General features: G+C 63.1%; 58 protein-coding genes and 2 pseudogenes (2 of these 60 only partly in view). 33 read left to right on the top strand and 27 right to left on the bottom strand.

Features of this window, described 5'->3' with window-relative positions:
* The 3 genes from LMTR21_RS23595 to LMTR21_RS23585 form a co-directional block, all read left to right on the top strand.
* On the top strand, window positions 1–170 hold the 3' portion of the coding sequence (locus tag LMTR21_RS23595; protein ID WP_084030602.1) for a hypothetical protein. 28 nt of this gene lie to the left of the window's left edge; the window shows 170 of its 198 coding nt (coding positions 29–198); its start codon lies off the left edge, out of view; its stop codon occupies window positions 168–170.
* A gap of 36 nt (window positions 171–206) precedes the next feature.
* Window positions 207–419: a hypothetical protein gene (locus tag LMTR21_RS23590; protein ID WP_065752881.1), complete on the top strand. Its 213-nt coding sequence runs from the start codon at window positions 207–209 to the stop codon at window positions 417–419.
* A 195-nt stretch (window positions 420–614) separates the two neighbouring features.
* Window positions 615–986, top strand: a complete 372-nt coding sequence (locus tag LMTR21_RS23585; RefSeq protein ID WP_065752882.1) for a GYD domain-containing protein — start codon at window positions 615–617, stop codon at window positions 984–986.
* Between the two features lie 238 nt (window positions 987–1,224).
* Here the strand turns inward: LMTR21_RS23585 and LMTR21_RS23580 are convergent, their stop codons facing one another.
* Window positions 1,225–2,586 (bottom strand): TadE/TadG family type IV pilus assembly protein, encoded by a 1,362-nt coding sequence (locus tag LMTR21_RS23580; protein ID WP_065752883.1) that lies wholly within the window; start codon window positions 2,584–2,586, stop codon window positions 1,225–1,227.
* Between the two features lie 487 nt (window positions 2,587–3,073).
* On the opposite strand from LMTR21_RS23580, the gene clpS reads away from it, so the two are divergent.
* The gene (gene clpS, locus LMTR21_RS23575) at window positions 3,074–3,406 is read left to right on the top strand and encodes an ATP-dependent Clp protease adapter ClpS (protein ID WP_057856747.1); all 333 of its coding nucleotides are present in this window, start codon (window positions 3,074–3,076) and stop codon (window positions 3,404–3,406) included.
* A 279-nt stretch (window positions 3,407–3,685) separates the two neighbouring features.
* Window positions 3,686–6,091, top strand: coding sequence for an ATP-dependent Clp protease ATP-binding subunit ClpA (gene clpA / locus LMTR21_RS23570; RefSeq protein WP_065752884.1), 2,406 nt, complete (start codon window positions 3,686–3,688; stop codon window positions 6,089–6,091).
* A gap of 157 nt (window positions 6,092–6,248) precedes the next feature.
* On the opposite strand, the gene LMTR21_RS23565 is transcribed toward clpA, so the two are convergent.
* Both LMTR21_RS23565 and LMTR21_RS23560 read right to left on the bottom strand, forming a co-directional pair.
* Complete coding sequence (locus tag LMTR21_RS23565; protein WP_065752885.1) at window positions 6,249–6,434, bottom strand: DUF1737 domain-containing protein; 186 nt, start codon at window positions 6,432–6,434, stop codon at window positions 6,249–6,251.
* 77 nt (window positions 6,435–6,511) lie between these two features.
* Window positions 6,512–6,868 carry a PilZ domain-containing protein gene (locus LMTR21_RS23560; RefSeq protein WP_065752886.1) on the bottom strand — a complete coding sequence of 119 codons (357 nt, stop codon included), beginning with the start codon at window positions 6,866–6,868 and terminating at the stop codon, window positions 6,512–6,514.
* A 397-nt stretch (window positions 6,869–7,265) separates the two neighbouring features.
* On the opposite strand from LMTR21_RS23560, the gene LMTR21_RS23555 reads away from it, so the two are divergent.
* The 7 genes from LMTR21_RS23555 to tsaA all read left to right on the top strand — a co-directional run bounded on the left by LMTR21_RS23555 (window position 7,266) and on the right by tsaA (window position 11,982).
* Window positions 7,266–8,057: a lytic transglycosylase domain-containing protein gene (locus tag LMTR21_RS23555; RefSeq protein ID WP_246175719.1), complete on the top strand. Its 792-nt coding sequence runs from the start codon at window positions 7,266–7,268 to the stop codon at window positions 8,055–8,057.
* 204 nt (window positions 8,058–8,261) lie between these two features.
* A complete protein-coding gene (locus tag LMTR21_RS23550; protein WP_065752888.1) occupies window positions 8,262–8,738 on the top strand; it encodes a hypothetical protein in 477 nt (158 codons plus the stop codon).
* 51 nt (window positions 8,739–8,789) lie between these two features.
* Window positions 8,790–9,293: a protein-tyrosine phosphatase family protein gene (locus LMTR21_RS23545; RefSeq protein WP_065752889.1), complete on the top strand. Its 504-nt coding sequence runs from the start codon at window positions 8,790–8,792 to the stop codon at window positions 9,291–9,293.
* A 79-nt stretch (window positions 9,294–9,372) separates the two neighbouring features.
* Window positions 9,373–10,116, top strand: coding sequence for an AzlC family ABC transporter permease (locus LMTR21_RS23540; protein WP_065752890.1), 744 nt, complete (start codon window positions 9,373–9,375; stop codon window positions 10,114–10,116).
* Window positions 10,113–10,457: an AzlD domain-containing protein gene (locus LMTR21_RS23535; RefSeq protein ID WP_065752933.1), complete on the top strand. Its 345-nt coding sequence runs from the start codon at window positions 10,113–10,115 to the stop codon at window positions 10,455–10,457. The genes LMTR21_RS23540 and LMTR21_RS23535 overlap by 4 nt, the downstream gene beginning before the upstream one ends.
* 59 nt (window positions 10,458–10,516) lie before the next feature.
* Entirely contained in the window at window positions 10,517–11,458 is a 942-nt protein-coding gene (locus tag LMTR21_RS23530) for a Bug family tripartite tricarboxylate transporter substrate binding protein (RefSeq protein WP_065752891.1), read from the top strand.
* Window positions 11,459–11,490: 32 nt separating this feature from the next.
* Window positions 11,491–11,982: a tRNA (N6-threonylcarbamoyladenosine(37)-N6)-methyltransferase TrmO gene (gene tsaA / locus LMTR21_RS23525; protein ID WP_065752892.1), complete on the top strand. Its 492-nt coding sequence runs from the start codon at window positions 11,491–11,493 to the stop codon at window positions 11,980–11,982.
* A gap of 170 nt (window positions 11,983–12,152) precedes the next feature.
* Here the strand turns inward: tsaA and LMTR21_RS23520 are convergent, their stop codons facing one another.
* From LMTR21_RS23520 to LMTR21_RS23500, 5 genes are all read right to left on the bottom strand, one after another.
* Entirely contained in the window at window positions 12,153–12,575 is a 423-nt protein-coding gene (locus LMTR21_RS23520) for an HIT domain-containing protein (protein WP_065752893.1), read from the bottom strand.
* A 50-nt stretch (window positions 12,576–12,625) separates the two neighbouring features.
* Entirely contained in the window at window positions 12,626–13,864 is a 1,239-nt protein-coding gene (locus LMTR21_RS23515) for a GNAT family N-acetyltransferase (protein WP_065752894.1), read from the bottom strand.
* 103 nt (window positions 13,865–13,967) lie between these two features.
* Window positions 13,968–14,720, bottom strand: coding sequence for a glycerophosphodiester phosphodiesterase (locus LMTR21_RS23510; protein ID WP_065752895.1), 753 nt, complete (start codon window positions 14,718–14,720; stop codon window positions 13,968–13,970).
* Window positions 14,721–14,735: 15 nt separating this feature from the next.
* The gene (locus tag LMTR21_RS23505; protein ID WP_065752896.1) at window positions 14,736–15,203 is read right to left on the bottom strand and encodes a RidA family protein; all 468 of its coding nucleotides are present in this window, start codon (window positions 15,201–15,203) and stop codon (window positions 14,736–14,738) included.
* Window positions 15,204–15,245: 42 nt separating this feature from the next.
* Window positions 15,246–15,461 carry a hypothetical protein gene (locus LMTR21_RS23500; protein WP_065752897.1) on the bottom strand — a complete coding sequence of 72 codons (216 nt, stop codon included), beginning with the start codon at window positions 15,459–15,461 and terminating at the stop codon, window positions 15,246–15,248.
* On the opposite strand from LMTR21_RS23500, the gene LMTR21_RS23495 reads away from it, so the two are divergent.
* From LMTR21_RS23495 to LMTR21_RS23460, 7 genes are all read left to right on the top strand, one after another.
* Window positions 15,460–16,326: a cell envelope integrity EipB family protein gene (locus LMTR21_RS23495; protein WP_065752898.1), complete on the top strand. Its 867-nt coding sequence runs from the start codon at window positions 15,460–15,462 to the stop codon at window positions 16,324–16,326. The genes LMTR21_RS23500 and LMTR21_RS23495 overlap by 2 nt on opposite strands.
* A 453-nt stretch (window positions 16,327–16,779) precedes the next feature.
* Entirely contained in the window at window positions 16,780–17,865 is a 1,086-nt protein-coding gene (gene pdhA / locus LMTR21_RS23485) for a pyruvate dehydrogenase (acetyl-transferring) E1 component subunit alpha (protein WP_065752900.1), read from the top strand.
* A complete protein-coding gene (locus tag LMTR21_RS23480; protein WP_065752934.1) occupies window positions 17,858–18,838 on the top strand; it encodes an alpha-ketoacid dehydrogenase subunit beta in 981 nt (326 codons plus the stop codon). The genes pdhA and LMTR21_RS23480 overlap by 8 nt, the downstream gene beginning before the upstream one ends.
* Window positions 18,839–18,856: 18 nt before the next feature.
* A complete protein-coding gene (locus tag LMTR21_RS23475) occupies window positions 18,857–19,957 on the top strand; it encodes a dihydrolipoamide acetyltransferase family protein (protein WP_065752901.1) in 1,101 nt (366 codons plus the stop codon).
* A gap of 85 nt (window positions 19,958–20,042) precedes the next feature.
* A complete protein-coding gene (locus LMTR21_RS23470; protein ID WP_065752902.1) occupies window positions 20,043–21,446 on the top strand; it encodes an NfeD family protein in 1,404 nt (467 codons plus the stop codon).
* A complete protein-coding gene (locus LMTR21_RS23465; RefSeq protein WP_065752903.1) occupies window positions 21,446–22,210 on the top strand; it encodes a slipin family protein in 765 nt (254 codons plus the stop codon). Before LMTR21_RS23470 ends, LMTR21_RS23465 begins: the two co-directional genes overlap by 1 nt.
* Window positions 22,211–22,338: 128 nt before the next feature.
* Window positions 22,339–22,632 (top strand): GYD domain-containing protein, encoded by a 294-nt coding sequence (locus tag LMTR21_RS23460; protein ID WP_065752904.1) that lies wholly within the window; start codon window positions 22,339–22,341, stop codon window positions 22,630–22,632.
* Between the two features lie 10 nt (window positions 22,633–22,642).
* Here the strand turns inward: LMTR21_RS23460 and LMTR21_RS23455 are convergent, their stop codons facing one another.
* Window positions 22,643–22,993 (bottom strand): hypothetical protein, encoded by a 351-nt coding sequence (locus tag LMTR21_RS23455; protein ID WP_065752905.1) that lies wholly within the window; start codon window positions 22,991–22,993, stop codon window positions 22,643–22,645.
* A 197-nt stretch (window positions 22,994–23,190) separates the two neighbouring features.
* Between LMTR21_RS23455 and LMTR21_RS23450 the strand changes: the two genes are divergently transcribed.
* Window positions 23,191–23,592: a RidA family protein gene (locus LMTR21_RS23450; RefSeq protein ID WP_065752906.1), complete on the top strand. Its 402-nt coding sequence runs from the start codon at window positions 23,191–23,193 to the stop codon at window positions 23,590–23,592.
* Between the two features lie 140 nt (window positions 23,593–23,732).
* Here the strand turns inward: LMTR21_RS23450 and LMTR21_RS23445 are convergent, their stop codons facing one another.
* Together LMTR21_RS23445 and LMTR21_RS23440 are read right to left on the bottom strand one after the other, a co-directional pair.
* Window positions 23,733–25,037 carry a DNA polymerase IV gene (locus LMTR21_RS23445; protein ID WP_065752907.1) on the bottom strand — a complete coding sequence of 435 codons (1,305 nt, stop codon included), beginning with the start codon at window positions 25,035–25,037 and terminating at the stop codon, window positions 23,733–23,735.
* Window positions 25,034–25,336, bottom strand: a complete 303-nt coding sequence (locus LMTR21_RS23440) for a DUF3572 domain-containing protein (protein ID WP_065752908.1) — start codon at window positions 25,334–25,336, stop codon at window positions 25,034–25,036. The genes LMTR21_RS23445 and LMTR21_RS23440 overlap by 4 nt, the downstream gene beginning before the upstream one ends.
* Before the next feature lie 227 nt (window positions 25,337–25,563).
* Here LMTR21_RS23440 and LMTR21_RS23435 point away from each other — a divergent pair, with 227 nt between their 5' ends.
* Together LMTR21_RS23435 and LMTR21_RS23430 are read left to right on the top strand one after the other, a co-directional pair.
* Entirely contained in the window at window positions 25,564–25,929 is a 366-nt protein-coding gene (locus LMTR21_RS23435; protein WP_027538546.1) for a response regulator, read from the top strand.
* 13 nt (window positions 25,930–25,942) lie between these two features.
* Window positions 25,943–27,316 carry a PleD family two-component system response regulator gene (locus LMTR21_RS23430; protein WP_065752909.1) on the top strand — a complete coding sequence of 458 codons (1,374 nt, stop codon included), beginning with the start codon at window positions 25,943–25,945 and terminating at the stop codon, window positions 27,314–27,316.
* Window positions 27,317–27,499: 183 nt separating this feature from the next.
* Here LMTR21_RS23430 and LMTR21_RS23425 read toward each other — a convergent pair whose 3' ends face one another.
* The 3 genes from LMTR21_RS23425 to LMTR21_RS23415 form a co-directional block, all read right to left on the bottom strand.
* Window positions 27,500–27,781, bottom strand: a complete 282-nt coding sequence (locus LMTR21_RS23425) for a GIY-YIG nuclease family protein (RefSeq protein ID WP_057840923.1) — start codon at window positions 27,779–27,781, stop codon at window positions 27,500–27,502.
* A 156-nt stretch (window positions 27,782–27,937) separates the two neighbouring features.
* Window positions 27,938–29,152, bottom strand: a complete 1,215-nt coding sequence (locus tag LMTR21_RS23420; RefSeq protein WP_141688290.1) for a serine hydrolase domain-containing protein — start codon at window positions 29,150–29,152, stop codon at window positions 27,938–27,940.
* 167 nt (window positions 29,153–29,319) lie between these two features.
* Window positions 29,320–29,910 carry a TetR/AcrR family transcriptional regulator gene (locus LMTR21_RS23415; RefSeq protein ID WP_141688291.1) on the bottom strand — a complete coding sequence of 197 codons (591 nt, stop codon included), beginning with the start codon at window positions 29,908–29,910 and terminating at the stop codon, window positions 29,320–29,322.
* Window positions 29,911–30,071: 161 nt separating this feature from the next.
* On the opposite strand from LMTR21_RS23415, the gene LMTR21_RS23410 reads away from it, so the two are divergent.
* Entirely contained in the window at window positions 30,072–31,307 is a 1,236-nt protein-coding gene (locus LMTR21_RS23410; protein WP_065752911.1) for an MFS transporter, read from the top strand.
* A gap of 70 nt (window positions 31,308–31,377) precedes the next feature.
* Here the strand turns inward: LMTR21_RS23410 and rpmG are convergent, their stop codons facing one another.
* The 6 genes from rpmG to topA all read right to left on the bottom strand — a co-directional run bounded on the left by rpmG (window position 31,378) and on the right by topA (window position 39,533).
* On the bottom strand, window positions 31,378–31,545 hold the full coding sequence (rpmG, locus tag LMTR21_RS23405; protein ID WP_027537094.1) for a 50S ribosomal protein L33: 168 nt from the start codon (window positions 31,543–31,545) through the stop codon (window positions 31,378–31,380).
* A gap of 124 nt (window positions 31,546–31,669) precedes the next feature.
* Window positions 31,670–32,995 carry an LLM class flavin-dependent oxidoreductase gene (locus tag LMTR21_RS23400; protein WP_065752912.1) on the bottom strand — a complete coding sequence of 442 codons (1,326 nt, stop codon included), beginning with the start codon at window positions 32,993–32,995 and terminating at the stop codon, window positions 31,670–31,672.
* Between the two features lie 232 nt (window positions 32,996–33,227).
* Window positions 33,228–33,965 (bottom strand): NUDIX hydrolase, encoded by a 738-nt coding sequence (locus LMTR21_RS23395; RefSeq protein ID WP_065752913.1) that lies wholly within the window; start codon window positions 33,963–33,965, stop codon window positions 33,228–33,230.
* Window positions 33,966–34,008: 43 nt separating this feature from the next.
* Window positions 34,009–34,443, bottom strand: coding sequence for a DUF983 domain-containing protein (locus LMTR21_RS23390; RefSeq protein ID WP_065752914.1), 435 nt, complete (start codon window positions 34,441–34,443; stop codon window positions 34,009–34,011).
* Entirely contained in the window at window positions 34,431–36,764 is a 2,334-nt protein-coding gene (gene rnr / locus LMTR21_RS23385) for a ribonuclease R (RefSeq protein ID WP_065752915.1), read from the bottom strand. The genes LMTR21_RS23390 and rnr overlap by 13 nt, the downstream gene beginning before the upstream one ends.
* The gene (topA, locus tag LMTR21_RS23380) at window positions 36,765–39,533 is read right to left on the bottom strand and encodes a type I DNA topoisomerase (RefSeq protein WP_065752916.1); all 2,769 of its coding nucleotides are present in this window, start codon (window positions 39,531–39,533) and stop codon (window positions 36,765–36,767) included.
* A gap of 230 nt (window positions 39,534–39,763) precedes the next feature.
* Here topA and LMTR21_RS23375 point away from each other — a divergent pair, with 230 nt between their 5' ends.
* On the top strand, window positions 39,764–40,012 hold the full coding sequence (locus tag LMTR21_RS23375; protein ID WP_065752917.1) for a hypothetical protein: 249 nt from the start codon (window positions 39,764–39,766) through the stop codon (window positions 40,010–40,012).
* Between the two features lie 167 nt (window positions 40,013–40,179).
* On the opposite strand, the gene LMTR21_RS23370 is transcribed toward LMTR21_RS23375, so the two are convergent.
* A complete protein-coding gene (locus LMTR21_RS23370; protein WP_065752918.1) occupies window positions 40,180–40,659 on the bottom strand; it encodes a winged helix-turn-helix transcriptional regulator in 480 nt (159 codons plus the stop codon).
* Window positions 40,660–40,770: 111 nt separating this feature from the next.
* On the opposite strand from LMTR21_RS23370, the gene LMTR21_RS23365 reads away from it, so the two are divergent.
* Window positions 40,771–41,544, top strand: a complete 774-nt coding sequence (locus tag LMTR21_RS23365; protein WP_065752919.1) for an SDR family oxidoreductase — start codon at window positions 40,771–40,773, stop codon at window positions 41,542–41,544.
* A 10-nt stretch (window positions 41,545–41,554) separates the two neighbouring features.
* Entirely contained in the window at window positions 41,555–41,824 is a 270-nt protein-coding gene (locus LMTR21_RS23360; protein ID WP_141688292.1) for a hypothetical protein, read from the top strand.
* Between the two features lie 64 nt (window positions 41,825–41,888).
* Here LMTR21_RS23360 and LMTR21_RS23355 read toward each other — a convergent pair whose 3' ends face one another.
* A complete protein-coding gene (locus LMTR21_RS23355; protein WP_065752920.1) occupies window positions 41,889–42,497 on the bottom strand; it encodes an FMN-dependent NADH-azoreductase in 609 nt (202 codons plus the stop codon).
* A gap of 98 nt (window positions 42,498–42,595) precedes the next feature.
* Between LMTR21_RS23355 and LMTR21_RS23350 the strand changes: the two genes are divergently transcribed.
* Window positions 42,596–42,997, top strand: coding sequence for a winged helix-turn-helix transcriptional regulator (locus LMTR21_RS23350; RefSeq protein WP_065752921.1), 402 nt, complete (start codon window positions 42,596–42,598; stop codon window positions 42,995–42,997).
* A 166-nt stretch (window positions 42,998–43,163) separates the two neighbouring features.
* Here LMTR21_RS23350 and LMTR21_RS23345 read toward each other — a convergent pair whose 3' ends face one another.
* Window positions 43,164–44,717 carry a winged helix-turn-helix domain-containing tetratricopeptide repeat protein gene (locus LMTR21_RS23345; RefSeq protein ID WP_065752922.1) on the bottom strand — a complete coding sequence of 518 codons (1,554 nt, stop codon included), beginning with the start codon at window positions 44,715–44,717 and terminating at the stop codon, window positions 43,164–43,166.
* A gap of 145 nt (window positions 44,718–44,862) precedes the next feature.
* On the opposite strand from LMTR21_RS23345, the gene LMTR21_RS41870 reads away from it, so the two are divergent.
* The 3 genes from LMTR21_RS41870 to LMTR21_RS23330 all read left to right on the top strand — a co-directional run bounded on the left by LMTR21_RS41870 (window position 44,863) and on the right by LMTR21_RS23330 (window position 47,402).
* Entirely contained in the window at window positions 44,863–45,102 is a 240-nt protein-coding gene (locus LMTR21_RS41870; protein ID WP_084030596.1) for a DUF1127 domain-containing protein, read from the top strand.
* A gap of 210 nt (window positions 45,103–45,312) precedes the next feature.
* Window positions 45,313–46,188 (top strand): tyrosine-type recombinase/integrase, encoded by an 876-nt coding sequence (locus tag LMTR21_RS23335; protein WP_187399165.1) that lies wholly within the window; start codon window positions 45,313–45,315, stop codon window positions 46,186–46,188.
* 14 nt (window positions 46,189–46,202) lie between these two features.
* Window positions 46,203–47,402, top strand: a complete 1,200-nt coding sequence (locus tag LMTR21_RS23330; RefSeq protein ID WP_065756975.1) for an IS91 family transposase — start codon at window positions 46,203–46,205, stop codon at window positions 47,400–47,402.
* Window positions 47,403–47,821: 419 nt separating this feature from the next.
* Here LMTR21_RS23330 and dprA read toward each other — a convergent pair.
* Window positions 47,822–48,939: pseudogene (dprA, locus tag LMTR21_RS23325) on the bottom strand (DNA-processing protein DprA).
* A 307-nt stretch (window positions 48,940–49,246) separates the two neighbouring features.
* Between dprA and LMTR21_RS23320 the strand changes: the two are divergent.
* Both LMTR21_RS23320 and LMTR21_RS23315 read left to right on the top strand, forming a co-directional pair.
* Window positions 49,247–50,391, top strand: a pseudogene (locus LMTR21_RS23320) (IS4 family transposase).
* Between the two features lie 107 nt (window positions 50,392–50,498).
* Complete coding sequence (locus LMTR21_RS23315; protein ID WP_065755534.1) at window positions 50,499–51,740, top strand: amidase; 1,242 nt, start codon at window positions 50,499–50,501, stop codon at window positions 51,738–51,740.
* Between the two features lie 4 nt (window positions 51,741–51,744).
* Here LMTR21_RS23315 and plsY read toward each other — a convergent pair whose 3' ends face one another.
* The 3 genes from plsY to LMTR21_RS23300 are packed head-to-tail and all read right to left on the bottom strand — an operon-like array spanning window position 51,745 to window position 54,629.
* Window positions 51,745–52,335 (bottom strand): glycerol-3-phosphate 1-O-acyltransferase PlsY, encoded by a 591-nt coding sequence (plsY, locus tag LMTR21_RS23310; RefSeq protein WP_057861806.1) that lies wholly within the window; start codon window positions 52,333–52,335, stop codon window positions 51,745–51,747.
* 35 nt (window positions 52,336–52,370) lie between these two features.
* Window positions 52,371–53,672 carry a dihydroorotase gene (locus LMTR21_RS23305; protein ID WP_065755535.1) on the bottom strand — a complete coding sequence of 434 codons (1,302 nt, stop codon included), beginning with the start codon at window positions 53,670–53,672 and terminating at the stop codon, window positions 52,371–52,373.
* A gap of 3 nt (window positions 53,673–53,675) precedes the next feature.
* Window positions 53,676–54,629, bottom strand: coding sequence for an aspartate carbamoyltransferase catalytic subunit (locus LMTR21_RS23300; protein WP_065755536.1), 954 nt, complete (start codon window positions 54,627–54,629; stop codon window positions 53,676–53,678).
* Between the two features lie 172 nt (window positions 54,630–54,801).
* On the opposite strand from LMTR21_RS23300, the gene LMTR21_RS40970 reads away from it, so the two are divergent.
* Window positions 54,802–55,193 carry the 5' portion of an NADase-type glycan-binding domain-containing protein gene (locus tag LMTR21_RS40970; protein ID WP_065755537.1) on the top strand. 1,015 nt of this gene lie beyond the right edge of the window, so the window shows 392 of its 1,407 coding nt (coding positions 1–392); its start codon is at window positions 54,802–54,804; the stop codon falls past the right edge of the window.

Here is a 55,193-nt window from a genome sequence, read left to right as displayed (position 1 = left end):
TGTCGCTTGAAGAACGGTTATCCGAAGATACGGAGCAGTTGCGCGAGCAAGCCAGGATGCTGCCGCCGGGCGCTGTCCGGGATCACGTCTTGCGACGGATCAGCCAGAATGAAGCCGCCGCCCATATGAGCGGGTGGCTTTCGTCGCCCGGTTTGAAGTCTGCAACTTGAAAGTGATCCTTGGCGCGCTCGTGGAGAGGAAGGGTGATGACCAAGCTGGATGCCCGGTCGATTGCAAATATGGAATTCGTTTTGGAAGAAACGTGCCGCGTCTTTCCCAATGGCGGCGATCATGAACAGCGTCGCTACATCGCGCAGAAATTGAAGCTGAGCGCGAGAAGGGGAAACATTACCCTGGAGGGGTTGAGAGCTGTCGCACTCAGCGCGCTCAACGAGATGACGAAGCAACGATCAGCGTGACCTCGAATGAAGGACGTCAGCAATATGCCATGTCATGCGAAAGGCCGAGTCCGCTTTTCCGCAGTCATTCATCCCGGACAGATACCGACAGAATTGCTGACAGACTTGGCTGGTCTTCGAGGTCAATTGCTCACAAGTTGGCCTCCGCCGCCATATGACGGAGAATGACCATCGGCGAATGCAGAGGAGGCCAGCATGACGATCTACATTTCCCAGGGGCGTTACACCGCCGCAGCCATCAAGGGGATGTCAGCGAATCCGGAGGATCGTTCCGAGGCGGTGGCGGAATTGTTCGCGGCCGCCGGCGGTAGACTGATCAGCTGGTATCTGACATTGGGGCCCTACGATTGGCTGATCATCGCGGAAGCGCCGGATGAGCCCACGATGATTTCAGCGGTGCTTGCCGCTGCGGCCGGCGGAAGCCTTTCGGACATCACCACCACCGTGGCGCTCACGGCGAGTGATACGGCGAAAGCGTTCCGGCGGGCAGGCGAGCTTACTCAGAAATTCCGATCGGCAGGCCGAGCCGACTACTACGGGGTAGGGATCGATTCCAGCGAGGCTTGAATACAAATTCGCGGTGCTGCTTCGACGCGGGCCGGACATAACGAGGGAGCAACGATCCCTGGGAGGAATTGTGCGACGCACCATGGGATGTCGAACCAATGGTTACAATGATCAAGGGGCGGCGGCGCCCCTGGTCAATGCAGCGCTGCGGCTGCCGTGAAAACCGGGAACAAAAAAGCCCGGCCGTTTCGGCCGGGCTTTTTCTTGGCTGAGTTTTCTTGGCGGGGCTTGTCGAGGTCTATCGATAGACGCGCAGCTTCGAGAGCGACGTCCCGATCGCGGTGAAAGCCTGTGCGATCTGGCTCGAGGACGTCACGGTGGAGAACTTGTCGTCACCGCTGGCGCAATACTTCAGAACTGCCGAGGTCGGATCATTGTTGGTGTTGACGTGCATCGTGTAGATGACGATGCCTTGGGCCTTGATGTTGTCGCACTGGATCTTCTGACGCGCGTCGATCGCACCATTGTATTGGGTCTGGCCGTTGCCGTGTGAGGGCCAGCGATCTTGCGTGTTCAGGCCGTCGGACATCACGATCAGCACCTTCTTGTAGGTGTAGTTGGAATCTTCCGCCGGCGCATTGAGCGGCACGCCTTGAGTGAGGGATTGCCATCCCCAGGCGATGCCGATCGTCTGGTTGGTACCGCCGTTCGGAGTAAGCGTGTCGACTTTGGCCTTCAGGGCGGTGAAATCATAGGTAAGGCCCATCAGTTGCGCCGGGCATGCGTTGTACTGCTCGGCGTAAAACTGGGTGGACGGAAGCGACGTGTTGTTGTTCGGCGTGGTGTTCGTTTTGTCGTAGTCCTCGTCGCGGTCCGTCACGCAACCGTTCCAGGTATTGTGGTTCCTGGGCGTCCAGGTCCGCCAGTTGCTGGCCAGACAGGAGCTTTTCGTCGAGTAGTTGTTGTTGCTGCAGGTGCCGTTTACCGCCTCCCAGTCGGTCCAATTGATCCAGCTTTCGTTGTAGTTGCTGGCGCCGACATTGACATCCTTGGCAAACGGGATCAGCGAAATGTAGACATCGCCGGGGTTCTTGGCGAGGGCCGCGATCTGGTCGATCAGGGCCTTGGCGGCCGGCTTCATGGCGGTCATCTTGCCGTCGTCGTTCATCGACCCCGTCACGTCGAGCGCCAGCGCGACCCGCATGCGCACGTTGCCCCAGACCGAGGTGGAACTGGTATTGAAGTCCATGGTCGGGAAGCCGACAACCCGCATGAAACCGGTATCTATGGAGCCCGAGCCCTTGACCAGGATGGTCGAACCGTTGCCGGTGGCTTGGGTGTAGGTCGCGGTGATCGAGATCGATTTGGCTTCATTGTTGGTGTAGAGGGCCTTGAAATACGAGTCTGCCTTCGCCGAGATCTGGGAGGCGGTAATCGTGCCCTCGGTCAGGTCCTTCGACAGCATCAGGGCGGTCGAATCGAGCGCGGCCTGCATCGAGGAGCGGGCACTGTTGGCGCGGGTGTAGTCGACCGCCGCGCCGACGAAGCTGATGATCGGGATGACCGCGATCCCGAACAGGATCGCGATGTTGCCGTCCTTGGCGCCGGCGAACCGGCGTGCAGCCGTGCGAATGCGACGGAATACGACTGTATCGAGCATGGCCTCACCGCAAATGTGGTTTCTACCGGGCATTTCCGCCCGAGCCGCTGAACAGGCGGTAAACCGGTTCCGCAAAAAACGGGTCAAAGCCCGTGCACAGCCCGGTATCGTCAACGGCGGCTAAACGGCCCACTACGGTCCTTTGTCAAATCCGGCAGAAACGATTAACCTTGGTTCGGATAGCCGAGCCGGGAATCGGGCCGGTCGCGGGTCGCGCCAGGGCAGCATCAATGCGCTTGCGGTGATCCGGCGGCGGACCCATATTCCAGATGCCGATCCGGTCAACGGGTCGGACCGGGAGCGGCGATCTGGAAAATGCGTTGCTGGGTACGAGGCGGTGGCTCATGCCAGAGCCGATCGCGAGCGAGCCAGGATGCGCTTTCCGGTCATCACCCCTGTGGAATTTCGAACGCCCTGAGCCATGTTGCAGTCATCCTCCAAAGCTTGTTCGCCCGTGCCGGCAACGTCATCTGCTTCAGCTCCCCGAATGGGCAATGACGAGAACCGCAACGCCGGAACCAACGGGCCGTCGACGTCGGTCATCACCAAGGTCAAGCCCAAGACCAAGCGTCCGAACCTCTATCGCGTCCTCATTCTGAACGACGACTACACCCCGATGGAGTTCGTCGTTCACGTGCTGGAGAAGTTCTTCCAGAAGGACGCCGAGGCGGCCACCAAGATCATGCTCCATGTCCATCACCACGGGATCGGTGAGTGCGGCGTGTTCACTTACGAGATTGCCGAGACCAAAGTGACGCAGGTCATGGATTTTGCGCGCAAGCACCAGCATCCCCTGCAATGCGTGATGGAAAAAAAATAGCCGCGCGTGGCGCTCGACCCGGCTGAACAAAGGAACGGGTCTTGCATTGTTCGGTGCTGACGGAAGCCAGAGTTCGGTGCTGATCGTTTCCCGGTAGTTTTTCGGGGGAGGGGTGCAGCCGTGGCGCGCAAATTTAGAGGAAAACCACGCTTGCGGAACCGGTCTTTCGCCACGATCGTGCGTAACTATATGACACTATGTGACAGGGGATGACGAAGGTTGTTGTTGCCTGACCGGGTAATGGCGATCATGATGACCGAGGGGCCATAGAGGACGAGAATGCCAACTTTTTCCCAAAGCCTTGAACAATCCCTGCATCGTGCGCTGGCGATTGCAAACGAGCGTCACCATCAGTATGCGACGCTCGAACATCTTCTGCTGTCGCTGATCGATGACTCGGATGCGGCCGCGGTGATGCGTGCCTGCAGCGTCGATCTCGACAAGCTGCGCACCAGCCTCGTCAACTATCTCGAGACCGAATTCGAAAATCTGGTGACTGATGGCGCCGACGACGCCAAGCCGACCGCAGGATTCCAGCGCGTCATCCAGCGCGCGGTGATTCACGTCCAGTCCTCCGGTCGCGAGGAAGTGACCGGCGCCAACGTGCTGATCGCGATCTTCGCGGAGCGCGAAAGCCACGCCGCGTACTTCCTGCAGGAGCAGGACATGACGCGGTATGACGCGGTCAACTACATCAGCCACGGCATCGCCAAGCGGCCGGGCGTCTCCGAAGCGCGCCCCGTTCGCGGCGTCGACGAGGAGACCGAGACCAAGGGTAACGAGGACGCCAAGAAGAAGGGCGAGGCGCTCGAGACCTATTGCGTCAATCTCAACAAGAAGGCGCGCGACGGCAAGATCGATCCGGTGATCGGACGCAATTCCGAGATCAACCGCGCGATCCAGGTGCTGTGCCGCCGCCAGAAGAACAACCCGCTGTTCGTCGGCGAAGCCGGCGTCGGCAAGACCGCGATTGCGGAAGGGCTCGCCAAGCGCATCGTCGATTCCGAAGTGCCGGAAGTGCTGGCGGCCGCCACCGTGTTCTCGCTCGACATGGGCACGCTGCTCGCCGGCACGCGCTACCGCGGCGATTTCGAGGAGCGCTTGAAGCAGGTGCTGAAGGAACTGGAGGCGCATCCGAATGCCATCCTGTTCATCGATGAAATTCACACCGTGATCGGGGCAGGCGCCACCTCCGGCGGCGCGATGGATGCGTCCAACCTGCTCAAGCCGGCACTCGCCTCCGGCACGATCCGCTGCATGGGTTCGACGACCTACAAGGAATACCGCCAGCATTTCGAGAAGGACCGCGCGCTGGTGCGGCGCTTCCAGAAGATCGACGTCAACGAGCCGACGGTGGAAGACGCGATTGCGATCCTCAAGGGCTTGAAGCCCTATTTCGAGGATTATCATCGGCTGAAATACACCAACGAGGCGATCGAGGCGGCGGTGCAATTGTCGTCGCGCTACATCCACGACCGCAAGCTGCCGGACAAGGCGATCGACGTGATCGACGAGTCGGGCGCGGCGCAGATGCTGGTCGCCGAGAATCGGCGCAAGAAGACCATCGGCATCAAGGAAATCGAGACCACGATCGCAACCATGGCGCGGATTCCGCCCAAGAGCGTGTCGAAGGACGATGCCGAGGTGCTGAAGCATCTCGAGCAGACCTTGAAGCGCGTGGTGTTCGGCCAGGACAAGGCGATCGAGTCGCTGTCGGCCTCGATCAAGCTGGCGCGCGCCGGCTTGCGCGAGCCGGAGAAGCCGATCGGCTCCTACCTGTTCTCCGGCCCCACCGGCGTCGGCAAGACCGAAGTTGCAAAACAGCTGGCGGCCTCGCTCGGCGTCGAGCTGCTGCGCTTCGACATGTCCGAATATATGGAGCGGCACACGGTGTCGCGCCTGATCGGCGCGCCTCCCGGCTATGTCGGCTTCGACCAGGGCGGCCTGTTGACCGACGGCGTGGATCAGCATCCGCATTGCGTGGTGCTGCTCGACGAAATCGAGAAGGCGCATCCGGATCTCTACAACGTGCTGCTGCAGATCATGGACCACGGCCGCTTGACCGACCACAACGGCAAGCAGGTGAACTTCCGCAACGTGATCCTGATCATGACCACGAACGCGGGCGCCGCGGATCTCGCGCGCCAGGCCTTCGGTTTCACGCGCAACAAGCGGGAGGGCGACGACCACGAGGCGATCAACCGCCAGTTCGCGCCGGAATTCCGCAACCGGCTGGACGCGATCGTCTCGTTCGCCCATCTCAATGCCGACGTCATCGGCATGGTGGTCGAGAAGTTCGTACTGCAGCTCGAGGCGCAGCTCGCCGACCGCGACGTCACCATCGAGCTGTCGGAGCCCGCCAAGGCCTGGCTGATCGAGCATGGCTATGACGAGCAGATGGGCGCGCGGCCGATGGCCCGTGTGATCCAGGAGCACATCAAGAAGCCGCTGGCGGACGAGGTGCTGTTCGGTCAGCTCAAGGGCGGCGGCCATGTCCGCGTCGTGCTGGTCAAGGACGCCGAGGACAAGGACAAGATCGGCTTCGAGTTCGTCGAGGGACCGGTCACGCCGAAGCCGGAAAAGCTGCCGGTGTCGCGCAAGCGCAAGCCGAAGCCGGGCGGCCCCAATGGGGGCGGCGGCGGCTCCAAGGGGCCGGCCTCGAAGGGCCCGCTGGTCAAGGTGTAGCGGCCTCACATCTGAAACAAAGAGCCGGCGTGTCGCAGGACCCGCCGGCTTTTTGATGCCTAGAGCCCCGTTCCGATTGAATCGGAACGGGACTCTAGATTCTTGAGTTGACGCGTTTTCTTGACGCGAACCGGCTTCCACTTTGCTGGAAAACGCTTTAGCTGCCCGGCCAAACCACCGCCTGGGCGGCCACGACATATTCGCCGTTGAATGTCAGGGAAGGCGAGCCATACAGCACGTATCCGAGCTCAATGGCTTCGGAAACGCGCCGGCAGAACGCCGCGTCGTCCCTGCCGGTCAGGAGGCGATAGACGGGCAGGTCGTCTGGCGGTTTTGGAGACATGTTACCTCCAACAAGACCGTGGTGGGCTGTGCTGCACTATAGGTTGTCTATCGTGGTGCGTAAGGCCCTGCGAGCCTTCAGCGTTCGCCGAGCAGTTCGTCGATCTGGCGCTGGAGTTGCCGCTTCTTGATCTCGCTTTTGCGCAGCCGCTCCTCGATATCGGAGACCGGCTCGGCCGGGCTTTCCGCGCGGAATGCGACCCCGACGAAATTATCGCGCCACCAGATCACTTTGGCGAGGAAGGAGCGGCCCTTGCGCGCGATCCGCAGCGAGAGCTGTTCCTTTGGCAACTGGACGTCATTGCTGAACTCGATGGTCGCACCGCGATCGGAGATGTTGCGGACGATGCATTCGCGCGTCGCGCCACGCTCGCCGATCTCGGCGACGCCGCCATACATCACTTTATCGCGCACGCTCTCGCGTCGATCCTGCATTGAAAGTCTCCCAGCAAACAGGGAGACTTTTACCCCGCTTTGCTCCCCGCAGAAGTCCGCCCGGCGCAAAATGCGGCATTAACGTAAACTAACGGCGGTTCCGAAAGCAGGGATTTCCGCGCAATTGCAGTGCAAAAAGGCCGTGGACGGCACTGGAACGGTGGATCCACCTGCAAGCCATGATCGTTTGACTTAACGTTTTCCTGCAATGCGCTTCCCCGGATTGCGAGCTGCCATGCCAAGAGGTCGGTTTCTTCGCGCCCTATGGTGCACGGTATTGCTGTTGGCCTCGTTTGCGAGCGCCGGCGCCGAGGATGCGGGTGAGGCCACCCGGTCGAGCGCGACCGCGATCCGGAAGGCGGACGCCCCGGCGCGCGAAAGCGAGGCGCGTGAGGCGATGTGCCTGATGATTGAATCGGCGGCGCGGGAGTCGAACCTGCCGTTGGAATTTTTCGCGCGCGTGATCTGGCAGGAGAGCCGCTTTCAGCCGGGCGCGGTAGGGCCGGTGACGCGTAGCGGCGAGCGCGCGCAGGGCATTGCGCAATTCATGCCGGGCACCGCGAACGATCGCGGCCTGCTCGACCCCTTCAATCCGGTGCAGGCGCTGCCGAAGTCGGCGGAGTTCCTCGCCGAACTGCGCGAGCAGTTCGGCAATCTGGGGCTCGCGGCTGCCGCCTACAATGCCGGTCCGCGCCGGGTGCAGGAGTGGCTTGCCGGCACCGGTCCGATGCCGCAGGAGACGCGCAACTACGTGCTCGCCATTACCGGCTCCACGGTGGAAGATTGGGCAAGAGCGGGAAAGGGCGGCAAACAGCCCGAACGAATCCCGGCTTCGAGCTGCCGCGCATTGATGGCGCTCCTGAAACAGGCGCCCAATCCCTTCGTCGCCGGTCTGGAGGAGCGCGTGAAGCTCGCCGCCGCGAAGCAATGGGGCGTGCAGCTCGCCGCCGGCTTTTCCCGCGACAAGGCGCTCGCGATGTATGGACGCGCGGTCTCGCGCCTTTCGAGCGTGATTGGCAATCGCGACCCCTCTATCCTCACCTCGCGCCTGCGCAGCCGCGGCCCGGCCACGTTCTACCAGGTGCGCTTCGGCGCCGACACGCGCGGCGAAGCCGACGGCCTCTGCAACAGCATCCGCAAGGCGGGCGGTGCGTGTTTTGTGCTGAGGAATAGAGGCGTGCCGGGGTGAAGTAGCGCGGATGAGCCATCGGGCGCGCGAATGCGCGCCCGATGCGAGCTCCGCGATGTCCGGGAATCAATCTCCGATTGTTCTTTGTTTATTTGAGCCGCTTGCGTAGCTTGTCGGAAACTTCCCGCAAGCGAACTGACAATTGTGAATCGGCCTGGATTTGTAGAGCGTCTCGCTCATTGGATTTTATGTGCAGGGAGCCTGGTGCTGTGGCTTTCGCTGGATGCGGATTGGCAAAATGCATTGTTGTGGGCCGTTAAAGCCCCGAGCCCTGGCTACTGGATAAGTAGCACCGTCAGATGGGAGAAGGTTGCTCTGTGCCTCGCCTGGAGCTTCTCGGTGTTCCTGTTCTATGTCTACCGCTACGGCATGGCCGCACGCGCGATTATTGCGCTGTTGGTGAGTGTTTTGCTCATACAAGTCGTTGATGCCGTCTTGAAGCTCAACATCGACAGCATTCCCTACCTGTGGGGTGTTGTGAAACATTTTCTTTTCGCAATAGTGTGGGTTGTCGTCGCCCCGGTACTCATATCCGCGGTTTTGGCCTACGTGATATGGACGAAGAGGGCGTTCGTGCAGACGCAGGTGAGAATTGCCTCCGCGATGACGCTTGGCGCCTGCGCGATGATGGTATGGGTTGGGCTGTTCGATGCAGTCTATCCCGGGATTGGCTGGCGTTAACGCGCCAACTCCGGACAGCGTAAGCTCCTTGCTGGATAGGTCGAGGCTCGAATGTCCCGATTGCACTGGATAGAGATGCCAGGTCGGCTCGCCATTATGGCCCGTCCTCGCGCCGATGATTGGTTGGAGGTGGACATCACTGGATGGAAGACTTCGGGCGTCGATCTGGTCGTAAGTCTTCTCGAACGGGAGGAGGTCTCTGAACTTGGATTGCAGCGGGAATCCGAGCTTTGCCGGGCGAGCGGAATCGAGTTCATCTCTTTTCCGATTCCGGATCGTGGCGTGCCGGAAGCCGAGCGAACGTTGGAGGTGGCCCGTTCGATAGCTGACGGTATTGCCAGCGGTCGTTCGATTGCGGTTCACTGTCGGGCAGGGATTGGCCGATCGTCCATTATCGCTGCTTGCGCAATGATCTGTTCGGGTATTGAGGCCGAGGAAGCGCTTGCGTTGATCAGAGCGGCCCGCGGCGTGATCGTGCCGGACACCGAGGAGCAGCGTGACTGGGTTGTCGCCTTTGACAAAGCCAGCCGCGCGTCACCGCTGCGGATTGCATAGCCGCCCTGAGCCTCGCTTGCTTGACGCGGGCTGCTTTCGCCAGCCCTATGCCCAGCGAACTCAACCTCACCGGTCACCCGTGGCACTACCTCCGCTCGACTCTCTCCAATGGAAAAGCCCGCTCCGCGCCTTCGCATGGGGTATGAGCTCGGTTGCATCCACGGTACTGACGCTGGTGCTGTTTGCGACCTATCTCGGCATCGGCGCGCTGGCCCATGACAGCGGGTTCAGCCTGGGCTGGGTGCTCGGCAGTACGATCCTGGTCTGGGCGGGGCCGGCGCAGATCATCCTGATTTCGACGCTCGGCTCCGGCGCGACCGCGGTGCAGGCGGCGATTGCGGTCACCGTCAGCGCCATCAGGCTGTTTCCGATGGTGGTGTCGGTGTTGCCGCTGATGAAAACGCCCAAGACCAGGCGCCGTCACCTCGTACTGGTCACGCATTTCATCGCCGTCACCCTGTGGGTCGAATGCTACCGGCTGTTGCCAAAAGTGCCGCGCGAGCGGCGCATTGCGTTCACACATGGGCTCGGCTGCGGGCTCGTTACCGTGTGCATGATCGCGACCACGCTCGGCTATGGTCTGGCTGCCAAGCTGCCGCCGCTGTTCGGCGCGGCGATCCTGCTGCTGACGCCGCTGGCGTTCCTGCTGTCGACCGCGCGCAATTGCCGGCATATCTCCGACGTGCTGGCGCTGGTGCTCGGGCTCGCGCTGTTTCCGTTGATCTCGATGCTGCATACCGGCGTCGATATTCTCATCAGCGGCATCATGGCCGGCTCCATCGCCTACGGTTTTCACTGGTGGCGGGAGAGGGCGCGCGCATGAGTGAGTTCTTCGGCAGCCCGCAGGCGCTGTTGATCCTGGTGCTCGCCGGCTTCCTGCCCAATGAGATCTGGCGGATGGCGGGGCTGTGGTTTGGCGCCGGTGTCGACGAGGGCTCGGAAGTTCTGGTGTGGGTGAGGGCGGTGGCGACCGCGATCCTCGCCGGCGTCATCGCGCAAATCCTGGTGCAGCCGCCGGGCGTGCTGGCGGGCGTACCGGACTGGCTGCGCTATGGTGCGGTCGCCGCCGGCTTTGCGGTGTTCATGCTGACGCGGCGCTCGATCTTTGCCGGCGTGGTCTCCGGTGAGATCGTCCTCGTGGTTGGGAAATGGTGGCTCGGTTGATTGCAGGCCGCCGATAATCCGCTACTCTCCGGCGTATAAGAAACGTCGGGGAAACAAAAATGAACTGGCTGAAACTGCCGGCGCTGGCCTGCGCGCTGATCTTTGCCGTGCCGCAAGCCCAAGCAGCGGAATATCCGGTCCGCCCGATCAAGCTGATCGTGCCCTATGCCGCGGGCGGCCCGACCGATGTGCTGGGACGCATGGTCGGCGAATATCTGGCGCGTGACCTGAAGCAGGCGGTGGTGGTCGAGAACAAGGCCGGCGCCCAAGGCGCGATCGGCGCGGAAGCCGCGGCGCGCTCCGAGCCCGACGGCTACACGCTGTTCTTCACGGCGGCGTCGATTTTCGTGCTCAACCCGCTGCTCTACAAGAAGCTGCCCTATGATCCCCAGAAGGATTTCCGCCTGCTCACGCTGGTCACGGATCTCCCTGTGGTGATGGAGGTGCATCCTTCCGTACCCGCCAAGACGGTCGCGGAGTTCGTGGCCTATGCGAAGCAGAATCCGGGAAATCTCAATTTCGGCTCGGCCGGAACCGGCGGTACGATTCACCTCGCCGGCGAGATGTTCAAGCAGATGGCCGGCGTCGACATGGTCCACGTCGCCTACAAGGGCGCAGGCCCGGCGCTGACGGACCTGCTGTCAGGCAATATCCAGTTGATGTTCGATACGCTCGGTACGGCCTTGCCGCCGGTCAAGGGCGGCTTGCTGCGGCCGCTGGCCGTGAGTTCCGCGCAGCGCATCCCCGATCTGCCTGACGTGCCGACCATGGCCGAAAGCGGCTATCCGGATTATGGCGTCAGCGTCTGGTATGGCGTCTCCGCGCCCGCCAAATTGCCCGACGATGTCGCACAAAAGCTCACCGCCAGTTTGAACAAGGCGCTGACGATGACGCGTTCCGCGCCTCGCTCGACAAGGTCGGTTTCCCGCCGCTGCGGCCCAAAAGCCAGGCCGAGATCGATAAATTCGTCGCGACCGATCGCGCGCGATGGGCAGGTGTGATAAAGGCGCTCAACATTTCACTGGATTAGAAAATGGTTCGAGAAAACGAAATCCGCGAGGGCGAACTCACCGTCGATGTGCCGCCGGCCCGCGATGCTGGGCTCGTCTTTGTCGGCCGCATCCGCACGCCCTGGAAATCGCGACTGGAGACGCCGCGGCAAGGCCGCCAGGACGGCCCGGTCTGCCGGCTCGAAATCTTCGAGCCCTGGGTGCCCGCGATCAAGGGCGTCGATTTCTACGAAAATCTCGAAGTGATCTATTGGCTGCACCAGTCGCGCCGCGACCTGGTGCTGCAAAGCCCGAAGAACAACCAGAAAACCCGCGGCACCTTCTCGCTGCGCTCGCCGGTGCGACCGAATCCGATCGGCACATCGATCGTGAAGTTCGTTGGCGTCGAGGGCAACACGATCCTGGTGCGCGGCCTCGACTGTCTCGACGAGACGCCGCTGCTCGACGTCAAGCCGGACCGCTGCGAATTCTCGCCGCTGGCGGCACAGAAGAGCGGGGATGTGGAGGGGGAGTAGGTGTGCTTCACCCGCCCCTTGAGGGGGCGGGTCGTCACGCATCGCAAGATGCGTGACGGGGCGGGGTGACGGTCTATCAACACGAACACTGTTGGAGGTGGAGAGACCGTCACCCCACCTCGGTTCGCATTGCATGCGAACCGATCCTTCCCTCAAGGGGAGGATAAGATTCAACCCAACGCCGCCATCAGCTTGGTCGCGTTGTCCTCCAGCACCGTCACATCCTCCTTGCGGCTCGCGGGCGGCAATAGCGCCACGCCGTCATGGCGCGGCATCACGTGCATGTGCAGGTGGAACACGACCTGTCCGCCGGCGGGCTCGTTGAATTGCTGCACGGTGATGCCGTCGGCCTTGAACGCCTTCATCGCAGCGGCGGCGATCTTGTGGGCGGCGCGCGCGACATGGGCGTAATCGTCGGGGGTGATGTCGAGAATGTTGCGGGCAGGGGTTTTCGGGATCACCAGCGTGTGGCCGGGCGAGCGCGGCATGATGTCGAGGAACGCCAGCACATGGTCATCTTCGTAGACCTTATGGCAGGGAAACTCGCCGCGCAGGATTTTTGCGAAGGGGTTGTTGGTGTCATAGGCGGGCATGGCTTTTCCCTCGAGGTTTGATTTCAATTTCACGTCGGCAGCCGAACAGGTCAAGCCTCGTCGGCGGCCTTGCGGAACGGGCCGGCTTCCGTTAACTCGCGCCCGACCTCCGCCACATAGGCGCGCTCGCGCTTCAGGTAGTCTGCGATCGCCCGGCGCAAATCAGGATCGGCGATGAAATGCGCGGAGTAGGTGGTTTGCGGCAGGTAGCCGCGCGCCAGCTTGTGCTCGCCCTGCGCGCCGGCTTCGACGATTTTCAGGCCGCGCTCGATCGCAAAATCGATGGCCTGATAGTAGCAGACCTCGAAATGCAGGAACGGGTGATGCTCGATCGCGCCCCAGTTGCGGCCGAACAGCGTATCGGACCCGACAAAGTTGATCGCGCCTGCAATCCAGCGGCCGTTGCGCTTGGCCATCACCAGCATCACGTCGCGGCTCATGCTCTCGCCGATCAGCGAGAAGAATTTGCGGGTGAGATAGGGGCGGCCCCATTTGCGCGAGCCGGTCTCCATGTAGAACGCGAAGAACGCGTCCCAGGCCTCCTCGGTGATGTCGGCGCCGGTCAGACGGTGGATGGTGACCCCGGTGGCCACCGCTTCGCGGCGCTCGCGCTTGATCGACTTGCGGTGGCGTGAGTTCAGCGAATTCAGGAAATCGTCGAAAGTGCCGTAGCCTTCGTTGTGCCAGTGAAACTGCTGGTCGTTCCGCTGCAGGAAGCCGTGCTTGCCCAGCAATTTTGCTTCCGCCTCGCGGGCAAAGGTCACATGCACGGAGGAGGCGCCGGTCGCGTTGCAGAGCGCCATCAGTCCGCGTGCCAGCGCCGAGCCGATCAGCTCGCGGTCGACGCCGTCGCGGATCAACAGCCGCGGCCCAGTGGCGGGCGTGAACGGCACCGAGACCTGCAGTTTCGGATAATAACGTCCGCCTGCACGTTCATAGGCGTCGGCCCAGCCGCGGTCGAAGACATATTCGCCTTGCGAATGCGATTTCAGATAGCAGGGCACGACGCCGGCGATCTCGCCGTCGAGCCGGGCCAGCAGATGGCGCGGGCCCCAGCCGGTGCGGGCGCAGGCCGAGCCGGACGCCTCCACGGCGGCGAAAAACGCGTGCGAAACGAAGGGGTTATAGGGCGGCTTTGCAAGGGCACAGGAGCCGCTGCGCGGGGCCAGCGTGTCGAGATGTTCAAGGCTGTTCGGATCGCCTGCCGGATTGGCGCAGGCGTCCCATTCCGCAGCCTTGATGTCGCTGACGGAGGGGACGGCTTCGAGGGTGATTTCGGATGATGCCATCTAGAAAATCGGACCGGTCCCATGATGCGATCAGCCATCGCCCATGGTGACCACCCCAAAGATCGTGCATTGCAACGACGACTTCAAGGCCGCACGGCGCGGATCAGGTTCCCGGCAGGAACTCCTCGAAGATCATCTGGTCGGCGTAGCGTGCAGCACGGGCGCGCTGCTCGGGTGTGCGTACCGTCCAGGCGAGCAGCGGCAGGCCGAAGATGTTGCGGGCGATCCAGGGGGCGGCCGCGGGCAGTTCGTTGACCCAATAGGCGACGAAATCCGGCCGGCTCCAGAAGGAGTGGCGCAGATGCGTCATGCCGCGACGCTGTTCCACTGATGCTTCCGGCCATTCTTCGGCGGTATACTTGCGTTCGGCGACGATGCCGCGGGCGCGGCCGGGGATCAGTTCGCGCAGCGCCAACACCTGATCCGGATCGAAGGACATGCCGACCGCGGGGCCGTCATAGGAGGCGAGCACCTCCGCCATTCGCTTCACCAGCCGGCGGTCGCCATCGAAATGGCTTTTCACTTCGATCACCAGCGGCACACGGCCGGCGACGAGCGAACAGAGATCGCCGAGCGTCATCATCCGCTCCGGCGTGTTCTTGAACGTGATCGCCTTGAGTTCGGCCGCGGTCTTGCCCAGCAACGCACCAGAACCCTCGGTGAGGCGGCCAAGCGCGTTATCATGATGCACCATCGCCTCGCCATCGGACGAAAGCTGGATATCGCATTCGATGGCGAAATTACCGTCGACGGCGGCCTGCGCGGCCGCCGGCATGTTTTCGACGATGCCGCGCGCAATATCATGCAGGCCGCGATGAGCGACCGGCCGCGCCGTCAGCCAGTCCGGGGCACGCACGAGAGAGCTCTCCGCTCAGGACACTTCGAAGATGGCGTCGACCTCGACGGCGGCGTCCGAGGGCAGCGAAGCCACGCCGACGGTGGTGCGGGCATGGCGGCCCTTGTCGCCGAAGGCCGTCACCATCAGGTCGGAGGCGCCGTTGAGCACCTTGGGTCCGTCGAGGAAATCAGGCGCGGAATTGATGAAGCCGCCAAGCCTGACGACGCGGACCACCTTGTCGAGATCGCCGAGCGCGGCCTTGACCTGGGCCAGCAGGTTGACCCCACAGCCCTGCGCCGCGGCGTAGCCCTGTTCGATGGTGACGCCGGCGCCGAGCTTGCCCTTGGCGATCAGCTTGCCTTCCGCATTGGCGCAGACCTGGCCGGAGACGAACAGCAGATTGCCCGTGCGCACGAAGCCGACATAGTTCGCCATCGGGGTGCGGGGCTCGTTCAGGACGATACCTTGTGCCGCCAGCTTCTGTTCGACCGTGCTCGCCATGTTTTTGTGTCCCCGCTTGTTGTGACTATGCCCTGACTTCTATCAGGCGCGCATTGTTTCGCGCATCGCGCCTCTAGTTGCAAGCGACGGCGGCTCGGCGTCCTCTGCCGTGATCGAGCGCAGATCCTGCCCGAAAACATCGAAAAACAGGGCGCTTCGGTCTCCAATTCTTACGTTTTCGTAACCCCGCCCTAGTTGCGACGCAATGGAGCCATCACTAATGTAACCGAATCTCCCTTCGAGGAAAAAACTGGACATGGCTAGCTCGTTCCCGATTCCGGTTCGTGCGTTGGCGTTCTCGGTTGCCGCGACCCTGCTATCCGGCTTTTCGAACGGACCGGCGCTGGCGGGCGCCAGCGGGCCGTTTCTTTCCCATCAGGCGCTGTATGAATTGAAGCTGGTCAAGTCGCGCGGGACCAATGCGATCTCGGGCGCGCGCGGACGCATTCTCTACAATTTCTCAGGGAGCGCCTGCGAGGGCTACACCTCCGACTTCCGCCAGGTGTCGGAACTCGACAGCGGCGAGGGTAAGCTGACGCTGAGCGATCTGCGCTCGCATTCCTGGGAGGACGGCGCCGGCAAGAGCTATCGCTTCAAGATCAATAGCCGGATGAACGATGCCGATTCCGCTCCGATCGATGGTATGGCGGAGCGGGTCGGCGACCGCATCTCGGTCAAGCTGAAGCAGCCTGTTGCGAAGACATTCGAGCTCGACGGCAAGGTGGTATTCCCGACCGAGCAGATCCAGCACATCATCGCGGCCGCCCGTGAGGGCAAGTCGGTGCTGGAACTGATGGTCTACGATGGCTCCGACAATGGCGAGAAGGTCTACAATACGCTGTCGGTGATCGGGCAGCCGATCCCGGGCACCCGCAGCATCGCGACGCCCGATCCCGCGACCGCCAACGACCAGATGAAGGCGCTGACCCGCTGGCCGGTGACCGTCAGCTATTACGACCGCGACGCCAAGACCAAGGAAGGCGAGCAGACGCCGGTTTACGCCATGTCGTTCGAGCTGTTCGAGAACGGCGTCTCCCGCGCGCTGGTGCTCGATTACAATGATTTCGTGATTGCGGGCGCGATGGGCAAGTTTGACGTCAGGGATTCCAAGCCGTGCAAGTGACGGTTCGGTCGCGCTGGTCCGGCGCGCGGGTATCTCGAACCTTCGCTTGAATTCATCCGTGGGTGAAGTCGCCGGGCTTCAGTCCGAGCGCTTTGACGGCCGGCTCCGGAAGCGGGCCCAGGGCTTCGACCCTTTCGTTCGGGGCCATCATGGTTGCGATAATCGCTTCGGCCTTTGCCGGATCCTGTTCAGCCACATAGTAGACCGAGCGAACGGGCGCACCGCCTCCCAACGGTTCAGTTGTTACGAGGACAACCTGACCATTTGCCATGCCTTGATATAGCACTGGCGCGGTGCCGTTTCCACGAAGGTGACGGCAGCCCCCGCGAGCCCGCGGTGCAGCAACGGCCATGCTGGATGGGCGTACCCATCTTGTATTGTTCCAGAGCAGCACCAATTACGAACTGTGGGATGCAGAATCGCTCTGGGAGCGAGGACGTGGCCAGCAAAAAAATGGCAGACGGAGGGCTTCCGGTCGTCGCGCGCTTTGATGTGCGCCATCGCAACTACCTCGCGCCAGACGGCTCGATCAACCGGCCGCTCCCTGCATTCGCCTCCGATGCCGACCTCCTCACCGCGCTCTATCGGGCGATGATGCTGCTGCGCAACTTTGACCGAAAGGCTGTCGCATTGCAGCGCACCGGGCGGCTCGGGACCTACGCTGTCTCGCTCGGCCAGGAGGCGGTGTCGGTCGGGATCGCCAGTGCGATGCGCGCTGAGGATGTCCTGTTGCCCTCCTATCGCGACAATGGCGCGCTGATCTGGCGTGGCGTCAAGCTGGAGGAAATTCTGCTGTTCTGGGGAGGGGACGAGCGGGGCAATCACTTCTCCGGACCGATCGAGGATTTCCCGTTTTGCGTTCCCGTGGGATCGCAGGCGCCGCATTCCGCCGGCGTTGCCTATGCCTTCAAGCTGCGCAAGCAGCCGCGCGTCGCCGTTTGCATGTTCGGCGATGGCGCCACCTCGAAGGGGGACGTCTACGAGGCGATGAATTTTGCCGGGGTGCACAAATTGCCCGTCGTGTTCGTCGCCACCAACAATCAATGGGCTATTTCCGTCCCGCTGCGGCTGCAGACCGGCTGCGAAACATTGGCGCAGAAAGCCATCGCCGCCGGCTTCATCGGCGAGCAGGTGGACGGCAGCGATGTTGTGGCGATGCGCGCCGCGGCTGAGGACGCCATCTCCGCCGCCCGTGACGGCCGGGGCCCGCGCTTCATCGAAGCGGTCACCTACCGGCTCGGCGATCATACGACCTCCGATGACGCGTTACGCTATCGTTCGGCCGAGGAAGTCCAGGCCCGCTGGAAGGAAGAGCCGATTGCGCGCCTGAGGAGCTATCTCGTCGGTCAAAAGATGTGGAGCAAGGCGGAGGAAGAACAGCTTGCCGCGGAGTGCCATGAACGCGTCGAGGCGGCGGTCGAGCGCTATTTGGCAACGGAGCCGCGCCGGCCTGAATCCATGTTCGACCATCTCTATGCCGATCTGCCCGGCGTCTATGCCGCGCAGCGCCGCGAACTCGCGGGAGAGGGCGATGCCTGAAATGACGTTGGTCGAAGCCGTCAACCTGGCGCTCGCCCGCGCGATGGAGGATGATCCTGATGTCGTCGTGCTTGGCGAAGATGTCGGCATCAATGGTGGCGTCTTCCGCGCGACCGTCGGGCTGCAAGCGCGTTTCGGCTCCGAGCGCGTCCTCGACACGCCACTTGCAGAACTCCTGATCAGCGGACTCTGCGTCGGCATGGCGGCGCAGGGGTTGAAGCCCGTCGGCGAGATCCAGTTCATGGGATTTCTGTATCCCTGCATCGACCAACTGGTGAACCACGCCTCCCGAATTCGCAACCGCACCCGGGGGCGGATCACCTGTCCAATGGTTCTGCGCACGCCGCATGGCGCCGGCATTCGCGCGCCCGAGCATCATTCCGAAAGCACCGAGGCGATGCTCGCCCATATCCCCGGCCTGCGCGTTGTCATTCCCTCGTCGCCGGAACGCGCATATGGGCTGCTGCTTGCCGCGATCCGCGATCCTGATCCGGTGGTGTTTCTGGAGCCGACGCGCATCTACCGCGCGGCGAAAGGCGAGGTGGAAGACAACGGTGAAGCCTTGCCGCTGGATGTCGCCTTTGTCCTGCGCCAGGGCCGCGACGTCACGCTGATCAGCTGGGGTGCGATGCTGAAGGAAACCATGGCGGCGGCCGATGCGCTGGCGGCCGAGGGTGTCGCCGCCGAAGTGATCGATCTCGCCACGCTCAAGCCCTACGATGAGGCGACGGTGCTCGGTTCGGTCGCAAAAACCGGGCGTTGTGTCATCGTGCACGAGGCGACGCGTACCGGCGGATTCGGAGCCGAGATCGCCGCGCTGATCGCCGAGCGCGGCCTGACTTCGCTGCTCGCGCCTGTGGCCCGCGTCACCGGCTACGACACGGTCATTCCGATGGCGCGGCTCGAGCAGCATATGATGCCATCGGTCGATCGTATCGTGACGGCCGCGCGCCGGGCGTGCCAGTTCAGTTGATTGCAGCGGACTTACCCCATGCGCCAGTTCGTATTGCCGGATCTGGGAGAGGGCCTCGAAGAGGCGGAGATTGTGAACTGGTATGTCAATGAAGGCGATCATGTCGTCACCGATCAGCCGCTGGTATCGGTCGAGACTGACAAGGCCGTCGTCGAGGTGCCGTCGCCATCGAGCGGACGCATCCTTCATTTGTTCGGCGCCAAGGGAGATGTGGTGAAAGTCGGCGCGCCGCTCGTCGAGTTCGCCGAAGGCCCCGAACAGGACACCGGCACAATTGTCGGCGAACTTGGCCCCAGCGAGCCAGCGGCTGCAGCAGCAACACTTTCCAGGCGAACGGCCGGAGAGAAGGGGCAGGTTTTTCCGGCCGTGCGCGCACTTGCCCGCAAGCTCGAGGTCGATCTCGATCTCGTCGAAGCCACGGGACCCGACGGCACCATCACGCGTGCGGATGTGGAACGCGCGGCCAGGAGTCTACCCCAAAGCGGACCTGCCGAACTCCTGCGCGGCTTGCGGCGCGCGATGGCGCAACGCATGACGGTGGCTCACGCCGAAATCGTCCCCGCGAGTGTCACCGATGAGGCCGATATCGACGACTGGCCAACCGGTGAGGACGTGACGATCCGGCTGGTGCGAGCGATCGCTGTCGCCTGCAAGGCCGAGCCTGCGCTCAATTGCTGGTATAATTCCAGCGCGGGTGAGCGGCGTCTGTTCGACCGCATCGATCTCGGCATCGCCGTCGATACCGGGGGCGGCCTTATCGTTCCCGTGTTGCGCAATGTCGCGGAGCGGGACGTATCGGATTTGCGAACCGGGCTTGACCGGATGCGGGCTGACGCCGTCGCGCGCGCGATACCTCCTGGAGAGCTGAGGGGAGCCACGATTACGCTGTCGAATTTCGGAATGATTGGAGGCCGTTTCGCCAGCCTGATCGTCGTACCGCCACAAGTGGCGATCATCGGCGCCGGCCGGATTACCCAAGGGGTGGTCGCTTATCGGGGCCAGCCGGCGGTGAGGCGCGTGCTGCCATTGTCGCTCACCTTTGACCATCGCGTGGTGACGGGAGGCGAAGCCGCTCGCTTCCTGGTGGCACTCAAAGCGGATCTTGAGCAGATTTCGTGAGACGGCTGTGCGCAGAGCCTCCCTATGGGCATATTGAGATCCGACCAGGAGACCCCCATATCCTACCGATAAGGGAGTCCTTGCTGTGCAGACCGTACAGGCGACTCTTGTTGCGGCCGCTGCGGCCGTTGCCCTTCTGGTTTCTCCCCTTGCCGCCTCGGCGGGGGAGAACAGCAGCAAGGTTGCGCTGACCGTCTCGGTCGACGGAGCGATCGGCCCGGCGACGGCCCGCTACGTGAAGGACGCGCTGACCAAGGCAAGCGAACGCCGCGCCGAGGTCGTCATTCTGCGCATGAATACACCGGGCGGACTTTCAACCAGCATGCGCGAGATCATCGCAGACGTGCTGGCGTCGCGCGTGCCCGTCGTCGGTTACGTTGCGCCCTCCGGAGCCCATGCGGCCAGCGCCGGAACCTATATCCTCTACGCCACCCATATCGCGGCCATGGCGCCTGGCACCAATCTCGGCGCGGCGACGCCGGTGCAGATTGGCCGGCCGCTGCCGGGTCTGCCGGATTCTACCCCTGACAAGGGCGACAAGGACAAGAAGGAGGGCAGCGACCAGAAGCCGAAGACCAGGGATGCCATGACGGCGAAGGCGACCAACGACGCCGTCGCCTTGATCCGCAGTCTCGCCGAACTGCGCGGCCGCAATGCCGATTGGGCGGAGAAGGCGGTGCGGGAGGCCGAAAGCCTTTCCGCCAATGCCGCCTTGCAGGCGAAAGTCATCGATCTCGTCGCACGTGACCAGGCCGAACTGCTCAGACAAATCGATGGTCGCGCGGTCGAGGTTGCGGGCGGCGAGACGCGGCATCTGGCGACCAGCGAAGCCGCGCGTGAAGCGCTCGACCCTGGATGGATCGTGCAATTCTTAAGGGTGATCACCGATCCCAACATCGCCTTCATTCTCATGCTGATCGGCATCTACGGCCTGATTTTCGAGCTTTCTTCGCCCGGCGCGGTCGCGCCCGGCGTGATCGGCACGATCTGTTTGCTGCTCGGCCTCTATGCGCTCAATATGCTGCCCATCAACTATGCGGGCCTCGGCCTGATCCTGCTCGGGATCACACTCCTGGTCATCGAGGTCTTCAACCCGACCGTCGTGATCGGTCTCGGCGGGGTCATCGCATTCGTGCTCGGAGCGGTGATGCTGTTCGAGATCGAGGAGCCTGGATTCCGGCTGTCATGGCCGGTGATCGGCATCGCGGCGGCGATCTTTATCGGCCTGATCCTGGTTGTCCTCGGTTCGCTTCAACGAGCCCGAAAAGGCCCCGTGCGGCTCGGCGCGCAAGCGATGCGCGGGCTATCGGCCGAAATCCTCGACTGGTCCGAGCGCGAAGGCCACGTCTTCACCCACGGCGAGCGCTGGCAGGCGCGCGGCAGCGAAGCCTTCAAGCCCGGAGAGGTGGTCGAGGTGGCCAACGTCGTGGATTTGACGCTCGTGGTACGGCGCCGGCCGGCGCTGACCACCGGCGAAGGAGGTATGTGATGATGCTCGATTATTTGACTTATGCGACGCTCGCGGTGCTCGTGGTTCTGTTTCTGTCCTCGGCCATTCGCATCCTGCGAGAATACGAGCGAGGCGTCGTGTTTACGCTCGGCCGCTTCACCGGCGTGAAAGGTCCCGGATTCATCATCCTGATTCCCGTCGTGCAGCAGATAGTGAAGGTCGATCTGCGGGTGATGGTCCAGGTCGTGCCGCCGCAGGACGTGATTTCGCGCGATAACGTTTCGGTCAAGGTCAACGCCGTTCTCTACTTCCGCATCATCGATCCCGAGCGCGCGATCATCAAGGTCGGCGATTATATGGCCGCGACCAGCCAGCTCGCGCAGACCACGCTGCGCTCGGTGCTCGGCAAGCACGAGCTGGACGAGATGCTCGCCGAACGGGACCGGCTCAATGCCGACGTCCAGGAAATTCTCGACCAGCAGACCGACGTCTGGGGCATCAAGGTTACCACCGTCGAGATCAAGGATATCGATATCAATGAAACCATGGTGCGTGCGATCGCCAAGCAGGCCGAGGCGGAGCGGCTGCGGCGCGCCAAGGTGATCAATGCAATGGGCGAGCAGCAGGCCGCCGAGAAGCTCGTCGAGGCCGGCCGAACGCTGGCGCGGGAGCCGCAGGCGATGCAGTTGCGCTATTTCGCGGCGCTGCACGACATTGCCGGCGAGCGATCCTCGACCGTGGTGTTTCCGCTGCCGATGGATCTGCTCGGCCATGTGACGGGAGGGCGGAGGGAAGCGACGTGACTGTGGTCGTTGCCGGCAACAGGCCGTTCGCATGCCTGCGACGGAAGGCTTGGAAGTACTGATCAATCGATGCCGCCGAGCATTCGGCTGGAAGGTTCGGTTGCATCCGACAACCAGGGAGAGCCACGATGGTAACGTATGTCGTGCTTGGCAATTTCACCGACCAGGGAATCCGCAATGCCAAGGATTCGCCGAAGCGGGCCGAGGCCTTCAAGAAGACCGCCGAGACCTTCGGCGTGACCGTAAAGGAGCTGTTCTGGACGCAGGGAAGATATGATGTTGTCACAATCCTCGATGCGCCGGACGAGTTTTCCGCCATGTCGCTTAGCTTGAGTCTTGGCGCACTGGGCAATGTTCGCACCGAGTCGTTGCGAGCCTTTTCGGCGGCGGACATGACCAAGGTTGTCGACAAGATGCTCTGACTGCCGCTCGTCACGGACGATTTGGCGCCTGCTGCTCGATGTCCCGAACCGGGGCCTGTCCCGAAAATGGTACCTCGTGGTCGTATGTCTCGGGCTCGAACTGTTCCTTGAAGATCCCTCGCAGCAACCGCCAGAGTTCTCGGTGGCCCGCGGTTTGACCGCCTTGCGTCAGATACGCCGCGATATCCATGACGTCGGTTCGATAATCCGCAGCCCCGCGGGTCCGCGAATCCAGGTAGGTCCACTCGTGTTCGACGTACAAGCGCTTGGTGTCGGTGTCGAAGACCAGGTTCCAGAAATCCAGTTCCGTGACTTCCGGCCCTTTGACCTGTCGATGCAATTCCCGCTTCAAAAAGGCCATCTTCCGCTCCTTTTGCGTAAGGTCCGTGGAAGGTATCCGGACCTATGCGCCCCATCCAAATTGGAGACTTGATAGAAATCTGATCATTCCTTGCCGGTTCAAGACCGCACAGGGCGGGTATTTTCCTTGAGGGATGGTCGAGCGCGCCTGACCCGGATACGCTTTGGCCCAATCATGCACATCAGGGAGGCACAGACATGAGCAAGCTCGAAAAACTTCGGCCAAGCGGTCTTCACCACAACTCGGCTTATTCCCACGTCGTCGTCGCGTCAGGTGCGCGCACGATCTATATCGCGGGGCAGGTCTCCACCGACGAGGAGGGGCGGGTGGTCGCCGAGGGTGATCTCGCCGCGCAGACGACGCAGGTGATGCACAATATCGGCCTCGCGCTGAAATCCGCCGGTGCGAGTTATTCCGATATCGTGAAGATCACCACCTTCGTCGTGGGCTACAGGCCGGAGCTCCGTCCGATCATCGGCAAGGCACGCTCGGTCTTCTTTGAAGGCATGGAGCCGCCGGCGAGTACGCTCATCGGCGTCACGGCGCTCGCGGCCCCGGAATGGCTGATCGAGATCGAGGCGGTGGCCGTCGTCGATTGAGAACTTTCACCGCAGTCACTCCTGCTGCGTGTTCTCCTCCGTCATTGCGAGGAGCGAAGCGACGAAGCAATCCATCTATCCGTTATGCCGCGCGATGGATTGCTTCGCTCGCGCTCGCAATGACGGAAAAGAGCGGTGCGTTACTCCTCCTCGTCCTCTTCCTTCGCCGGCCCCTTGTACGCAATGCCCCGGATCACCGCGGCATTGCCGAACTTCTTGCGCAAATCATCCATCGCGCGCTCGGCATGGGCGGAGCGGCGGTCGAGCATGTCGCTGTCGTCGCCTTGCGATCCCTCGCGCAGCGCGCTGACGCCGGTGCCCATCAGGCGGAAGGCGGTGCCGTCGATCTCCCTCGCCAGCATCTCGCGCGACACGGCAAAAATCTTCGCGGCGAGCTGGGTCGGCGCCTGGATCGATTGCGAGCGGGTGCGCTGGCGGAAATCAGCGGTCTTCAGCTTCAGCGTGATGGTGCAGCCGGCCAGATTGCTGTTCTTCAGCCGTGACGACACTTTCTCCGACAGCCGCCACAACAGCCGTTCCAGCGTGGCGAAATCCCTGATGTCGTTTTCGAACGTGGTTTCGCTCGATATGGTCTTGGCGCCGCGGTCCGGCACCACGCTGCGGTCGTCGATGCCGCGCGCCAGCCGCCACAGCCGGCGGCCTTCGCCGCCGAACTGCTTCATCAACTCGACCTCGTCGGCGCGCTGCAGGTCCGCAATGGTGCGAAAACCCCGCTGCAGCAGCTTTTCCTGGGTGGCAGGGCCGACACCGTAGATGAAGCCGACCGGCTTGTCCGCCAGCATCTCGCGGGCCTCGATCTGGTCGAGGGCGGCAAAGCCGCGCGGCTTGTCGAGATCGGAGGCAATCTTGGCCAGAAACTTGTTGCAGGACAGGCCGACCGACACCGTGATGCCGATGTCGCGCTCGACGTCGCGGGCAAAGCGGGCCAGCACCTTTGCGGGGATCATGCCGTGGACGCGCTGGGTGCCGGCGAGGTCCAGGAACGCCTCGTCGATCGATAGCGGTTCCACCAGCGGCGTCAGCGTCTGCATGGCGTGGCGCACCTCGCGGCCGACGCGGACATATTTCGCCATGTCGGGCGGGATCACGGCCGCCTGCGGGCAGAGCTCCAGCGCCTTGAACATCGGCATCGCCGAGCGCACGCCATAGGTCCGCGAGACGTAGCAGGCAGCCGACACCACGCCGCGCTTGCCGCCGCCGATGATCACGGGCCTGTCGGCAAGTTCGGGATTGTCGCGCTTCTCCACGGTAGCGTAGAATGCGTCGCAATCGATATGCGCGAGCGTGAGCGAGGGCAGGGCGGGGTGTCGAACGAGGCGCGGGGAACCGCAGATGCCGCATCGCCTCAATTTGATATCGAGGTCGCCGAGGCAATCCCGGCAGAAAGCGCGCGGACCGTCAAACGAGGCCGCTGACGCGCTCACGGCACATCGCGCTCCCAGTGCGGGTCACCCAGCACCTGACGGGCGGCGGCGATATTGGTCGGGTGCAGTTGCGAGGCGCTCGCAAATGCTTGCACGGTGGCGTCGTCCCGCAGCACGAAATCCAGCACGGAGGCCAGAAATTGCGGGTCGGCCGCGGCGGTGCGCAGCGTCTCCGGACCGATGCCGGTTTCGGCCAGGAAAAGACCGAGCCGCTCAGGATCGCCGGCAACGAAGCTCAGCGCCTGAACTGCAACGATTTCAGCCACTTCGCGGGGGTTGTGAACAGGCTTTTTCGACAGGTGATTTGCCTTTCCGTTAACTTATAGGCTCTACTTTGGAACCATCATGCCCGAGTCTGCGGAGTGCGTTCAACATTTGCAAACCGCTTCGTAAAACTTGGTGCATCGATTTAACGGCTTAGAGCGAAATCTGGCGCTAGTTTGAATTCACTTTTCGACAAGGGGCGGCTGCGGTGCGGAGCGTGTCGAAAAGCCGGACGTGTGTTCTGGGATGAGGGAGGGACGGGATGGCGAAAACCGTCCTGATCGTGGAGGACAACGAGCTCAACATGAAGCTCTTTCGCGATCTGTTGGAAGCGCATGGCTATCAGACTTCCGGTACCAGCAACGGTTTCGAGGCGCTTGATCTTGTTCGCAAGCTGCGTCCCGACCTGATCCTCATGGATATCCAGCTTCCGCAAGTATCCGGCCTCGAAGTGACGCGCTGGATCAAGGACGATCCCGAACTGCGCGCGATTCCGGTGGTTGCCGTCACTGCATTCGCGATGAAGGGCGACGAAGAGCGCATCCGCGAGGGCGGCTGCGAGGCGTATCTGTCCAAACCTATTTCCGTCGGCAAGTTTATCGAAACCGTGCGGCGTTTTATCGGGTAGGAGTGAGCTTTCGATGTCTGCGCGTATTCTTGTCGTCGATGACGTTCCGGCAAACGTCAAGCTCCTGGAAGCCCGCCTGTCGGCCGAATATTTCGACGTGCTGACGGCCTCGAACGGCGCCGAGGCACTCGACATCTGCTCGCGCTCGGAATGCGACATCATCCTGCTCGACGTCATGATGCCCGACATGGACGGGTTCGAGGTCTGCCGCCGGCTGAAGTCCAATCCCGCCACCCATTTCATCCCGGTCGTGATCGTCACCGCGCTGGACAGCCCGTCCGATCGCGTGCGCGGGCTGGAAGCCGGCGCCGACGATTTTCTCACCAAGCCGGTGTCCGACGTCGTTCTGATCGCGCGCGTCCGCTCGCTGACGCGGCTGAAGATGATGACCGATGAACTGCGCATGCGCGCCATCACCTCGCTTGAGATCGGCATGGAGGCGCCCGAGCGCAGCGCCATCGCCGACAAGGGCGTTGGCGGGCGGATCCTCCTGGTCGACGACCGGCCGTCATCCTACGAGCGGTTGGCGCCGATCCTCTCTGCCGAGCACACCGTCGACGTCGAGATCAATCCGGCGGAAGCGCTGTTTCACGCTGCCGAGGGCAATTATGATTTGCTGATCGTTTCGCTCAGCCTGGAAAATTACGACGGCCTGCGGCTGTGCAGCCAGGCGCGCTCGCTGGAGCGCACCCGCCAGTTGCCGATCCTCGCCATCTCCGACGCCGATAACAATGCGCGGCTGTTGCGCGGGCTCGAAATCGGCGTCAACGACTATCTGCTCCGTCCCGTCGACAAGAACGAACTGCTGGCGCGGGCGCGCACCCAGATCCGCAAGCGGCGCTATACGGACCACCTGCGCGACAACGTGCAGAACTCGATCGAAATGGCGATCACCGACGCGCTGACCGGCTTGAACAACCGCCGCTACATGGAAAGCCATCTCTCTACGCTGGTCGAGCAGGCTTCGAGCCGCGGCAAGCCGCTGGCGCTGATGATTCTCGACATCGACTTCTTCAAATCGATCAACGACACATATGGCCATGATGCCGGCGATGACGTGCTGCGCGAATTCGCGGTGCGTATCCGCAAGTCGATCCGCGGCATCGATCTCGCCTGCCGCTACGGCGGCGAGGAGTTCGTGATCGTGATGCCGGAAACCGACATCAATGTCGCCGGCATGGTCGCCGAGCGCCTGCGCCGCTCGATCGCCGGCGAAACCTTTGCGGTCAACAAGGGCACCAAGCGGATCGACGTCACGATCTCGATTGGGCTTGCCACGCTCGACCACAAGGACGAGCCGGTCGCCGACGTGCTCAAGCGCGCCGACGTGGCGCTCTATCGGGCAAAGAACGACGGGCGGAACAGGGTGGTTTCGACGGCGGCGTGAGCTGCTGCTGTCGTCCCTGCGAACGCATCAGCGGGGAAAGCCGAAAACCTATCAACCCGTCGCCCCTGCGGACGCAGGGGCCCATACGCCGCGGTCTGTGTGAAGGGCACGCAGGGAGACGCTTCGCTTCAGCAGCCCACAGCGCCGGTTGATTTAACGTAGAGCGTCAGACGCTGAAGCGCATCAAACTATCAGATCGCTGAGATCGCGCCACTCCAGATTCTCACGCTCGATCAGTTCAATCTTCCAATCCCGCTTCCAGCGCTTGAGCTGCTTTTCACGGGCAATCGCTTCGTCCGGCCGCTCGAACGCTTCGACATAGACAAGCCGGTAAACGCCGTAGGTTTTGACGAACGAGGAACCCTCGCCATTGCGATGTTGCTCCATCCGTTTCGAAAGGGAATTGGTCACCCCGATATACAGGGTCCCGTGCCGTCGGCTCGCGAGGATGTAGACGTAATACATGCACGAAACACAGAGTTCGATGTCGTCCCTGCGAACGCAGGGACCCATACCGCGTGATCTCTCGTTAGAGCAAAGCGGCAGACGCTCTTCGCAAAACATCCGCCGGTGGCTATGGGTCCCTGCTTTCGCAGGGACGACGATGGTTCGGTTGCTGCCTCACACCACAACCGTGGCCTTCTTCACCGCCTCATACGCCAGCCGCTTGAACTCGAACGAGAACGGATGCACGAACGCCATCTGGCGCTGCGCCATCATGACACCGGCGAGGTTGTGCTTCGGCGAGATCCACCATTGGGTGCCGGCGACGCCGCCCCAATAGAGCTCGCCCGCGGCGTCGGGGTGATCGAACGGCGTCGGCTTCACGATCAGGCCGCCGGCCAAAGTGAAGGCTTTGCCGGGCTGCTCTCCCATCGTGGCAAAGCGAATCCACTGGCCCTCGGGCAGCTGGTTGGTCATCATCTGCGCAATCGTTTCCGGCTTGAGCAGCGTCGGCCCGCCGGGCAGCAGGCTTCGGATCAGCGCCACCATGTCATGCAGCGTCGACACCAGACCGCCACCGCCGCTGAGCCGCGCGATCGGGCGCAGATAGGCGCCGGGGAAGGGCGAGTTGTCGGTTCGGGTCAATCCCGGCTTCATCGGCTCCATCAGGTCCGCACCGGCATAATAGGCAACGAGCCGTCCCTGATCCTTTTCCGGCACCACGAAGCCGGTATCGACCATGCCGAGCGGATCGAGAATTCGCAGCTTGATGAACTTGTCGAAGCTTTGCCCGCTGATGACTTCGACCAGCCGCCCCAGCACGTCGGTGGCCAGCGAATATTCCCACGAGGTGCCGGGCTGATAGATCAGCGGCAGGCCGGCCAGCACGTCCACCATGTCGGCCAGCGTCGTCATGGGATTGTGGACACCGCGCTCGTTGAGCGCCTTGTAGATGGCGGTGCCAGGATCGAAAAAGCCGTAGCTGAGGCCGGAGCTGTGGCTGAGCAACTGACGGATGGTGATCGAGCTCTTCGCGGGCTCGGTGTCATCAAGCGAGGTGGCGCCGGGCCGCAGCACTTTTCGATTTCCGAGCTGCGGAATAAATTTTTCGATTGGGTCGTCGAGCCCAAGCTTGCCTTCCTCAGACAACAATAGCACGGCGCAGGAGGTGATCAGCTTGGTGTTGGAGAAGACGCGAAAGATATGATCGGTGCGCAGCGGCGTCTGCGCTTCCTTGTCGGCCCAGCCGACGCAATTCACGTCGATGAGGTCGCGCCCGGTCATGACCGCCCAGGAAATGCCTGACAGCAGGTTGTTGTCGATATAGCGCTGCATCGCCGCGCGTGCCGGTTTGAAGTCGTAACCGCTGGCGGTCACTTTCAGGTCTTCCATCTTCGTTCCCTCTATCGCCGCTTTCTGGCGTCGTCCCTGCGAACGCAGGGACCCATAACCACCGATGCAGCTTGTTGCAGAAGGTAACTACCACATTGGCCTATTGCAAAGCCACGGCGTATGGGTCCCTGCGTTCGCAGGGACGACGATGTGGAGGGTTGGTCGCCTCAAGCTGGCGAGGAGATCCGAGGCTTCTTCGACGCCCGCTTCAAAGCTGTACTGGTTTTGCCCATCTTCACCCCCGCATTCCTGAGCAGCACCGTGGCCGCCTGCTTTGCCGCGCGCGCCATCGCGGGATCGTTGCGGACGAGGTCTTGCGCGATCGAGCCGTCGACCAGCAGCGTGAGCTGCGTCGCCAAGGCTTCTGCATCGGCGACGCCGAGCTGCACCAGCAGGTCGCGAAACCAGAGGCGGCGGCCTTCCTTGAACGCGACCGCAATCTTCCGGACCGACCGGTCTTCACCGAGTTCGGCGACCGCGTTGACGAACGGACAGCCGCGAAAATCCTTGTGCGAAAAGCGCCGCTCCAGCGAATCGAAGGTGCCGAGAATCTGTTGGACCGGCGATTTGTCGGAAGCGCGCGGCGCCACGAAGCGCCGCGCCAGATAGGCCGAGATCAGCGCATCCTTGGACGGGAAATGATTGTAGAGCGTGCGCTTGCTGATGCCGATTTCAGCCGCGATGGTGTCGACGCCAACAGCGCGAAGTCCCTGCAGATAGAACAGCCTATCCGCGGTTTCCAGAATCCGGTCCTTCATGGCCGGTTTGTCGGGCAGGGGTGCCATGCGAATGCGTGGGTCGCCGTTTGCTTGACAGCAGAGCCCCCTTATAGCCTAGTTACACAGGTCTGTGTACCTATTTCAGATATCGATTGCAGGACGCGGCGTTCGAATCGCGGCCCTTGGGGAGAATAAAAACAATGGCCGCCCTGCTGCAGATCCTGCGCCCCACACTGCCCATTCTGATCGGCGCGTCCGTCATGCTCACGCTCAGCATGGGCTTGCGGCAATCGCTCGGCCTGTTCATGCAGCCGCTGACGCAGGACATCCGGATTTCGGTGTCCGATTTCACGCTGGCGCTTGCGGTACAGAATCTCGCCTGGGGTTTCCTGCAGCCGCTCGCCGGCGCGCTGACGGTGCGCTACGGGTTTCGGCCCATCATGATCATCGGCTCGCTGCTCTATGTCGCCGGCCTCGCGCTCATGGCGGGCGCCAACGGCATCCTGAGCATCATGATCGGTGGCGGCGTGTTGATCGGTGCGTCGTTGGCCTGCACTGCAGCGGCGATTGCGATGTCGGTCGCAGCCCGCGCGGTGCCGGCGTCGGTGCGCTCGACGGTGCTCGGCCTGGTCTCGGGTGCGGGATCGCTCGGCGCGCTGTTGTCGGCGCCGATCGGGCAGATTCTCAACGAGGGCTATGGCTGGCGGATGGGCCTCGTGGGGTTCGTGGTGCTGGCGCTCCTGATGATTCCGGCCGCGTGGTATGCGGGCAGGGTGGACAGGGTTCCGCTGCCCAAGCCGACCGATGACGAGATCGGCGACACGTCTGCCGGCGCGGCGACGAAGATGGCGTTCTCCAACGCGTCCTTCGTGGTGATGACCGGCGCCTATTTCGTCTGCGGCATGCAGCTCGTCTTTCTCACCACGCACCTGCCGTCGTATCTGGCGATCTGCGGCTTGGATCCGATGCTGAGCGCGCAGACACTCGGCATGATCGGCGGCTTCAATGTGCTTGGCAGCATCTTCTTCGGCTGGGCCGGCCAGCGCTGGAACAAGCTGGCGCTGCTCGGCGGCATCTACATCTTCCGCTCGATCGCGCTCGCCTGGTATTTCACGCTGCCGCCGACGCCGGCGACCACGCTCTTGTTCGGCGCCATCATGGGCTTTCTGTGGATGGGCGTCGGCCCGCTGGTCGCGGGCGCGGTGGCCGAGATGTTCGGCCTGAAATGGCAGGCGATGATCCAGGGTCTCGCCTTCATGAGCCATCAGGTCGGCAGCTTCCTCGGCGCCTATGGCGGCGGGGTGCTTTACGACGCGCTCGGCTCCTACACCATGGCCTGGCGGATCGGCGTCGCGCTGGGCCTCGCCGGCGGCATCGTCCAGGTCGCGTTCGCGCTGATCCGGCCGGGCCGGCCGCCGCAGATGCAGACGGCGTAATTTCGATCCGCCTGGAATCAAAAACGGGGCCGCAAGGCCCCGTTCAAACCGTCAGCAATGGCTTGCGACGTTACTTGATCTTCGATTCCTTGAACTCGACGTGCTTGCGCGCGACCGGGTCGTACTTCTTCTTGACCAGCTTGTCGGTCATGGTGCGCGAATTCTTCTTGGCGACGTAATAGAAGCCGGTGTCCGCCGTGGAAACGAGCTTGACCTTGATGGTGACCGCTTTGGCCATGGTTGAGACCTCAAATGTCTGGAAATCTGGCGCCGGCCAAACCGGCCTGCATTTGCGCGCAACCTAGCTTCTGATCGCCCAAAGTCAAGGTTTTCGGGGCAAAAACCGGCCGGATTCGGCGGGATTAACCCTCAAAGAACCGGTTTTTTGGCCTCGGCAGCCCCAAATTCTCTCGCAAGGTCTTGCCCTCGTACTCTTTCCGGAAAATCCCGCGCCGCTGCAGTTCCGGCACCACCTTATCGACGAAATCGTCGAGCCCCGCCGGGAGGAACGGGAACATGATGTTGAAGCCGTCGCTGCCGCGGCTCACCAGCCAGTCTTCCATCTGGTCGGCGATGGTTTGGGGCGTGCCGACGAACGATAGCCCGCCATAGCCGCCGACCCGCTGGGCGAGTTGGCGCACGGTGAGCTTGTCGCGCGCGGCGGCATCGACGAGGCGCTGGCGGCCGCTCTTGCTGGCATTGGTCTCGGGGATCTCCGGCAACTGCCCGTCGGGATCGAAGCCGGAGGCGTCGGTACCGAGCTGGACCGAGAGCGAAGCGATGGCGCTGTCGTAATGCACCATGCTGTCGAGCTTGGCGCGCTTTTCCTTCGCATCCTCGACGCTGTCGCCGACCACGACGAAGGCGCCGGGCAGGATCTTCAGATGCTCGGGGTCGCGGCCGATCTTCTCCATGCGGCCCTTGATGTCGGCATAAAGCTTCTGCCCGTCGGCGAGGGAGCCACCGCCAGTGAACACGGCTTCCGCCGTCTCGGCCGCAAGCTGCCTGCCGTCCTCGGACGCGCCGGCCTGCACGATCAGCGGCCAACCCTGCACGGGGCGGGCGATGTTGAGCGGTCCACGCACCGAGAGATATTTGCCCCTGTGATTGAGCACGTGCATCTTTGCCGGATCGAAATAAAGCCCGGCCTCGACGTCGCGCACGAAGGCGTCATCGGCGAAGGAATCCCAGAGACCAGTCACCACGTCATAGAACTCACGCGCCCGCTTGTAGCGCTCGGCGTGCTCCATGTGATCGTCGAGCCCGAAATTCAGCGCGGCGTCCGGATTGGAGGTGGTGACAATATTCCATCCCGCGCGTCCGCCCGAGATGTGATCGAGCGACGCAAAACGCCGGGCAACGTGATAGGGCTCGTCGAACGTCGTCGATCCCGTCGCGATCAGGCCGATATGTTCGGTGGCGCCGGCCAGCGCCGACAGCAGTGTGAACGGCTCGAACGAGGTCACCGTGTGGCTGCGCTTGAGCGCATTGATCGGCATGTTCAGCACGGCAAGGTGATCGGCCATGAAGAAGGCGTCGAACTTGCCGGCTTCCAGCTTCTGGATCAGGCGCTTGATGTGAGGGAAATTGAAGTTCGCGTCAGGCCAGGCGCCGGGATAGCGCCACGCGCCGGTGTGGATGGAGACCGGCCGCATGAACGCGCCGAGCTTGAGTTGCCGCTGTGCCATTGCCCCGTTCCGTCGCTGTTATTGTTGGGGAAGAGATAGGGATGGGCGAGGGTTGCGCCATTGGTGGTGCGCAGAAGATTATTTTGTTTTTTGGTGCGTCCTCAACACGGCTGTCATTCCGGGATGCGCGCAGCGCAGACCCGGAATCTCGAGATTCTCAGGTGCGCAATTGCGCACCACAGTTCATCGCTCCGCGATGCCCCGGAATGACGGAGAGGAGGAACGTGAAGGGCTACGCCCCCAGCACGTCCTTCTGCATCTTGCCGCCGTAGAAGTGGAAGAACGGCACCGGCGCGTCGTGGCGCAACGGGCCGGTGGCGAGGCGGCGGTCGAGTTCGGCGAGCACGTTCTTGGTCATGGCATGCGCGTCGGCGAGCGGCTGCGAGCCGATCTCGACCCACACCAGTTCGACCAGTTCGGCATCGGCGTGGATCACGCCTTCGACGCGATGCGCAATGGCTGAGGCATCGGCCGTGAAGAAGCGCGTATCGAAACGGCGGACGCGGCCGGGCGGGGTGATCGCGCGCGCGATCAGGAACAGGCCGGACGGATCGGGCAAGAGGCCCGCTTCCGCGAACGGCTTCCAGGCGCCGTCGAGCTTCACGGACTTGTCGACCTTGCATCCGAGGCAGAGGCCGGTTTCCTCGCAGGCTTCGCGGATCGCGGCGACTGCGAGTGCGCGCGCGCGGGACGGCGCGATCTTCGGACTGCCCTTCAGCAGATTGGCCTCAAGCTCCGCGGAAATGGGAGCCGCGACGGGAATGCGGTTGTCGGCTTTATCGACGCGGCCGCCCGGGAAGACGTATTTGCCCGGCATGAACACCACGTTGTCGTGGCGCTTGCCGACCAGCACTTTCGGCTTGTCGCCGGAGCGGTCGATCAGGATCAGCGTCGCCGCATCCTTGGGTCGGAAATAGGGATGGTGATCGGCCTCTTTTCCTTCTTGTACGTCAGTCGCAGCGTCGCTCATCCCATCCCCATTGTGATGCTTCCTGTTGTTGCTTCCGGACTAGCTAGACCGGTGGAATGTCGGCAGGCGCATTCTCGTCAAAGCCGTGCATGCGCAGCGCCCACTGGAAGCCGACCACGGCGCCCTTGACCGGCTGCAACAGCAGCAGCGACGTAATGAAGGTGATCGGCAAATAGATCGCCAGTTGCAGCCACACCGCCGGCGAATAATTGGTTTCGATCCACAGCGCCGCCGGTACCACGATGTGGCCGACGATGACGATCACGAGATAGGCCGGCAGATCGTCGGCGCGGTGCGGGGTGAAATCGAGCCCGCACTTCGAGCAATTGTTGGCGGTCTTCAGGAAGGCGCGAAACATCTTGCCTTCGCCGCAGCGCGGGCAGCGGCAGCGAAAGCCGCGCTTCATCGCGCTCCAGAGGTCGCGTTTCTCGGCGTGTGCGGATTCCCGGGTCCATGTCGTGGGACTCACCGTTTCCATGACTTGCCTTTCTTCGATTTGCCGGACTTGGCTTTGCCCGACTTGCCCTTGTGGGTCTTGCGAACCTTTTCGCGCGGGCTGCGGCCCGGACGTGATTTCGAAAGCGCCTTCGAGCCCTCGCGTTTTCTGCCGCGCGGAATGACCTGACCTTCCGACAGCAGTTCGAACCGCAACGCGCCGGCTACTGGTGCAGCTTCTACCAGACGCACGTCGACGACGTCACCCAGCCGGTGCATGGCACCGCTGCGTGAGCCGACGAGCGCGTGACGCGTCTCGTCGTAGTTGAAATACTCGGTGCCGAGCGTGCGGATCGGGATCAGCCCGTCGGCGCCGGTATCCGATAACTTCACGAACAGGCCGGCGCGGGTAACGCCGGAAATTCGGCCCTGAAACGTCGCGCCGATGCGGTCGGCGAGGAAATGCGCGATCAGCCGGTCGGCGGTCTCGCGCTCCGCCTTCATCGCGCGACGTTCGGTCAGCGAAATCTGCGCCGCGACCTCGCTCAGTGTCTCCAGCGTCTCGCTCTCCGGCAACGCGCCTTCGCCGAGGCCGAGCGCGCGGATCAGCGCACGATGCACGATCAGGTCCGCATATCGCCTGATCGGCGAAGTGAAATGGGCATAGCGGCGAAGATTGAGGCCGAAATGGCCGTAATTCTCCGCCGAATATTCCGCCTGCGCCTGCGAGCGCAGCACCACCTCGTTGACGAGCGGTTCGTAGTCCTCGCCGCGGACCTGTCCCAGCACGCGATTGAACAGGGCAGGGCGCAAGGCGCCGCTCTTGGCAAAGGGCAAATCGAGCGTCTTCAGGAATTCCTGGAGGTTATAAACCTTCTCCTGGGTCGGCTCGTCGTGCACCCGATAGATAAGCGGCAACCCCTTTTTTTCAAGCATTTCGGCCGCGGCCACGTTGGCGAGGATCATGAATTCCTCGATCAGCCGGTGCGCGTCGAGCCGTTCCGGCACGATGACGCGATCGACCGTGCCGTCACTCTTGAGCAGGATTTTTCGCTCGGGCAAATCCAGATCAAGCGGATCGCGTTCGTCGCGTGCGAGTTTCACCAGCGCATAGGCCGCATAGAGCGGCTTCAGGATCGGCTCCAGCAGCGGGCCGGTGGTATCGTCTGGGCGGCCGTCGATCGCGGCCTGCGCCTGCGCGTAGTGCAGCTTGGCGGCCGAGCGCATCAGCACGCGATGAAAGCTGTGCGAGCTCTTGCGGCCGTCGGCGCCGATCACCAGCCGCACCGCCAGCGCGCCGCGCGGCTCGCCCGGCACCAGCGAGCAGAGATTGTTGGAGATGCGCTCGGGCAGCATCGGCACGACGCGGTCGGGAAAATAGACCGAATTGCCGCGCGTCAGCGCATCGCGATCCAGCGCCGAGCCCGGCCGCACATAGAAGGCGACGTCGGCAATCGCGACATGGACGATATAGCCGCCCTTGTTGTTCGGATCGGGGTCGGGCGCGGCGTGCACGGCGTCGTCGTGATCTTTGGCGTCGGGCGGATCGATGGTGACGAGCGGCAGATCGCGCCAGTCTTCACGGCCCTTCAACGTCGCAGGTTCGCCTGCCTCGGCCTCGCGCACCGCGGACGGCGAAAACGCCTGCGGAATGTCGTGGGCGTGGATCGCGATCAGGCTGATCGCCTTTTCGCTCGACAGCGAGCCGAGCCGCTCCTTCACCTTGCCGGCCGCGAGGCCATAGCCGCGCGAGCGCACCAGATCGACGCTGACGAGGTCGCCATCCTCTGCGCCGCTGGTATCCGCTGGCGCTATGTTCAATTCGCGCCCGGCCTGCTTCTTGTCGACGGGAACGAGCAGGCCGCCGCCGCCAGGCAGTTTGCGGAAGATGCCGAGCACGCGCGCGCGGGCCTGATCGATAATCTTGAGGATGCGCCCGCGATAGGGGGCGCCTTCGCTATCATCAGCCTTTTCGATCCGCAACAGGGCTCGGTCGCCGACACCCGCGGCGGTGCCGGGTTGCAGACGGCGCGGGACGTGGATGCGGATCTTCGGCGCGGGGCCGCTCTGTTCGGTGTCCCACTCGGTGGGAGTGGCGAGCAATTCGCCGTCGGTATCGCGGCCGGTGATGTCGGCGATCACGGTCGGCGGCAGGAGAGCCGTCTCGTGGATTTTCCGGCCGCGCTTGGCGATGGTGCCGTCGTCGGCGAGGTCGCGCAGGATGCGCTTCAGTTCGGCGCGGTCGGCATTCTTCAGGCCGAACTCGCGGGCGATTTCCCGCGTGCCGATTTTGCCCGGATGGGCACGGATAAAGGCAACGATGGCGTCCCGGCTCGGAAAGCCATGGTCGTGTTTTCTATTCACTTATCCCCGGGCCTTGCCCGCGCTTTTCTTCGCAGGCGTTTTGGGTGCAGTGGCGGGCTTGGCCGCCGACGTCTTGGCAGCGGACGCGACCGGCGCGCGTGCCTTGCTGACGGCTTCCGATTTCGGCTTTGCCGCGGCCTTCTTCGCCGCTGCCTTCTTGGCAGGCTTTGGCGCGTCAGAATCGGCCGCTTTGTCCGCGGCCTTCTTGGCGGCAGCCTTCTTCGGCGCGGCCTTTTTCGCAGGACGCTTGGCCTTGCCGCCGCCCTTGGCGGCGCGCTCGTCGATCAGGACGATGGCTTCGGCGAGCGTGATCGTGTCGGGCGTCTTGTCGCTCGGGATCGTGGCGTTGACGCCGCCGGCGGTGACGTAGGCACCGTAGCGGCCGTTCTTCACGGCAACGCCGCCCAGGCTCGGATGCTCGCCGAGCGGCTTGCCGGGGTCGGCACCGAAGCGGCGGCCGCTTGGGCCCTTTGCGATCTTCTCCGCGATCAACGTCACCGCGCGGTTGAGACCGATGTCGAACACCTCGTCGCCGGCCTCGAGGCTGGCATAGGTCTTCTCGTGACGCACGAACGGCCCGAAGCGGCCGATGCCGGCGGTGATCGGCTCGCCGGTTTCCGGATGTTTGCCAACTTCGCGCGGGAGCGACAGCAGTTTTAAGGCCAGTTCGAGCTCCATGTCGCCCGGCGACATGTTCTTGGGGATGCCGGCGCGCTTGGGCTTTTCGCCTTCTTCGTAATCCTTCTGCTCGCCGAGCTGGATGTAGGGGCCGAAGCGTCCGGCCTTCACCGTCACGTCGAGATCGGTGTCGGGGTCCTTGCCGAGCACGCGGTCGGCGCTGGCTTCGCTATCGGCGGCGAGCGGACGGGTGTAGCGGCATTCCGGATAGTTCGAGCAGCCGACAAAGGCGCCGAACTTGCCGGCCTTCAGGTTTAGCTTGCCGGTGCCGCAGGTCGGGCACTGCCTGATATCGCCGCCATCCGAGCGAGCGGGGTAGATGTGCGGCCCCAGCATGTCGTCGAGCACATCAAGCACCTCGGCGACGCGCAGGTCCTTGATGTCGTTGACCGCGCCGATGAAGCCGGCCCAGAAATCCTGCAACACCTGCTGCCAGGAAATCTCGTTGTTGGAGATGCGGTCGAGCTGTTCTTCCAGCGCGGCAGTGAAGTCGTACTCGACATAGCGTGAGAAAAAGTTTTCGAGGAACGCGACTACGACGCGCCCCTTGTCCTCGCCGTGCAGCCGCTTCTTCTCCAGCTTGACGTAGCCGCGGTCTTTCAGGACCTGCAGGATCGAGGCGTAGGTCGAGGGGCGGCCGATGCCGAGCTCTTCCATCCGCTTCACCAGCGATGCCTCGGAGAAGCGCGGCGGCGGTTCGGTGAAGTGTTGCGTGACGGCGAGATCCTGCCGCTTCAACGGCTCGCCTTCGCTCATCGCGGGGAGGCGGCGCGAATCCTCGTCTTCCTCGTCGTCGCGGCCTTCCTGGTAGAGCGCGAGGAAGCCGTCGAACTTGATGACCTGGCCGGAAGCGCGCAGCTCCAGCACGCGGGAGCCGGCCTTCGCCGCGATGTCCACAGTGGTGCGTTCGAGCTCGGCCGATTCCATCTGGCTTGCGATGGTGCGGATCCAGATCAGCTCATAGAGTTTCGCCTGATCGGGATCGAGGCGACGGCGCATCTCGGCGGGACGGCGCGCCAGATCGGTCGGGCGGATCGCTTCGTGCGCTTCCTGTGCGTTCTTGGCCTTGGTCTGGTACTGGCGCGGCGCATCCGGCACATAGGCGTTGCCGTAATCGTCGCCGATCACCTTGCGAGCCTGCGTGATCGCGGAGCCGTCGATCTGCACGCCGTCGGTTCGCATATAGGTGATGAGACCGGTGGTCTCGCCGCCGATATCGATGCCTTCATAAAGGCGCTGGGCGATCCGCATGGTGTGCGCCGGCGCAAAACCGAGCTTGCGGCTGGCTTCCTGCTGCAGCGTCGAGGTGGTGAAGGGCGCCTGCGGATTGCGCCGCGCCGGCTTGGCTTCCACGGTCGAAACCGTGAAGTTCGCCGCTTCAATGGCCTTCTTGAGATCTTCAGCTTCCGCGCCGGAGCCGATGTCGAGGCGCTGGATTTTCTTGCCGTCGGCGCCGACGAGGCGGGCTTCAAAACTCTCGCCGCGCGGCGTGGTCAGCGTCGCGACCAGCGACCAGTATTCGCGGGGAACGAATTTCTCGATTTCGAGTTCGCGGTCGCAGACCAGACGCAGCGCCACCGACTGCACGCGGCCGGCCGAGCGCGCGCCGGGCAGCTTGCGCCACAGCACCGGCGAGAGCGTGAAGCCGACCAGATAATCAAGCGCGCGGCGCGCCATATAGGCGTCGACCAGCGCGCCGTCGATCTGGCGCGGCGCCTTCATGGCGTCGGTGACGGCCTGCTTGGTGATGGCGTTGAACACCACGCGCTCGATCTTCTGATCCTTCAGCGCGCGCTTCTCCTTCATGACCTCCAGCACGTGCCAGGAGATCGCTTCGCCCTCGCGATCAGGGTCGGTCGCGAGAATCAGACGGTCGGCGCCCTTCAGCGCTTTCGCGATGTCGTTGAGTCGGCTGGCCGCCTTCGGGTCCACCTCCCAGATCATCTGAAAGTTGGCTTCCGGATCGACGGAACCGTTCTTGGCGGGGAGGTCGCGGACATGGCCGAACGAGGCCAGAACCTCGTAGGAGGCGCCTAGATACTTATTGATCGTCTTGGCTTTCGCCGGCGACTCCACGATGACGATATTCATGTCATTCCAATGGCTTACGGGAAAAGATAAAGGCGGGTTCCGCGAGACTCGCGGCCCACCGATTGGACCCGAACATGGGTGGTGAGGCGGCCCCTGTCAAATCGGCAAATGCCGCCAGGGAACCTTTTGATGTCCACTTATATCTGAGGAGTTGCGAAATGCGCCCTAGAGTTGCGCCATCAAAGGGGTTATTTCAGGGCAATACTTTGTGTCATTGGGATGCAAGTTTTTTGAGCAAAGCTGCTGGCGGCCGGAAGCGGAAAGCTTCAGGCAAGAAACCGGACTCGCCAACCGAAGTACCCGAACGAGGTGAAGAAGGCGGCCCCGACGAGGCCGTAGCCTTCATTGCGGAAACCGTTGCCGAACTGGTCAAGCTCGCGGAACGCCATCGGCTGGAGGTGCTCGGTCATCTGCTCGGCATGGCGCAACTCGAGGCGGAAGAGCGGCTGCGCACCCGGAGCAAGCACAAGCTGTCGTGAGGGTGAAGGCAGAGCGAAAGACGGCTCTCTCCCGTCATTGCGAGCCAACGGGTCGCGCGAATGCGCGCCCGATGACAGGCTCCGCGAAGCAATCCATCTTTCCCCGCGTCGAGACGTGGATTGCTTCGCTGCGCTCGCAATGACGGTGGACATAGTTTCACAATGTCTCAGGATGCCACAACACGCCTCCCTGTCTTCCCCGCCGCTCGCGGCTTCAGCGCCGTATCGCCCGCACTCAGCAACCGCCCATCCTGCGAATACAGTTCGAGCTTGCGAACCGGCTTGCCCTTTTCCTTGTCGACAAGAATGGTGGTGATCTCTTCCGGGCGGTCGTCGAACTCCTCGCTCCATTGCCGCAGGGCGACCAGAACCGGAAACACGCCGCGACCCTTCGGCGTCAGCAGATATTCCTGATAGACGCTGCCGTCGGAGGCGGGCGCGATCTTGAGGACACCCTGATCGACCAGCGCGCGCAACCGCACGGCGAGGATGTTCTTGGCGAGGCCAAGCCTCTTCTGGAATTCGCCGAAGCGGCTGATCCCGAACAGCGCTTCGCGAATGATGAGTATCGACCACCAGTCGCCGATCGCATCCAGCGAGCGCGCGATCGGGCAATCGTCGCGCTCAAAGCTGGTTCGTTTCACCATCGCGGTGCTCCAATTGAGTAAAGACCGATCACGGCCTTGTGTAGTTGCAATATTAAACCAGATGCCCTAGATGGGCAATCTAGTTTAATAATGCAACCATTGGAGACGGCCATGAGGCTTGCGAACAAGACGGCGTTGATCACAGGGGGCAACAGCGGCATCGGGCTTGCGACCGCAAAACTGTTCGTGGCCGAAGGCGCCAGGGTCGTCATCACAGGACGAAATCAGGCGACGCTCGATGCCGCCGCCAGGGAGTTGGGCCCGAACGCGCTCGCGCTCGCGGCCGACGCGACCGACATCGCCGCCACGGAAGCTGCGATCGGGAAGGGGGCCGAAAAGTTCGGCAAGTACGACATCCTGTTCGCCAATGCCGGCATCGCCGGCGGCACGCCGCTGGGCGGCGCGACTGTCGAGATCTTCGAGAAGGTCATCAGCACCAACCTCACCGGCGTGTTCTTCACCGTGCAGTCCGCGCTGCCGCATCTCAACGACAACGCCTCGATCATCCTCAACGGCTCGGTGATCTCCGTGCTCGGCATTCCCGGTTACTCGGCCTATGGCGCAGCCAAGGCCGGCGTGCGGGCGATGGCGCGGATCATGGCGTCGGAACTGTCGCCGCGCGGCATCCGCGTCAACGTGGTGGCCCCGGGCGCGATCCGCACCCCGATCTGGGGCCCGGCGATCGCAACCCCGGAAGCCGAAAAGGCCTTTGAAAAGCGGATCGCGCTGTCGACGCCGCTCGGCCGCATCGGCGAAACCGACCACATCGCGAAGACGGTGCTGTTCCTCGCGTCGGACGATGCCGTGCATGTGCAGGGGCAGGAATTGTTCGTCGACGGCGGCGCTACGGCCTCGCCGAGCGGAGCCCCGATCTATCGGGGGTAGGGCCTCCGTCGTGGACTTCGGCCAGTCCGCCGCCCTGCGACGGATTGGCGCTGAGCCGGAAGGACGCTTGAACGTCAATCATCATTGCCGGACACTCGAAGGATGGGAGTTTTCTGACGCAAGAGAACTGGAAGCAGTCATGCCGAAAAAGGCTGGCGTCTCTTCATCCGCGTTGCAGAAGTCGGACACCGGGCAATTCGTTTCAATTGCGCTGTTTTCCGGGATTGGTCTTTTGATCTCCCTCGTGATCGTTCTCTGCCGCATGCACGGCATTTTCTAAACGGTTTCCCAACCGAGCAGGGCGGCTGCCGTCGGGGGGTGACGGCAGCCAATTTTCTTTCGTCCTAAGCGGCGTGCAGATCGCCTGCGGCTTTCAGCGCGCCGGCCACGGCCTTTTCGCGATGGTCCGGGCCGACCTGAATGCCATCGGCGGAAATGAATTCCGGATTGCGGATACCGATGAAGCCGAACACCCAGCGCAAATAGGTTTCGACATGTTCGCCGGGTGCGATCGGTGTATCCGCACCGTAATAGCCGCCGCGCGAGATCGCGATGATGACGCGCTTGTTGCCGGCCAGACCCTCGACGCCTTGCGCGCCGTATTTGAACGTCTTGCCCGCGACCAGGATGCGGTCGATCCAGGCCTTGAGCTGGCTCGGGACGGTGAAATTGTACATGGGCGCGCCGATCACGACGATGTCGGCAGCCAGAAACTCGTCCAGCACGGCCTGGCCGGCGGCGAGATCGTCTCGCAATGATGCGTCCGGCGCCGCTCCCTGACTGGCGGCAAGGTGCAAACCGGACAGATGCGCCAGCGGCGTCAGCGTGAGATCGCGGTAGCTGACTTCGAGGCCGGGGGTGGACTGGCGCAGACGGTCGACGACGGCCGCGGAAACCTGGCGGCTGACCGAGTGGGGGCCGAGAACGCTGGAATCGAGATGCAGGAGTTTCATGGTAGGGTCACCTTTGGTATAGGTTTGTAACTGGCGCTATATGAGTGACCGTGGCATAACCCCGCAAGAACGCACATTTTTCTCACCCGAGCACATCCATGAGACCCGAGCACAAGAAAGTGCCTGCCCTCCCAGCCGGCCCCCACAACGACAGCGACTGCCGCGGCGCCGCCGCCGTGCTGGCGCGGGTCGGCGACAAATGGAGCGTGTTCGTGATCATGATGCTTGGCGATGGCCCCAAGCGTTTCAACGAGCTCAAGCGCCTGGTCGGCGGCATCTCGCAGCGAATGCTGACGCTGACGCTGCGCGGGCTCGAACGCGATGGGCTCGTGACGCGAACGGTGTTTCCGACGATTCCGCCGCGGGTCGACTATGAATTGACTGACCTTGGACGTGGCTTATCCGAGCCGGTGAAGGCGCTCGGCACGTGGGCGATCGAGCATCAGCCGCAGATCGAGCGGGCGCGGACGAGTTTCGACGCACGCAGCGGGAAGGATTAGGACGTGGACTTATAAAGCGCGCGTAGTCTTGGTCGCGCCCGATGTCGGCTCGTCGCTCAATAGCAGCACAAAAGCGGACATCGCCGGAGGTCGCCGAAGGGCCAACTCCGGACTCATGCGCCGGAGAAGAGTGCCGCTATTCGATCACCTCGTGGAAATTGGAGAGCTACTCGGGCAACCCCGCTTTGCGAAAACCCTCAATCATCAGCTTCGCATTTTTTGATACTTGGCTCCGAGCGATCCACGCCGATATTGTGAAAGCGGGGTCGATCTCAAGCACACGAGCCGCCGCCTCACGGGCCTCAGCATCGTGTCCGAGATGGGCGAAAGCGGACGCGAGGCAGCGGTGTGGTCCTGGATAGAAAGGGTTCTGACGCAGGGCTTTCTTCCCTGCAACGATGGCCTCGTCAAAGCGACGAAGCTCAATAAGGGCAAATCCCATCCCGGTAAGCGCTCCGAATGTTTGCGGGTCCACCGGGCTCATTCGCATGGCGCGTTCAAAGCTCCGGATCGCTTCCTCCGGCTGCCCCGCAATCTTATAGACCCAGCCTCTGCGGTTCCATGTGTGAAATGAATTTGGGTTGAGCGCGACCGCCCGATCGGCCATCTCAACCTCAGTCTCACAATCGCCGATCAATAATGCGGAGATCGAGGCAGCAGTTGCCAACGTGTCTGGATCACCATCGTCGAGGCTCAATGCCAAGCGCATAAGCCGAACGGCTTCCTTGCGTTCGAATTGTGGATCGATCGCATAGTTCCTAATCACGTTTTCCACATGACATTCACCTGCCAAAGCTGCCGCAGCAGCAAACCCAGGGTCAAGCGCCAAGGCGCGCTGGACCAGTCGGAGTGCCTCGGCCAAACTTTCGCGGGTCGATCGGACGGCTTGCTGTATAGCCCGGAGAAAAAGATCATACGCGGTGAGGTCTTCCGGTCGGCGCCGCGTCGCCAGCGCAATTTCTGCTTGAAACAACTTTGGCTGAATAGCTGAGACAACAGCGAGCGTGACGTCGTCTTGCAACGCGAAAATGTCTGTCATGTCACGCTCGAACCTGTCCGCCCAAATGTGTGCGCCCGTAGCCGCTTCAATCAACTGGCACGTGATGCGAACTTTCCCCGACGCCTTGCGCACCGCCCCCTCAAGGACATAGCGCACGCCAAGCCTGCGTCCGACTTCCTTGATATCGACGGCTTTGCCCTTAAAGGTGAAACTCGAATTGCGAGCGATCACGAACAACGATCTGAATCGCGAAAGTGCGGTAGTGATCTCCTCAACCATCCCGTCCGCGAAGTACTCCTGCTCGGGATCGCCAGACATGTTCGCGAACGGCAGCACGGCGATGGAGGGCTCCTCGGGAAGTGCAGGAACACTCTCGGGCGCATCGCCAGGGTTTAGACCTGCAACCTCTCGCGCCTCCCGCACCTGTCCGACGAAGCGGAAGCCCTTGCGCGGTAGTGTCTTGATGAAGCGCTGTTCCTCGCCGGAATCGCCGATTGCACCCCGGGCGGCATTCAGGCGGGTCGTCAGCGCCGCGTCAGATACGCTGCGCCCATTCCAAATGGCTTTGATGAGGTCGTCCTTGCTGACAACCCGCTCCCTGTTGCGGATCAGGTAATCGAGCAGGTCAAAAACCTGCGGTGTGATCGACACCGCATCGGTCCCCCGACGCAGCTCGCGCCGGTCGGTGTCGAATTCGTATTCCTCGAAAAGATAGCGCAAGCTGCCATTCCTTCTCGGGGTCGCCTCTGTATTAGCGCAGGAAGAATAAGCCGCCGGTAAGAGAAATGTAAGTAACCAGTTAAGCGCGCCCGCGCATCTTGCGGCAACTTCTGTCTAGTGAACAGTTCAGACAGGACACACCCTAATGAGCACGATCCACGGGACCACTGAGCTGGGACCGGTAACCGCAAGGCGGCAGGTCTACAGTCCTCTCGAAACATATTGGAATGCATTTCAGGAGTGGCGCAAACGCCGGACATTAATGGCCAACTTGTGCGACCTAAGTGACAGGGAGCTAATAGACATCGGCATTACGCGCAGCGAGATCGACTACCTCGCTTCGCATCGAGGTTGCGATCCGCGAGGCATCCTATCCGGCGAATGAATGTCGATATCTGGCAGCGGTAGACGGTCGGAATGGTCACTACCAGAGGCGTCGTGGCGCAGATGCTCACTTCCGATATGGGTCAAAGGACTAAACCGCTCGCGCGGTAGGGCGCCGCGGCTGGCGACGGAGCCAAGAGGATAGCGCAACGGGGCGTCCTGCCTTGAGATCGAGGGGTTCGACAACCTCACTCAAGACAGGAGCATCCCCATGACCGACGAGGCAGTGAGCCCGTTGCGCCGGCGCATGATCGAAGACATGACGATCCGCAAGTTCGCGCCGAAGACCCAACATGACTACGTGCAAAGAATCAAGAACTTCGCTGCGTTTCTCGGGCGATCACCCGATACGGCGAGCTTCGAGGATGTCCGCCGCTACCAACTTCACCTGACGGCGAGCGGTGTTGGCGTGCCGACGATCAACCAGACCGTCTCGACCTTGCGGTTCTTGTTCCGGGTCACGCTGAAGCGGCACGAGATCGTCGAACATACCCATATCATTCACGAGCCGCGCAAGCTCCCTGTGGTGCTTAGCGTCGAGGAGGTGGCGCGGCTACTCGATGCTGCACCGGGGCTCAAATGCAAGGCGGCACTGAGCGTGGCCTACGGCGCCGGTCTGCGCGCCACCGAGGTGGTCTCGCTCAAGGTCTCCGACATCGACAGCAAGCGCATGATCATCCGCGTCGAGCAGGGCAAAGGCGGCAAGGACCGTAATGTCATGCTGTCGCCGAGCTTGCTCGACCTGCTGCGGACCTGGTGGAAGGCGGCGCGCCCACAGGGCTGGCTGTTCCCGGGCCGCGATCCGGCGCAGCCGATGACCACGCGCCAGCTCAATCGTGCCTGTCATGCCGCCGCGCAGATGGCGGAGATCAGCAAGCGCGTCTCGCTGCACACCTTGCGGCACAGCTTCGCCACCCACCTGCTCGAGCAGAACATCGATGTCCGCGTCATCCAGGTGCTGCTCGGTCACGCCAAGCTCGACACCACGGCGCTCTATACCCGCGTCGCCACCAAGACGATCAGCGAGGTCATGAGCCCGCTGGAGCATATCGCGCTCAAGCTCAAGGAGAGCCGACCGCCCAGCTGACGCGCAGGCCGCTCGTGTCGCGCCCGGCCTTGGAGGTTGCGGATATCTTCCGCAACCATGGCCCGGCATGGCGTCAAGCCCATGCCGGCCATGTCAGCCTCGATCAGTTGAAGGTGATGTCGGCGATCGAGCGCTGTCGCACGGCGGCGCTGGGCGGCCATGTCGCGCGCTGCGCGGACTGCGCCTATACGACGATCGCCTACAACTCCTGCCGCAACCGGCATTGCCCGAAGTGCCAAGGCGCCGCCGCGAAAGACTGGCTTGCCGACCGCGAGACCGAGCTGTTGCCGGTGCCGTACTATCACGTGGTGTTCACGCTGCCGGCGGCCATCGCCGACATCGCCTACCAGAACAAGGCCGTGATCTACGACCTGCTGTTCAAGGTCTCGGCCGAGACCATGCTGACGATCGCCGCTGATCCGAAGCATCTGGGCGCCAAGATCGGCATCACCTCCGTGCTGCATACCTGGGGCTCGGCGCTCACCCATCACCCGCATGTGCACATGATCGTCCCGGGTGGCGGCATCTCGCCCGACGGCCAGCGCTGGGTGTCCTGCCGGCCGGGCTTCTTCCTCCCGGTGCGCGTGCTCTCCCGCCTGTTCCGCCGATTGTTCCTGGAGAAGCTCATCGCCGCCCACCAGACCGGCCGCCTCAGCTTCTTCGGCGAGAACATCCATCTGGCCGATGCGCGATCCTTCGCGGCCTATCTCGCCCCGCTGCGCAAGGCCGAGTGGATCGTCTACGCCAAGCGCCCGTTCGGCGGACCCGAGGCGGTGCTGGCCTATCTGTCGCGCTACACCCACCGCGTTGCCATCGCCAACAGCCGCTTGATTGCCTTCGACGATCGCGGCGTCACCTTCAAGTGGAAGGACTACCGCAGCGAGGGCCGCGATCGATACAAGCACATGACGCTCACCACCGACGAGTTCATCCGTCGCTTCCTCATCCACGTCCTGCCCAAAGGCTTGCACCGCATCCGCCACTACGGCCTGTTCGCCAAAGGCGCTTGTGCCGACAACATCGCCCGCGCCCGTGAACTGCTCGCCGTTGCAAAACCTGACGACCAGCCTACCGCTGCCGCCGTCGATCCCAAAAAGCCGAGCTGTCCATGCTGCGGCGGTCGTATGATCATCATTGAGGTCTTCGAACGCGGCGCAACGCCACGGCATCGGCCGACAGCTCCAGCGACCGTCATCAGGATCGACACCTCATGACCGCGTTACAATCCCGCAAATCTGCGCGTCGCGCCCGCTGCCCCTCCGCCAGCCACGGCAGAGCGCGCCCAGCTCTCTGCCCACCGTCGCAAATCGTCGGACAGCTTATGCAGTTCAGCGTCATCCGCCGCTCGTTCGTCAGCCGCTTCACCGTCGCACAACGCGTTGCTTCGGCTCGATCCCAATCAGCCAGCGCGCCCGCGGCACTCAAATTCCCATAGCGCCTGCCGCACCGCCGTACGTTCCCTTAAGCGCGGTTTCCTCCCTTGGAGGCTTTCGGACGCCGGCCGCCGAGCACGCGGCGCCGTCCCTCAAGCGGCCGGCATCCGAAACCCTTCACACCAGCGGTAATGTTCTAACCGATCAGAAGATTCCCGCTCGGCCCTCAAAACCCGACATCGCTTTTATGAGCACGCGCCCTAGATCAGCGACACCAGCCCGCCGCCATGGCGCTCCAGGTGGCCCGCCAGTTCGAGCTCGAGCAGCACCGTGCGAACGATGGTGGGCGAAAGGCCCGACATTCGGATCAGATCATCGAGGCTGACCGGGCTCGGTCCGAGCAGCGCGACAATACGTTTGCGTACGCCCGGATCGATCTCGAAATCGAGCGGCTCGTCATCGCCTTCGCGCGCCTCGAGCACGATCGGCCGTTCCAGGATCGGCTGAACCGCATTGATGACGTCGCTGGCTTCGGTGACGAGCGCCGCGCCCTGCTTGATCAGATCGTTGGTGCCGGCGGCGCGCGGATCGAGCGGCGAGCCCGGCACCGCGAACACTTCGCGGCCCTGTTCGGCGGCCATCCGCGCGGTGATCAGCGATCCCGAGCGGTGCGCGGCTTCGATCACGACGACGCCGAGCGATGCGCCCGAGATCAGACGGTTGCGGCGCGGAAAGTCGCGGGCGCGCGGCACATGGCCGAGCGGCATCTCGGAAATCGCGCCGCCGTGTTCGAGCAGGGCCGCCAGCAAGTCCTCATGCTCGGGCGGATAGATCCGGTCATGGCCGCCGGCCAGCACCGCGACCGTGCCGCTTTGGATCGTCGCGCGATGCGCGGCCTGATCGATGCCGCGCGCCAGTCCGGAGATGACGACGAAACCGGCATCGCCGAGATCGCGCGCCAATTGGCCGGCGAATTTCAGTCCGGCGCCGGAAGCGTTGCGCGAGCCGACGATCGCGATCATCGGCCGCATCAGCGCCTCAGGCGCGCCGCGCACGCCGAGCAGCGGCGGCGGATCGTCGAGCGCCGCCAGCCGCGGCGGGTAGGCAGCTTCACCCGGCGCGACCAGCGAGACGCCGATTTTCTTCGCCGCGGCGATCTCCGCCCGCGCTTCCTCCTCGCGGTAGATCCGCCCTGAACGTGCCGCGCCGCCACGCCGCGCCAGATCGGGCAGCCGCTCCAGCGCCGCGCGGGATTGCCGAAATGGCCGATCAGCGAGTTGAAGGTGCGCGGGCCGACATTGTCGCTGCGGATCAGGCGCAGCCGGTCAATTCGCTCGGCATCGGTCAGGTGAGGGGTAGGCGGTGTACGGTCATGCATGCGGATGCAGCTTTGCCCAACCTGAGATTGCGAGCAAGCTGTTTCAAATTATTTAGCCGTCATGCCCGGCCTTGCCGCCTCCGCTAAAGCTTCGGCGCGCCACGACGAAAGGCCACGGCGAAGCCTTTGGCGTAGCTGGGTGCCGGGCATCCACGTCTTTCGTGGTACGACCGGCAAAGTAAGACGTGGATGCCCGGGACAAGCCCACGACTGTCCGGTTTAATTTTTGTAGACAAGGCGCATGGCGTTGATTCTTCTGTGCTCCAAGCGTTTGGCGACGTTTTGGGACACGGAGAAGGATCAAGCCATGCTGCATCAGAATAGCGTATTCCACGGACTTCTAAAGCACGTTCCATGGCATCGGTTCGACAGGCTTGTGGAGGAGCATGGAGCCGATGCGCGGGTGCGCCGGTTGTCGACCAAGAGCCAGTTGGTGGCGCTGCTTTATGGTCAGCTTTCGGGGGCGGCGAGCTTGCGCGAGATCGTGGCAGGACTTTCGAGCCATGCTGTGCGGCTCTACCATGTGGGCGCGGCACCGGTTCAACGATCGACCTTCTCGGATGCGAACGCACAGCGGCCTGCCGCCGTGTTCACCGAACTGTTGGCGATAATGATGAAGCAGGCGCATCGCAGGCTGCGTCGCAAGCTTGCCGAGACGACCTACCTGATCGATGCCACGAGCGTGCGCTTGAACGAACACAGCGCCGGCTGGGCGCGGTTCTCGGCGGGGGTCTGCGGTGCCAAAGTGCACGTAATTTACGACGCCGACGCGGATCGCCCAATCTATGCCGCGGTCACTCCGGCCAACGTCAACGACATCACCATGGCCCAGCAAATGCCGATCGAGCCGGGCGCCACTTATGTCTTCGATCTCGGTTATTACGACTATGCCTGGTGGGCCGCGCTCGATGCCGCCGGCTGCCGGATCGTCAGCCGCTTCAAATCCAACACGCCGCTCGACGTGGTGGAGGAACTGCCCGTCATCCCGGACGGCAACATCCTCTCCGACCGCATCGGCTTCCTTCCCGCACGCCAGGCCAAGAGCCGCTGCAATCCAATGCAGGATGCGGTACGCGAGGTCCGCATCATGACCGATACCGGAAAGATGCTGCGTATCTTGTCGAATGATCTCGATGCCAGCGCACAAGAGATCGCTGATCTCTATCGTCGACGCTGGGCCATCGAGTTGTTCTTCCGCTGGATCAAGCAGACCCTCAAGATCACTCGCTTCGTCGGCACATCCGAGAATGCCATACGCATCCAGATTGCGGTCGCGCTCATCGCCTTCCTGCTGCTGCGCCTGGCCAGGCTGCACAGAAAGCCGTTCCAAGCCCAACCGTCTTCAGCAGGCTGGTCCGGGCCAACCTCATGCACCGCCGATCGATCGACAAGCTGCTCGAACCATCGCCAATCGTCCAAGATCAGCGGCAGATGAGCCTAAGTCTATGCTAAAACTAAACCGGACAGCCGTGGGTCAAGCCCGGCCATGACGTGAGAGAGGGTTCCACTTGATCTCCTGACCAGGTCGTCTCTAAAAGTTCATTGCAGGAAGCATTCCCATGATTTCACTCGCTGAACTCCAGCGCCGCATCGATTCCGGGGATCTCTCCGCCGATGCCGCCATCGCACAATCGCAGGAAGCGATCTGCGAGCACGACAAGACCATCGGCGCCTTCGTCTGCCATTCCGATGAGGTGCGTGCGTCGCGCGCCGGGCCGCTGCGAGGAATTGCGGTCGGCATCAAGGACATCATGGATACCGCGGATTTCCCGACCGAAATGGGCTCGCCGATCTACCGGGGTTTCCGCTCGCGCGGCGACGCGGCCGTGGTGATGATGCTGAAGCAGGTGGGCGCAACCATCGTCGGCAAGACCACGACGACGGCGTTCGCCTCGGTCGATCCGACGCCGACGCTCAATCCGCACAATCATGGTCACACGCCCGGCGGATCGTCGTCCGGCTCGGCGGCAGCGGTGGCGGCCGGCATGATTCCGCTGGCGCTGGGAACGCAGACCGGTGGCTCGGTGATCCGGCCGGCCTCGTTCTGCGGCGTCGCCGCGATCAAGCCGTCCTATCGTTTGCTGCCTACGGTCGGCGTCAAATGCTATTCGTGGACGCTCGACACGGTAGGCCTGTTTGCGGCCGGCGTGGACGACGTGGCGCGCGGGCTGTCCGCGATGACCGGTCGGCCTGAATTGGTGCCGTCTGCATCGGTTGCCCCGCCGCGCATCGGCGTCGTAACGCAACACTTTGCCGGTGCGCCGGAAGCCGCGGGCGCGGAAGCGTTGCAGACCGCCGCGCGCGTGGCGGAACGCGCCGGTGCTACTGTGCATGGGGTTGATTTGCAGAAAAATGTTGCGGAGGCGTGGCGCGCCCATCCGCTGATACAGGAGTTCGAGGCGCATCGGGCGCTCGCCTGGGAGTACCGCGAACATTACGACGCGATGGCGCCGTTGCTGCGGAGCAAGCTTGACGAGAACAGGGACACGACGCCTGCCGCCTATGACGCAGCGATCGAAACAGCGCATCGCGCCAGACAGGCATTGGAAAAAGTGTTCGACGATGTCGATGTGCTGCTGACCCTGTCGGCACCCGGCGCGGCGCCCAAGGGATTGGGCTCGACCGGCGATGCCCGTTACAACCGTCTCTGGACACTGATGGGCGTGCCTTGCGTCAACGTGCCCGCATATGTCGCAGATGGCGGACTGCCGGTCGGCGTGCAGGTGATCGCGCGATACGGCGCGGATGCACAGGCATTGGCGGCGGCGCGGTTTGTGGAGGACGCGCTTGCCCGGAAATGAAGCCTTACTTCGCCCCGATCCGCCCCTCGGTGCCGGATTGCAGCCGCTTGATGTTCTCGCTGTGCTTCCAGAACAGGAGCAGCGTCAGCACGACGAACAGCGAGGCCAGCGCAGGGTGGCCGAACCACCACAGGAATAGCGGCGTCACGAAGGCGGCGATCAGCGCCGACAGCGACGAATAGCGCGTGGTGAAGGCGGTAGCCAACCAGATCAGGCAGAATATCAGGGCTGCCGGCCAGAACAGGCCGATCAGCACGCCGATATAGGTGGCGACGCCTTTGCCGCCGTTGAACTTGAGCCAGACCGGGAAGAGGTGGCCGAGGAAGGCGCCCAGCGCGGCCAGCATCGCCGCATTGGCGCCGCCGTAGTAGCCGGCGATGATGACGGCGATCGTGCCCTTGAGCATGTCGCCGATCAGCGTTGCCGCCGCGAGGCCCTTGCTGCCGGTGCGCAGCACGTTGGTGGCGCCGATATTGCCGCTTCCGATCGTGCGCAGATCCTGCGTCCCGGCCAGTTTGGTCAGCACCAGACCGAACGGGATCGACCCGAGCAGATATCCGATCAGGAAGGCGACGATGAGGAATGCGTCAGACATTGCGGTAGCTCCCACCGCGGCCCGTACCGGGCGAATCAGACATGTTCATAGACCGTCCGTCCGCCCACGATAGTACGCACGACGCGTCCCGAGAAGCGGGCTTCGTCGAACGGGGTGTTCTTGCATTGCGATTTGAGGTCGGTGGGATCGAGCACCCAGGGCGTATCGGGATCGATCACGATGACATCGGCCGGGGAACCCGCCCGCAGCGAGCCGCCGGGCAGGCCAAGCAACTCCGCCGGCCGCGTCGACATCGCCCGGATCAGCGTCTTGAAGTCCATCTCGCCATTGTGGATCAGCCGCAGCGCCGCCGGCAGCATGGTCTGCAGGCCGACCGCGCCGGCTGCCGCTTCCGCGAACGGCAGCCGCTTGACTTCGACGTCCTGCGGGTTGTGGTCGGACATCACGACGTCGACCAGGCCGGAGGCGACGGCCGCGACGAGGGCGAGGCGGTCTTCCTCGGTGCGCAGCGGCGGCGACAGTTTCAGGAAGGTCCGGTAGGGGCCGATATCGTTTTCGTTCAGCGTGACGTGGTTGATCGAAACGGAGGCGCTGACGTCGAGGCCGGCATCGCGCGCCCGCTTGAGGATCTCCAGCGACTCCATCGAGGACAGCGAGGCCGCGTGGTAGCGCCCGCCGGTCAGCGCTACGAGCCGCATGTCGCGCTCGAGGATGATGCACTCGGCGGCATTGGGAATGCCGATCAGGCCGAGCCTTGCTGCGAACTCGCCCTCGTTCATCACGCCTTCGCCGACGAGGTCGGGGTCTTCGGTGTGGTGGACGATCAGCGCGTCGAAATCGCGCGCATAGGTCAGCGCCCGCCGCATCACTTGCGCATTGGTGACGCTCTTGTCGCCATCGGTGAAGGCAACCGCGCCGGCAGCCTTCAACAGCCCGATCTCGGTCATCTCCAGGCCGCCCAGGCCCTTGGTCAGCGCGGCCATCGGGTGGATGTTGACGATCGCGGTGTCGCGGGCGCGGCGCAGCACGAAATCGACCGTCGCCGAATTGTCGATGACGGGCGAGGTGTCTGGCTGGCAGATGATGGTGGTGATGCCGCCGGCCGCCGCCGCCTGGCTCGCGGAGGCGAAGGTCTCGCGGTGGCTGGCGCCGGGTTCGCCGACGAAGGCGCGCATGTCGATCAGCCCGGGGGCTACGATCTTGCCGGCGCAATTGATGATGTCGGTGCCTTCCGGCACGCCGGCGGCGCCGATGCCGCGTTTGCTGTCGCGGATGGTGCCATCGGCAATCAGGACGTCGCCGGGTCCGTCGAAATCCCTGGAGGGATCGACGACGCGGGCATTGGCGAGCAGGATCGGGCGGCGGTCGGTCAGCATGATTTACGCGTTCGGCAGGTTGCGGGCGAGCGCTTCCAGCACCGCCATCCGCACTGCCACTCCCATTTCGACTTGTTCACGGATCAGCGATTGCGCGCCGTCTGCCACCAGCGAGTCGATCTCGACGCCGCGGTTCATCGGGCCCGGATGCATCACCAGCGCATCCGGCTTGGCGTAGGATAGTTTCTTCTGGTCGAGGCCGAAATAGTGAAAGTATTCGCCCGACGACGGCACGAACGAGCCGTTCATGCGCTCGCGCTGCAGCCGCAGCATCATCACGATATCGGCGCCGTTGAGGCCCTCGCGCATGTCGCGCGCGACCTCGACACCCATCCGCTCGATGCCGCGCGGCAGCAGCGTGGAGGGGGCCACCACGCGGACGCGGGCGCCCATGGTGTTGAGCAGGAGGATGTTTGAGCGGGCCACGCGGGAGTGCATGACGTCGCCGCAGATCGCGATCACGAGGCCCTCGAGCCGGCCTTTATTCCGGCGGATGGTCAGCGCGTCCAGCAGCGCCTGGGTCGGGTGTTCGTGGGCGCCGTCGCCAGCATTGATCACGGAACCGTCGACCTTGCGCGCCAGAAGTTCCACCGCGCCGGAAGCGTGGTGCCGCACCACCAGGATGTCCGGGTGCATGGCGTTGAGCGTCACCGCCGTGTCCATCAGGGTCTCGCCCTTGCGGATCGAGGACGAGGACACCGACATGTTCATGACGTCGGCGCCGAGCCGTTTTCCTGCCAGTTCGAACGAGGACTGGGTCCGGGTCGAGGCCTCGAAAAACAGGTTCACCTGGGTGCGACCGCGCAACGAAGTGCGCTTTTTGTCCACCTGGCGGTTGAGCTCGACATATTCCTCGGAAAGGTCGAGCAGGCCGGTAATATCGGCAGCGGAAAGCCCCTCGATTCCCAGCAGATGCCGGTGCCCGAGGACGAAGGTCGATTTCGATGCAGGGGTCATTAAAGCCAGAGCTATAGGCAGAGATGCCACCCGGGGCAAGCGTCAAATCCGGCGTCCGGACTTATCCACTAGGGCTTCGGCGACAGGGTAAATGGCGCCTGCCGGTGTTCCGCGGCGGCTGTTTCCGCTAGGATGACGGGATCGGCGCGCGGCGCATCGGGCCCAAGGAAACGTGCGGCATTTCATTCAATCCGTCGTGATCGCTTTGCGGACGCTGGCCGGCGCCATCGCCTGCATGGCGCTGGTGCCTCTCGCGGCGACGCCGGCCATCGCCGAGAAGCGCGTCGCACTCGCCATCGGCAACGACCTCTATCCCAATCTGCCCGCCGACCGGCAGCTCAAGAAGGCCGTCAACGACGCCACCACGGTCGCGGGGACGCTGAGGTCGCTCGGTTTCGAGGTCATCGTCGGCACCAATCTCGGCCGCCAGGCCATGATCGACAAGCTCGCCGAATTCACCGCGCGGCTGCAGCCGGGCGATACGGCGGCGCTGTTCTTCGCCGGGCATGGCGTCGCGATCTCAGGCGTCAACTACCTGGTGCCGAGCGATGTACCGGCGGTGAC

The organism is Bradyrhizobium paxllaeri, from assembly GCF_001693515.2.
Taxonomy (GTDB): Bacteria; Pseudomonadota; Alphaproteobacteria; order Rhizobiales; family Xanthobacteraceae; genus Bradyrhizobium; species Bradyrhizobium paxllaeri.
Note: the sequence above shows the minus strand (reverse complement) of the source record. Positions and strands in the feature narration are given on the sequence as shown.

Bases quoted from the DNA above. Each gene is read 5' to 3' on its own strand.
- LMTR21_RS23590 (WP_065752881.1), top strand. From the start codon at position 207: ATGACCAAGCTGGATGCCCGGTCGATTGCAAATATGGAATTCGTTTTG.
- LMTR21_RS23585 (WP_065752882.1), top strand. From the start codon at position 615: ATGACGATCTACATTTCCCAGGGGCGTTACACCGCCGCAGCCATCAAG.
- LMTR21_RS23580 (WP_065752883.1), bottom strand. From the start codon at position 2,586: ATGCTCGATACAGTCGTATTCCGTCGCATTCGCACGGCTGCACGCCGG.
- clpS (WP_057856747.1), top strand. From the start codon at position 3,074: ATGGGCAATGACGAGAACCGCAACGCCGGAACCAACGGGCCGTCGACG.
- clpA (WP_065752884.1), top strand. From the start codon at position 3,686: ATGCCAACTTTTTCCCAAAGCCTTGAACAATCCCTGCATCGTGCGCTG.
- LMTR21_RS23565 (WP_065752885.1), bottom strand. From the start codon at position 6,434: ATGTCTCCAAAACCGCCAGACGACCTGCCCGTCTATCGCCTCCTGACC.
- LMTR21_RS23560 (WP_065752886.1), bottom strand. From the start codon at position 6,868: ATGCAGGATCGACGCGAGAGCGTGCGCGATAAAGTGATGTATGGCGGC.
- LMTR21_RS23555 (WP_246175719.1), top strand. From the start codon at position 7,266: ATGTGCCTGATGATTGAATCGGCGGCGCGGGAGTCGAACCTGCCGTTG.
- LMTR21_RS23545 (WP_065752889.1), top strand. From the start codon at position 8,790: ATGTCCCGATTGCACTGGATAGAGATGCCAGGTCGGCTCGCCATTATG.
- LMTR21_RS23535 (WP_065752933.1), top strand. From the start codon at position 10,113: ATGAGTGAGTTCTTCGGCAGCCCGCAGGCGCTGTTGATCCTGGTGCTC.
- LMTR21_RS23530 (WP_065752891.1), top strand. From the start codon at position 10,517: ATGAACTGGCTGAAACTGCCGGCGCTGGCCTGCGCGCTGATCTTTGCC.
- tsaA (WP_065752892.1), top strand. From the start codon at position 11,491: ATGGTTCGAGAAAACGAAATCCGCGAGGGCGAACTCACCGTCGATGTG.
- LMTR21_RS23520 (WP_065752893.1), bottom strand. From the start codon at position 12,575: ATGCCCGCCTATGACACCAACAACCCCTTCGCAAAAATCCTGCGCGGC.
- LMTR21_RS23515 (WP_065752894.1), bottom strand. From the start codon at position 13,864: ATGGCATCATCCGAAATCACCCTCGAAGCCGTCCCCTCCGTCAGCGAC.
- LMTR21_RS23505 (WP_065752896.1), bottom strand. From the start codon at position 15,203: ATGGCGAGCACGGTCGAACAGAAGCTGGCGGCACAAGGTATCGTCCTG.
- LMTR21_RS23495 (WP_065752898.1), top strand. From the start codon at position 15,460: ATGGCTAGCTCGTTCCCGATTCCGGTTCGTGCGTTGGCGTTCTCGGTT.
- LMTR21_RS23500 (WP_065752897.1), bottom strand. From the start codon at position 15,461: ATGTCCAGTTTTTTCCTCGAAGGGAGATTCGGTTACATTAGTGATGGC.
- pdhA (WP_065752900.1), top strand. From the start codon at position 16,780: ATGGCAGACGGAGGGCTTCCGGTCGTCGCGCGCTTTGATGTGCGCCAT.
- LMTR21_RS23480 (WP_065752934.1), top strand. From the start codon at position 17,858: ATGCCTGAAATGACGTTGGTCGAAGCCGTCAACCTGGCGCTCGCCCGC.
- LMTR21_RS23475 (WP_065752901.1), top strand. From the start codon at position 18,857: ATGCGCCAGTTCGTATTGCCGGATCTGGGAGAGGGCCTCGAAGAGGCG.
- LMTR21_RS23465 (WP_065752903.1), top strand. From the start codon at position 21,446: ATGATGCTCGATTATTTGACTTATGCGACGCTCGCGGTGCTCGTGGTT.
- LMTR21_RS23460 (WP_065752904.1), top strand. From the start codon at position 22,339: ATGGTAACGTATGTCGTGCTTGGCAATTTCACCGACCAGGGAATCCGC.
- LMTR21_RS23455 (WP_065752905.1), bottom strand. From the start codon at position 22,993: ATGGCCTTTTTGAAGCGGGAATTGCATCGACAGGTCAAAGGGCCGGAA.
- LMTR21_RS23450 (WP_065752906.1), top strand. From the start codon at position 23,191: ATGAGCAAGCTCGAAAAACTTCGGCCAAGCGGTCTTCACCACAACTCG.
- LMTR21_RS23435 (WP_027538546.1), top strand. From the start codon at position 25,564: ATGGCGAAAACCGTCCTGATCGTGGAGGACAACGAGCTCAACATGAAG.
- LMTR21_RS23430 (WP_065752909.1), top strand. From the start codon at position 25,943: ATGTCTGCGCGTATTCTTGTCGTCGATGACGTTCCGGCAAACGTCAAG.
- LMTR21_RS23425 (WP_057840923.1), bottom strand. From the start codon at position 27,781: ATGTATTACGTCTACATCCTCGCGAGCCGACGGCACGGGACCCTGTAT.
- LMTR21_RS23420 (WP_141688290.1), bottom strand. From the start codon at position 29,152: ATGGAAGACCTGAAAGTGACCGCCAGCGGTTACGACTTCAAACCGGCA.
- LMTR21_RS23415 (WP_141688291.1), bottom strand. From the start codon at position 29,910: ATGAAGGACCGGATTCTGGAAACCGCGGATAGGCTGTTCTATCTGCAG.
- LMTR21_RS23410 (WP_065752911.1), top strand. From the start codon at position 30,072: ATGGCCGCCCTGCTGCAGATCCTGCGCCCCACACTGCCCATTCTGATC.
- rpmG (WP_027537094.1), bottom strand. From the start codon at position 31,545: ATGGCCAAAGCGGTCACCATCAAGGTCAAGCTCGTTTCCACGGCGGAC.
- LMTR21_RS23400 (WP_065752912.1), bottom strand. From the start codon at position 32,995: ATGGCACAGCGGCAACTCAAGCTCGGCGCGTTCATGCGGCCGGTCTCC.
- LMTR21_RS23395 (WP_065752913.1), bottom strand. From the start codon at position 33,965: ATGAGCGACGCTGCGACTGACGTACAAGAAGGAAAAGAGGCCGATCAC.
- LMTR21_RS23390 (WP_065752914.1), bottom strand. From the start codon at position 34,443: ATGGAAACGGTGAGTCCCACGACATGGACCCGGGAATCCGCACACGCC.
- topA (WP_065752916.1), bottom strand. From the start codon at position 39,533: ATGAATATCGTCATCGTGGAGTCGCCGGCGAAAGCCAAGACGATCAAT.
- LMTR21_RS23370 (WP_065752918.1), bottom strand. From the start codon at position 40,659: ATGGTGAAACGAACCAGCTTTGAGCGCGACGATTGCCCGATCGCGCGC.
- LMTR21_RS23365 (WP_065752919.1), top strand. From the start codon at position 40,771: ATGAGGCTTGCGAACAAGACGGCGTTGATCACAGGGGGCAACAGCGGC.
- LMTR21_RS23355 (WP_065752920.1), bottom strand. From the start codon at position 42,497: ATGAAACTCCTGCATCTCGATTCCAGCGTTCTCGGCCCCCACTCGGTC.
- LMTR21_RS23350 (WP_065752921.1), top strand. From the start codon at position 42,596: ATGAGACCCGAGCACAAGAAAGTGCCTGCCCTCCCAGCCGGCCCCCAC.
- LMTR21_RS41870 (WP_084030596.1), top strand. From the start codon at position 44,863: ATGAGCACGATCCACGGGACCACTGAGCTGGGACCGGTAACCGCAAGG.
- LMTR21_RS23335 (WP_187399165.1), top strand. From the start codon at position 45,313: ATGACCGACGAGGCAGTGAGCCCGTTGCGCCGGCGCATGATCGAAGAC.
- LMTR21_RS23315 (WP_065755534.1), top strand. From the start codon at position 50,499: ATGATTTCACTCGCTGAACTCCAGCGCCGCATCGATTCCGGGGATCTC.
- plsY (WP_057861806.1), bottom strand. From the start codon at position 52,335: ATGTCTGACGCATTCCTCATCGTCGCCTTCCTGATCGGATATCTGCTC.
- LMTR21_RS23305 (WP_065755535.1), bottom strand. From the start codon at position 53,672: ATGCTGACCGACCGCCGCCCGATCCTGCTCGCCAATGCCCGCGTCGTC.
- LMTR21_RS23300 (WP_065755536.1), bottom strand. From the start codon at position 54,629: ATGACCCCTGCATCGAAATCGACCTTCGTCCTCGGGCACCGGCATCTG.